51 protein-coding genes and 2 pseudogenes (1 of these 53 running past the window's edge) are annotated in these 55,412 nt (G+C 68.5%); 28 read left to right on the top strand and 25 right to left on the bottom strand.

Annotated features, from left to right (window positions below; genetic code table 11):
- Positions 1-233, bottom strand: the 5' portion of a protein-coding gene (locus tag ACILR4_RS13415) for a tautomerase family protein (RefSeq protein WP_395701364.1). 148 nt of this gene lie to the left of the window's left edge; 233 of the gene's 381 nt are visible here — the first part of the coding sequence; it begins with the start codon at positions 231-233; its stop codon lies beyond the left edge, outside the window.
- A 91-nt stretch (positions 234-324) separates the two neighbouring features.
- Between ACILR4_RS13415 and ACILR4_RS13410 the strand changes: the two genes are divergently transcribed.
- Positions 325-1,233 carry a LysR family transcriptional regulator gene (locus ACILR4_RS13410; RefSeq protein WP_395701363.1) on the top strand — a complete coding sequence of 303 codons (909 nt, stop codon included), beginning with the start codon at positions 325-327 and terminating at the stop codon, positions 1,231-1,233.
- Here ACILR4_RS13410 and ACILR4_RS13405 read toward each other — a convergent pair.
- Together ACILR4_RS13405 and ACILR4_RS13400 are read right to left on the bottom strand one after the other, a co-directional pair.
- Entirely contained in the window at positions 1,208-2,482 is a 1,275-nt protein-coding gene (locus ACILR4_RS13405; RefSeq protein ID WP_395701362.1) for a glucarate dehydratase family protein, read from the bottom strand. The genes ACILR4_RS13410 and ACILR4_RS13405 overlap by 26 nt on opposite strands.
- Before the next feature lie 26 nt (positions 2,483-2,508).
- Positions 2,509-3,483, bottom strand: a complete 975-nt coding sequence (locus ACILR4_RS13400; RefSeq protein ID WP_395701361.1) for a Bug family tripartite tricarboxylate transporter substrate binding protein — start codon at positions 3,481-3,483, stop codon at positions 2,509-2,511.
- A gap of 135 nt (positions 3,484-3,618) precedes the next feature.
- Between ACILR4_RS13400 and ACILR4_RS13395 the strand changes: the two genes are divergently transcribed.
- The 3 genes from ACILR4_RS13395 (at position 3,619) to ACILR4_RS13385 (ending at position 7,500) form a co-directional block, all read left to right on the top strand.
- Positions 3,619-4,305, top strand: a complete 687-nt coding sequence (locus ACILR4_RS13395; protein WP_395701360.1) for a GntR family transcriptional regulator — start codon at positions 3,619-3,621, stop codon at positions 4,303-4,305.
- 184 nt (positions 4,306-4,489) lie between these two features.
- Positions 4,490-5,656, top strand: a complete 1,167-nt coding sequence (locus tag ACILR4_RS13390; RefSeq protein WP_395701359.1) for a hypothetical protein — start codon at positions 4,490-4,492, stop codon at positions 5,654-5,656.
- Positions 5,657-5,934: 278 nt separating this feature from the next.
- Positions 5,935-7,500 (top strand): ATP-dependent nuclease, encoded by a 1,566-nt coding sequence (locus tag ACILR4_RS13385; protein ID WP_395701358.1) that lies wholly within the window; start codon positions 5,935-5,937, stop codon positions 7,498-7,500.
- Between the two features lie 280 nt (positions 7,501-7,780).
- Here the strand turns inward: ACILR4_RS13385 and ACILR4_RS13380 are convergent.
- A pseudogene (locus ACILR4_RS13380) lies at positions 7,781-8,878 on the bottom strand (IS110 family transposase).
- 221 nt (positions 8,879-9,099) lie between these two features.
- Between ACILR4_RS13380 and ACILR4_RS13375 the strand changes: the two are divergent.
- Entirely contained in the window at positions 9,100-10,104 is a 1,005-nt protein-coding gene (locus ACILR4_RS13375; RefSeq protein WP_395701357.1) for a restriction endonuclease, read from the top strand.
- Between the two features lie 86 nt (positions 10,105-10,190).
- On the opposite strand, the pseudogene ACILR4_RS13370 reads toward ACILR4_RS13375, so the two are convergent.
- A pseudogene (locus ACILR4_RS13370) lies at positions 10,191-10,909 on the bottom strand (IS110 family transposase); the annotation flags it as partial.
- A 255-nt stretch (positions 10,910-11,164) separates the two neighbouring features.
- Here ACILR4_RS13370 and ACILR4_RS13365 point away from each other — a divergent pair.
- The 4 genes from ACILR4_RS13365 to ACILR4_RS13350 all read left to right on the top strand — a co-directional run bounded on the left by ACILR4_RS13365 (position 11,165) and on the right by ACILR4_RS13350 (position 14,483).
- Complete coding sequence (locus ACILR4_RS13365) at positions 11,165-12,556, top strand: hypothetical protein (RefSeq protein ID WP_395701356.1); 1,392 nt, start codon at positions 11,165-11,167, stop codon at positions 12,554-12,556.
- A gap of 213 nt (positions 12,557-12,769) precedes the next feature.
- A complete protein-coding gene (locus ACILR4_RS13360) occupies positions 12,770-13,156 on the top strand; it encodes a VOC family protein (RefSeq protein ID WP_395701355.1) in 387 nt (128 codons plus the stop codon).
- Positions 13,153-13,548: a GFA family protein gene (locus tag ACILR4_RS13355; RefSeq protein ID WP_395701354.1), complete on the top strand. Its 396-nt coding sequence runs from the start codon at positions 13,153-13,155 to the stop codon at positions 13,546-13,548. The genes ACILR4_RS13360 and ACILR4_RS13355 overlap by 4 nt, the downstream gene beginning before the upstream one ends.
- Before the next feature lie 41 nt (positions 13,549-13,589).
- Entirely contained in the window at positions 13,590-14,483 is an 894-nt protein-coding gene (locus tag ACILR4_RS13350) for a hypothetical protein (RefSeq protein WP_395701353.1), read from the top strand.
- 27 nt (positions 14,484-14,510) lie between these two features.
- Here the strand turns inward: ACILR4_RS13350 and ACILR4_RS13345 are convergent, their stop codons facing one another.
- The 7 genes from ACILR4_RS13345 to ACILR4_RS13315 all read right to left on the bottom strand — a co-directional run bounded on the left by ACILR4_RS13345 (position 14,511) and on the right by ACILR4_RS13315 (position 21,426).
- Positions 14,511-14,819, bottom strand: a complete 309-nt coding sequence (locus tag ACILR4_RS13345) for a HigA family addiction module antitoxin (RefSeq protein ID WP_395701352.1) — start codon at positions 14,817-14,819, stop codon at positions 14,511-14,513.
- A gap of 10 nt (positions 14,820-14,829) precedes the next feature.
- Positions 14,830-15,108: a type II toxin-antitoxin system RelE/ParE family toxin gene (locus ACILR4_RS13340; protein WP_395701351.1), complete on the bottom strand. Its 279-nt coding sequence runs from the start codon at positions 15,106-15,108 to the stop codon at positions 14,830-14,832.
- A gap of 75 nt (positions 15,109-15,183) precedes the next feature.
- Positions 15,184-16,341 carry a DUF2855 family protein gene (locus ACILR4_RS13335; RefSeq protein WP_395701350.1) on the bottom strand — a complete coding sequence of 386 codons (1,158 nt, stop codon included), beginning with the start codon at positions 16,339-16,341 and terminating at the stop codon, positions 15,184-15,186.
- A 23-nt stretch (positions 16,342-16,364) separates the two neighbouring features.
- Positions 16,365-17,342 (bottom strand): zinc-binding dehydrogenase, encoded by a 978-nt coding sequence (locus tag ACILR4_RS13330; RefSeq protein WP_395701349.1) that lies wholly within the window; start codon positions 17,340-17,342, stop codon positions 16,365-16,367.
- Positions 17,342-18,097 (bottom strand): lipase family alpha/beta hydrolase, encoded by a 756-nt coding sequence (locus tag ACILR4_RS13325; RefSeq protein ID WP_395701348.1) that lies wholly within the window; start codon positions 18,095-18,097, stop codon positions 17,342-17,344. The genes ACILR4_RS13330 and ACILR4_RS13325 overlap by 1 nt, the downstream gene beginning before the upstream one ends.
- Positions 18,094-19,677, bottom strand: coding sequence for a wax ester/triacylglycerol synthase family O-acyltransferase (locus ACILR4_RS13320; protein WP_395701347.1), 1,584 nt, complete (start codon positions 19,675-19,677; stop codon positions 18,094-18,096). Before ACILR4_RS13320 ends, ACILR4_RS13325 begins: the two co-directional genes overlap by 4 nt.
- A 39-nt stretch (positions 19,678-19,716) precedes the next feature.
- Complete coding sequence (locus ACILR4_RS13315) at positions 19,717-21,426, bottom strand: long-chain fatty acid--CoA ligase (RefSeq protein ID WP_395701346.1); 1,710 nt, start codon at positions 21,424-21,426, stop codon at positions 19,717-19,719.
- Positions 21,427-21,615: 189 nt separating this feature from the next.
- Between ACILR4_RS13315 and ACILR4_RS13310 the strand changes: the two genes are divergently transcribed.
- The gene (locus tag ACILR4_RS13310; protein ID WP_395701345.1) at positions 21,616-22,341 is read left to right on the top strand and encodes a Crp/Fnr family transcriptional regulator; all 726 of its coding nucleotides are present in this window, start codon (positions 21,616-21,618) and stop codon (positions 22,339-22,341) included.
- Positions 22,342-22,351: 10 nt separating this feature from the next.
- Here ACILR4_RS13310 and ACILR4_RS13305 read toward each other — a convergent pair whose 3' ends face one another.
- The 5 genes from ACILR4_RS13305 to ACILR4_RS13285 form a co-directional block, all read right to left on the bottom strand.
- A complete protein-coding gene (locus ACILR4_RS13305; protein ID WP_395701344.1) occupies positions 22,352-23,338 on the bottom strand; it encodes a GGDEF domain-containing protein in 987 nt (328 codons plus the stop codon).
- Between the two features lie 89 nt (positions 23,339-23,427).
- On the bottom strand, positions 23,428-24,126 hold the full coding sequence (locus ACILR4_RS13300) for a fumarylacetoacetate hydrolase family protein (protein WP_395701343.1): 699 nt from the start codon (positions 24,124-24,126) through the stop codon (positions 23,428-23,430).
- A 25-nt stretch (positions 24,127-24,151) separates the two neighbouring features.
- Positions 24,152-25,192, bottom strand: coding sequence for a cupin domain-containing protein (locus ACILR4_RS13295; RefSeq protein WP_395701342.1), 1,041 nt, complete (start codon positions 25,190-25,192; stop codon positions 24,152-24,154).
- A gap of 20 nt (positions 25,193-25,212) precedes the next feature.
- Positions 25,213-26,406, bottom strand: a complete 1,194-nt coding sequence (locus ACILR4_RS13290; RefSeq protein WP_395701341.1) for a 3-hydroxybenzoate 6-monooxygenase — start codon at positions 26,404-26,406, stop codon at positions 25,213-25,215.
- Between the two features lie 4 nt (positions 26,407-26,410).
- Positions 26,411-27,364 carry a Bug family tripartite tricarboxylate transporter substrate binding protein gene (locus ACILR4_RS13285; protein WP_395701380.1) on the bottom strand — a complete coding sequence of 318 codons (954 nt, stop codon included), beginning with the start codon at positions 27,362-27,364 and terminating at the stop codon, positions 26,411-26,413.
- 144 nt (positions 27,365-27,508) lie between these two features.
- Between ACILR4_RS13285 and ACILR4_RS13280 the strand changes: the two genes are divergently transcribed.
- Both ACILR4_RS13280 and ACILR4_RS13275 read left to right on the top strand, forming a co-directional pair.
- Complete coding sequence (locus tag ACILR4_RS13280) at positions 27,509-28,411, top strand: LysR family transcriptional regulator (protein WP_395701340.1); 903 nt, start codon at positions 27,509-27,511, stop codon at positions 28,409-28,411.
- A 96-nt stretch (positions 28,412-28,507) separates the two neighbouring features.
- Positions 28,508-29,488: a zinc metalloprotease gene (locus tag ACILR4_RS13275; RefSeq protein ID WP_395701339.1), complete on the top strand. Its 981-nt coding sequence runs from the start codon at positions 28,508-28,510 to the stop codon at positions 29,486-29,488.
- Positions 29,489-29,510: 22 nt separating this feature from the next.
- Here ACILR4_RS13275 and ACILR4_RS13270 read toward each other — a convergent pair whose 3' ends face one another.
- From ACILR4_RS13270 to ACILR4_RS13260, 3 genes are read right to left on the bottom strand one after another with little or no spacing between them, the layout of a single operon-like run.
- Positions 29,511-30,845 carry a TRAP transporter large permease gene (locus tag ACILR4_RS13270; RefSeq protein WP_395701338.1) on the bottom strand — a complete coding sequence of 445 codons (1,335 nt, stop codon included), beginning with the start codon at positions 30,843-30,845 and terminating at the stop codon, positions 29,511-29,513.
- Positions 30,842-31,471, bottom strand: coding sequence for a TRAP transporter small permease (locus ACILR4_RS13265; protein ID WP_395701337.1), 630 nt, complete (start codon positions 31,469-31,471; stop codon positions 30,842-30,844). Before ACILR4_RS13265 ends, ACILR4_RS13270 begins: the two co-directional genes overlap by 4 nt.
- Before the next feature lie 7 nt (positions 31,472-31,478).
- Positions 31,479-32,432, bottom strand: coding sequence for a TRAP transporter substrate-binding protein (locus ACILR4_RS13260; RefSeq protein ID WP_395701379.1), 954 nt, complete (start codon positions 32,430-32,432; stop codon positions 31,479-31,481).
- Positions 32,433-32,677: 245 nt separating this feature from the next.
- Here ACILR4_RS13260 and ACILR4_RS13255 point away from each other — a divergent pair, with 245 nt between their 5' ends.
- Positions 32,678-34,573, top strand: coding sequence for a sensor histidine kinase (locus ACILR4_RS13255; protein WP_395701336.1), 1,896 nt, complete (start codon positions 32,678-32,680; stop codon positions 34,571-34,573).
- The gene (locus tag ACILR4_RS13250) at positions 34,560-35,216 is read left to right on the top strand and encodes a response regulator transcription factor (protein WP_395701335.1); all 657 of its coding nucleotides are present in this window, start codon (positions 34,560-34,562) and stop codon (positions 35,214-35,216) included. Before ACILR4_RS13255 ends, ACILR4_RS13250 begins: the two co-directional genes overlap by 14 nt.
- Before the next feature lie 10 nt (positions 35,217-35,226).
- Here ACILR4_RS13250 and ACILR4_RS13245 read toward each other — a convergent pair whose 3' ends face one another.
- From ACILR4_RS13245 to ACILR4_RS13235, 3 genes are read right to left on the bottom strand one after another with little or no spacing between them, the layout of a single operon-like run.
- Positions 35,227-37,149, bottom strand: coding sequence for a diguanylate cyclase domain-containing protein (locus ACILR4_RS13245; RefSeq protein ID WP_395701334.1), 1,923 nt, complete (start codon positions 37,147-37,149; stop codon positions 35,227-35,229).
- Positions 37,149-37,967 (bottom strand): SDR family NAD(P)-dependent oxidoreductase, encoded by an 819-nt coding sequence (locus ACILR4_RS13240; protein ID WP_395701333.1) that lies wholly within the window; start codon positions 37,965-37,967, stop codon positions 37,149-37,151. Before ACILR4_RS13240 ends, ACILR4_RS13245 begins: the two co-directional genes overlap by 1 nt.
- Positions 37,968-37,983: 16 nt before the next feature.
- On the bottom strand, positions 37,984-38,874 hold the full coding sequence (locus ACILR4_RS13235) for a LysR family transcriptional regulator (protein ID WP_395701332.1): 891 nt from the start codon (positions 38,872-38,874) through the stop codon (positions 37,984-37,986).
- A 120-nt stretch (positions 38,875-38,994) separates the two neighbouring features.
- Between ACILR4_RS13235 and ACILR4_RS13230 the strand changes: the two genes are divergently transcribed.
- From ACILR4_RS13230 to ACILR4_RS13220, 3 genes are read left to right on the top strand one after another with little or no spacing between them, the layout of a single operon-like run.
- A complete protein-coding gene (locus tag ACILR4_RS13230; RefSeq protein WP_395701331.1) occupies positions 38,995-39,963 on the top strand; it encodes a Bug family tripartite tricarboxylate transporter substrate binding protein in 969 nt (322 codons plus the stop codon).
- A 48-nt stretch (positions 39,964-40,011) separates the two neighbouring features.
- Positions 40,012-40,710, top strand: coding sequence for an RraA family protein (locus ACILR4_RS13225; protein WP_395701330.1), 699 nt, complete (start codon positions 40,012-40,014; stop codon positions 40,708-40,710).
- Positions 40,707-41,627: an NAD(P)-dependent oxidoreductase gene (locus ACILR4_RS13220; RefSeq protein WP_395701329.1), complete on the top strand. Its 921-nt coding sequence runs from the start codon at positions 40,707-40,709 to the stop codon at positions 41,625-41,627. The genes ACILR4_RS13225 and ACILR4_RS13220 overlap by 4 nt, the downstream gene beginning before the upstream one ends.
- 27 nt (positions 41,628-41,654) lie before the next feature.
- On the opposite strand, the gene ACILR4_RS13215 is transcribed toward ACILR4_RS13220, so the two are convergent.
- A complete protein-coding gene (locus tag ACILR4_RS13215) occupies positions 41,655-43,025 on the bottom strand; it encodes a sensor histidine kinase (RefSeq protein WP_395701328.1) in 1,371 nt (456 codons plus the stop codon).
- Between the two features lie 4 nt (positions 43,026-43,029).
- Positions 43,030-43,989 (bottom strand): LysR family transcriptional regulator, encoded by a 960-nt coding sequence (locus ACILR4_RS13210; protein WP_395701327.1) that lies wholly within the window; start codon positions 43,987-43,989, stop codon positions 43,030-43,032.
- A gap of 96 nt (positions 43,990-44,085) precedes the next feature.
- On the opposite strand from ACILR4_RS13210, the gene ACILR4_RS13205 reads away from it, so the two are divergent.
- The 11 genes from ACILR4_RS13205 to ACILR4_RS13155 form a co-directional block, all read left to right on the top strand.
- Positions 44,086-45,570 (top strand): form I ribulose bisphosphate carboxylase large subunit, encoded by a 1,485-nt coding sequence (locus ACILR4_RS13205; RefSeq protein ID WP_395701326.1) that lies wholly within the window; start codon positions 44,086-44,088, stop codon positions 45,568-45,570.
- A gap of 14 nt (positions 45,571-45,584) precedes the next feature.
- Positions 45,585-46,019 carry a ribulose bisphosphate carboxylase small subunit gene (locus ACILR4_RS13200; RefSeq protein WP_395701325.1) on the top strand — a complete coding sequence of 145 codons (435 nt, stop codon included), beginning with the start codon at positions 45,585-45,587 and terminating at the stop codon, positions 46,017-46,019.
- Between the two features lie 14 nt (positions 46,020-46,033).
- Positions 46,034-46,735, top strand: a complete 702-nt coding sequence (gene rpe, locus ACILR4_RS13195) for a ribulose-phosphate 3-epimerase (RefSeq protein WP_395701324.1) — start codon at positions 46,034-46,036, stop codon at positions 46,733-46,735.
- Between the two features lie 2 nt (positions 46,736-46,737).
- Positions 46,738-47,694, top strand: a complete 957-nt coding sequence (cbbX, locus tag ACILR4_RS13190) for a CbbX protein (RefSeq protein ID WP_395701323.1) — start codon at positions 46,738-46,740, stop codon at positions 47,692-47,694.
- 31 nt (positions 47,695-47,725) lie between these two features.
- Positions 47,726-48,811: a class 1 fructose-bisphosphatase gene (locus tag ACILR4_RS13185; protein WP_395701322.1), complete on the top strand. Its 1,086-nt coding sequence runs from the start codon at positions 47,726-47,728 to the stop codon at positions 48,809-48,811.
- A gap of 14 nt (positions 48,812-48,825) precedes the next feature.
- A complete protein-coding gene (locus ACILR4_RS13180; RefSeq protein WP_395701321.1) occupies positions 48,826-49,719 on the top strand; it encodes a phosphoribulokinase in 894 nt (297 codons plus the stop codon).
- 17 nt (positions 49,720-49,736) lie between these two features.
- The gene (gene tkt, locus ACILR4_RS13175; protein ID WP_395701320.1) at positions 49,737-51,797 is read left to right on the top strand and encodes a transketolase; all 2,061 of its coding nucleotides are present in this window, start codon (positions 49,737-49,739) and stop codon (positions 51,795-51,797) included.
- Between the two features lie 3 nt (positions 51,798-51,800).
- Positions 51,801-52,505 (top strand): phosphoglycolate phosphatase, encoded by a 705-nt coding sequence (gene gph / locus ACILR4_RS13170; RefSeq protein WP_395701319.1) that lies wholly within the window; start codon positions 51,801-51,803, stop codon positions 52,503-52,505.
- Positions 52,506-52,512: 7 nt separating this feature from the next.
- Complete coding sequence (gene gap, locus ACILR4_RS13165) at positions 52,513-53,517, top strand: type I glyceraldehyde-3-phosphate dehydrogenase (RefSeq protein WP_395701318.1); 1,005 nt, start codon at positions 52,513-52,515, stop codon at positions 53,515-53,517.
- Positions 53,514-54,713 (top strand): phosphoglycerate kinase, encoded by a 1,200-nt coding sequence (locus tag ACILR4_RS13160; protein ID WP_395701317.1) that lies wholly within the window; start codon positions 53,514-53,516, stop codon positions 54,711-54,713. Before gap ends, ACILR4_RS13160 begins: the two co-directional genes overlap by 4 nt.
- A 4-nt stretch (positions 54,714-54,717) precedes the next feature.
- Positions 54,718-55,412, top strand: a 695-nt coding sequence (locus ACILR4_RS13155; RefSeq protein ID WP_395701316.1) for an HAD-IA family hydrolase, incomplete at its 3' end; no start/stop codon positions are given.

Below are 55,412 nucleotides of genomic sequence, written 5' to 3'. Positions count from 1 at the left end.
GTGCGGGTGTTGTTGGCGGTGATCTGGATGAACACCAGATCGTCGCTGCGGGCGACATTCAGGTAGTGCGCGCCGTAGCGGAAGTTCGCGGCTTCGTGCTCGGTGATGAGCATGAACTGGTCGTCGTCCGGCACGTTGAAGGTCTCGCGCAGCGCGCGGTACAGGCCGTCGAAGATCGCCTGGCGGTAGGCCTCGGGCTTGCCGGCGCGCATCGAGAGGTGGAGCAGGGGCATGGTGGGCTTTCGTGGATGGGATGTGCCACGATAGAAGCCGCCGCCGCCGGGCACCAGCCTGGTTGGCGGATATCAACGATAAGGGTTTGAAATGACCGAGCGCCCCCTCGACCTGGATGCCGTGCAGGCCTTCGTGCGCATTGCCGAACTGGGCAGCTTCACGCGCGCGGCCGAGGCGCTGGACACCACGCAGGCGGCCATCAGCCTGAAGCTGAAGCGCCTGGAAGAACGGCTGGGCTGGCGGCTGATCGAGCGCACGCCGCGCTACGTGGAACTCTCCGTGCGCGGCGCGGCCTTCCTGGAACATGCACGCGAGCTGCTGGCGGTGCACGACCGCGCGCTGGTGGCCTTTGCCGGTGCGCGCCAGCGGCTGGCGCTGGGCATCAGCGACCACGTGGCCGGCCCCGAGCTGCCGGCGCTGATTGCGCGGATGAACGCGCTCGACCCGCAGCTGCTGATCGAGATCCGCATCGGCTCGTCGGCCGACCTGCTGCAGGCCTTCGACCGCCGGGAGTTCGACGCGGTGATCTCGCGCCTGGACGCTGGCCGCGCCGATGGGGAGTTTTTGGCCGAGGAAGGCTTCGGCTGGTTCGCCGCGCCGGGCTGGCAGCCGCCGGCCGATGCGCCGCTGCCGCTGGCCACACTGGCCGAGCCCTGCGGCGTGCGCGCCATCGCGATCCAGCGGCTGGAAGGCGCCGGCATCTCGTGGACCGAGGTGTTCGTGGGCGGCGGCATGGCCGCGGTGGCGGCTGCCGTGCGGGCCGGGCTGGGCGTGGCGGCGGTGGCGCCGCGCATGGTGTCGGCCGCGGGTGGCGGCCCGCAGGGGGTCGAAGACGTGGGGCCGCGCCTGGGCCTGCCGCCGCTGCCGCGCCTGCCGGTGCTGCTGCACTCGCGCGTGCGCGACGCCCGGGCGCGCGCGGCGCTGGCCGCGCTGGCATCGGCCTACCGCAGCGCGGTGGGGGAGTCTCTGGCGATCAGTAGCGCGGCGCCTTGCCCGTGAACGACGGGTCGTACTTGCGCATCTGCTTCAGGTCGTCCCGCTGGCGCAGTCCGCAGGCCAGGTACTGCGCATGCAGCTCGGCCAGGCGCGCGCGGTCGAGCGTGACGCCCAGGCCCGGCGTGCGTGGCACGCGCACGCTGCCGTTCTCGAACACGACGCGGCCACCTTCGATGACTTCCTCTTCCTGCCAAGGGTAGTGCGTGTCGCAGGCATAGGTGAGGTTGGGGATGCTGGCCGCCACATGCGTCATCGCGATCAGGCTGATGCCCAGGTGCGAGTTCGAATGCATCGACAGGCCCAGCTCCCACAGCGCGCACATGCGCGCCAGGGTCTGCGTGACGCGCAGGCCGCCCCAGTAGTGGTGGTCGGACAACAGCACTTTCACGGCCCCGCTGGCCGCCCCGCGCCGGAACTCGTCCAGCGTGGTGATGACCATGTTGGTGGCCAGCGGCAGCCTGGTGCGCTGGGCCAGCGCGGCCATGCCGTCCAGCCCGGGCGTCGGGTCTTCGTAGTATTCGAGCAGCTCGTCCAGTTCCTCGGCCGCCGCGATGCTGGTGGCCAATGACCAGTTGGCATTCGGGTCCAGCCGCAGCGGCAGGCCGGGGAAGGCGCGGCGCAGCGCGCGCATGCAGGCGATCTCGTGCGCCGGCGGGAACACGCCGCCCTTCAGCTTGATGCTGCCGAAGCCGTAGAGCCCGATCATGCGCCGCGCCTGCGCGACGATCTGCTCGGGCGCCACCCCTTCGCCCCAGGCATCGGGCGGGTAGGGCCGCTCGATGTGCTCGGCGTACTTGAAGAACAGGTAGGCGCTGTAGGGCACCGCGTCGCGCACCGCGCCGCCCAGCAGGTCGACCACTGGCGCGCCGACGATCTGGCCTTGCAGGTCGAGCATCGCCACCTCGAAAGTGCTGGTGACCTTGGCCGCGTTCTTGGCGGTGTGCGAGCCGGGCGCCAGCTCGAATTCCACCGCGCCGGCGGCGGGCTTCACAGCGGCGTGCACGCGCTGCTCCATCGCGTTCAGGTCGAACGGCGAGAGACCGACCACCAACCCGCGCGCCTGTTCCAGCGCGGCCAGCATCGGCGCGTCGCCATAGGTTTCCGAGATGCCGACGCGCTGGTCATTCGTCTCCAGCTCGACGATGGCGCGCAGCGCCCAGGGCTCGTGGATGCCGGCGGCATTGAGCAGCGGCCCGTCGCGGAAGGCGATGGGCGTGATGCGCACGGCGGTGATGTGGATATCGCGGGTCATGAGCGTCCCTGTGCCGATCGTCAGATTCAGTCAGCGGACGCGTCGGACTTCTTCACCAGCGCGGCCCAGCGCGGAATCTCGCGCGCCATCAGCGCTGCCAGCTCCTGCGGCGTGCCGCCCACCAGCTCCATGCCCAGGCCGCCCAGCTTGCTTTGCACGTCGGGCAGCTTCAGCGCCTTGGCAATCTCGTCGTGCAGGCGGTCGACGATGGGCTTGGGCGTGCCGTGCGGCGCATACACCGCCTGCCACGAAGCCATCTCGAAACCCGGGATGCCCGCTTCCACCATCGTCGGCGTGTTCGGCGCCAGCGGAATGCGCTTGGGCGTGGTGACGGCCAGCAGCTTCAGCTTGCCGGCCTGCAGCAGCGGCATGGCCGCGGTCATCTGGTCGAACATGAAGGTGACCAGGCCGGCGGCCACGTCGGTCATCGCTGGTGGCGTGCCCTTGTACGGCACGTGCGAGAGCGGCACGCCGATCAGGTCGGCGAACAGCTCGCCGGCCAGGTGCGTGGAAGTGCCCGAGCCGGATGAGGCGAAATTGCGCTTCTTCTCGTCCTTCTTCAGCAGCGCCACCAGCTCGGCCACGGTGTTGACCTTCAGCGCCGGGTCCACCAGCAGCACATTGGGCAGCGTGGCCACCAGCGCCACCGGCTCGAAGTCTTTCACCGGGTCGTAAGAGAGCTTCTTGTACAGGCTGGCATTGATGGCATGCGTGCTGATGGTGCCGCCGAACAGCGTGTAGCCGTCCGGCGCCGCCTTGGCCACATAGCTGGCGCCGATGCCGCCGCCCTGGCCGGGCTTGTTCTCGATCATCACCGTCTGCTTCAGCGCCCCTTGCAGCTTCTCGGCCAGCGTGCGGCCGATGACGTCGGTGCTGCCGCCGGGGGTGAAGGGCACCACGTAGGTGATGGGCTTGGCCTGCGGCCAGGGGGCCGCCTGGGCCTGGCCCACCAGGGGCAGGGCCAGGCTGCCCAGGCCGGCGAGGGCGGTGCGGCGCTTCATCATCACGGGGTGTCTCCAGGCTTCGAATGCGACAAGTAAAGCACTAATGTATTAGTGCGTCAATGAAACCCGACTGCCTAGAATGGCCGTGGTCACCACCCGCCGCGGGGACACCCAGGCCCCGCCGCCAAAGCCATGGCCCCTTCGCTTCCGCAACGCCGCGACCGGTCGCGCCAGGCGGCGCCCCAGGTGTTCGAGCACCTGCGCGAGCAGATCCTGAACCTCGAGCTGGTGCCCGGCACCGTGCTGTCGCGCGCCGAGCTGGCCGCCCACTACGGCCTGAGCCAGACGCCGATACGCGATGCGCTGATCAAGCTGGGCGAAGAAGGCCTGGTCGACATCTTTCCGCAGCACGCCACCGTGGTGAGCCGCATCGACATTTCATCGGCCACGCAGGCGCACTTCCTGCGCCGCGCGATCGAAAGCGAGATCGCCGCCACGTTGGCCGCGAAGCCCGATGCCGCACTGGTCAAGCGCCTGCGCGCGCAGATCGACGTGCAGGCCGCGCTGATCGGCAATGCGCGCGAATTCATCGAAGCCGACCGAGCGTTCCATCGGCTGATGTACGAGGCCGCCGGCGTGCCCGAGCTCTACGAACTGGTGCGCAAGCGCAGCGGGCATGTGGACCGGCTGCGGATGCTGCACCTGCCGACGGCGGGCAAGGAGCGCGCGATCCTGAAGGACCACCGGGGAATCGTTGATGCGATTGCGAAGGGGGAGGCGGCGGCGGCGCAGGCGGCAGTGCGAGGGCACCTGTCGGGGACGCTGGGGAAGGTGGAGGAGATTCGGGGGAGGTTTGGGGGGTACTTTGCGGGGGGGTGAGGCTTGCTCGGAACCGCAATGCGGCATTGGTTGGTTCTCTGCGGATGCCTGTTGAACTACACAACTGACTGCAAATAGCAAGCGAACAAGTTCGCACGGAAACCAAGAGGACCGAACGCAGACTCCCACTGGTAAGCATGTCGCCTAAATCTACGTTAGGCGTCACGATAGCGAACTCACCTCCATGCACAAGACACTTCGACTCGCGCTGAACCGCTATACCCCGACTCCGCTCAGTTTGCGCAAGGACCCCAAGGTAGACGCACCTGCCTCAGAGGTCAATGTCGATCTCGCCAGTCTGTATCACCACTACTTCCTGGACTCATTCGACATCTCACCTCCCAATCCGGACCCTGCTCAGTTTGAGCATGCGCAGTTCCTGCTACCTACAAAAGACTTTAGATTTCAAGGAAGCGGATTGGGTACTGCCCCCGCGATTCGCAGGCACAGGTCCAACGAACTCGGGCAAGCCTTCTGCCGCTGGTTCCTTTACGAGAATCTCAACATTACATACTTCGCCCACATCGAGCACCTCATCGCCAGACAGCTGCATCGGCCATTTTCAGGCGCCAGCCTGGACCGCATCGCCAATGGAGACACCCCAGACTACCTTTGCGCAACTGCGAACAACTCAGTTTGTCTGGCAGAGGCAAAGGGGCGCTATGCCGCAGTCAGCTTCAAGAGCAAGGAGTTTGCGAAATGGCGGGAACAGTTCAGCCGAGTCGAGTTCAAGGACTCTTCAGGACTCGCAAGAAGCCTCAAGGGACACATCGTCGCCACGCGCTTCGCTACTGAACGTGACACCGATCGGATTCGATCAACTGTCTTCGCCGAAGATCCAGCCAGTCCGGGCGAGCGGGATGTTGATCCTGAGATGGCCCGCGGTCTCGCGAGGATTGCACGAGATACGCACTTCGCCGGCATCGCGCGCAAGCTACGGCAGCCGGTACTTGCGTCCGCGCTCCTCAATGGTGTGCCAATGCCGGACGAGCTCCGGGTGTCTGCAATTGCATGGCGGGTGCTCACGGGACCACTCCAAGGCGAGCGCTTCGTCGGAGGCTACTATTCCGCGGAGGGAACCGGGATATCCGCTCGTCAGGTAGAAGGACGCATTCTGTACGAGCGATCGGACCCACTTAGGCTCGATCAGCCTGCGTACACGTTCTTTGGCCTTCATGAGCGCACTATGAGGGACGTGGTCGCGTCAGCCAGATCGAATCTGGCGCAACCAGCATCAATTGAGCCGTTCCGAGCAACCGAGTTCTTCTACAGTGGCTTCAGCGTCCAACGTGACGGCACCGCCATTGCGCCCCTAGAGTTCCTCGTACCTGACGAGCAGATCGTTCTCTAGTGCATGAACGGTCGGGTTGATGGGTGACGCCTAACTGGTCGTTCAACCGGAGCGCTGACGGCTGGCCACCTTGCCCGCGAGGCGCTCACTGTCTATTCTGCGCCTCGCGGGCAAGGTGGCCAGCCGTCAGCGCCCGGTTAACTCTGCGTTAGCCGTCATGGGCAACTGCCCAGTCGCTCCCGGGTCGATGAGATTATTGGCGGAGGTCGCCGAGGCCAACTCCAGAACGCCGTACTACGAGGCAGAATCACCGGTCATCAGAGCTGGAACGCCCTCGAATGAAATATCACGAGAGCAACAAGGACAAGAAGCTGCGAACTTGGTTTGGCGCCGATTTATCGAAAGCGCTGCTCCGTCGCATTCAACTTGAGAAGGGTGTCTTTCGCGGCCTGAACGCTCTAGACCTAGCGTTCACGTTTCCAATTAGCGCAGTTTGCGGAAAGAACGGAGCCGGCAAGTCGACCATCACGGCGCTAGCGTGCTGCGCGTTCCACAACGCACCAAGCGGATACAAGCTGCCGAAGCGCCGGAACTCCTACTACACTTTTTCTGACTTCTTTGTTCAACATCCGACCGAATCTCCGCCTTCCGATGTTTCGATAGTCTACGAAATCGCTCATGATCAGTGGAAGCCAACACCGAAGCATCCAGACGGCAAAGGCCTAGGCCTACAGCGACGTAAGAAGTCAAAGGGCGGAAAGTGGAATGACTATGACGCGCGCGTTCCGCGAACAGTGGTCTTTCTTGGAATTGAGCGAGTCGTTCCCCACACCGAAAGAAGTCAATCTCGTTCCTACTCAAGAGCGTTTAAGGACGTCCCACTGCGCGGATGGGAGAGCCAAGTCATGGACGCGGTCGGCTATGTCTTGGCCAAGAAGTACGATGACTTTCGATATGTAGTCCACTCAAAATACAGCTTGCCAATTGTCAAGTGCGGCAAGGTCATCTATTCCGGCTTCAATATGGGCGCAGGCGAAAACGCTCTGTTCGACATATTCTCGATAATCTACTCTGCAGGCCCCGGGGCTCTCATTGTGGTTGACGAGATTGAGCTTGGTCTGCATGTGGAAGCACAGAGACGACTCGTTGACAAGCTCAAGGACGTCTGTGAATCACAGAAGATACAGGTTATCTGCACAACGCATTCGAGCGACATCCTGGATGCTCTCCCCACGGACGCTCGGATCTACATCGAATCCGTTTCCGGAACGACCCGGATCACACGAGGGATTTCCTCTGATTTCGCTTTCTCGAAACTGAGCGCCGTCAATGGACAAGAGGCAGACATTCTTGTCGAGGATGACGTCGCCCGCGCACTCGTGCTTGCTGCACTGCCCGCTTCTATGCGAACAAGGGTCACAGTCAAGGATATTGGCTCAGCAAACGCCCTATCGCGCCAGTTAGCGGCGGTCTACTTGAGAGGCGAAACCCGCCCCGTCATCGCGGTCTTCGATGGCGACCAGTTGCCCAAAGAGTCTAGCAATCTAGCTCATGCGAGGAGCATGGCCGAGAAGGCGAAGCCCGACTTTGACGCCTGGTTTTCAAATCGAGCGGCCTATCTACCGGGTGATTATTGGCCGGAGTTCTGGCTCCTGAAACGAGCGGCCGAAATCCCAGCCACCCTTGCAAAACTCTTGGGCACGGAGAAGGAGGATCTACTCTCGGCTGTTGAATACGGCCTTCAGGCCGGAAAGCACAGGGAACTCTATGAGTTCGCAAAGCAGCTCGGCTTAGAGCGGGAGCATTGCCTTCACCTGCTTTCTACTGCGGTAGTGCAGGAGTTCGATGATGAGTTCACCGCGGTTGTGCTGCGCATTCAGCAGCGACTCGAGGGTGACGGCTAACCCTTCTACAGGGACTCCCCACTCGGTCAATGCCGCGAATTGGTTTTCAAGTCGCTTCCACCCCGCAGTTGCAGCGCGCGTGTCAACACCGACGAGGAACAGACTGCACATCTACAGGCGGGCTTGTTTCGGCCTTGGCCGAGGCCCCAGATACGAACCGCTCGGCAGTGCCCCATTCGCTCGCCGGACATAGCGCCCTTGAGGGTTATCGGGTTTGGCTGCCGCCGGTCTGACCTGTCGTGTGATCTGCGCTTCGCGTCTGCAGGTTGGAACGAACTCTTCAGATGACCGGTCGCTGGCTCAATGCACAGTGCGGTGCCGGCGGCTCGGGTACATGATTCGGGTCGAACCCACGGCCGCGGGTCATCACTGCCCACAGAATGCGCGCGTTCTTGTTGGCCAGGGCCACCACCGCCTTCTGCCAACCCACCCGGTCCTTCAATTGCACCAGCCACTGGCTGATGCGGTCGTCGCGCTTGTGCGCCGTCATCACGGCCGACTTCGCACCCTGGATCAGCAGCGTTCGCAGATAGTCGTCGCCGCGTTTGGTGATGCGCCCAAGCTTGGCTTTGCCACCGGTGGAGTTCTGACTGGGCACGGTACCCAGCCAGGCGCCGAACTGCTTGGCACTGCGGAACTGCTTGAAGTCGGCCACGCTGGCCACCATCGCCGATGCGCCAATGGGGCCGATGCCCAGCAGTTCGGCTGCCTGGCCGGCTCGCGTGTCGCTGCGCACATGAGCCTCGATGCGTTCTTCGCACCACTTCATCTGAAGTTCGAGGTCGATCCAGTGCAGGTGCGCGCGCTGCAGCACCAGACGGGCGATGCCGCTCAACTCGTTGCTGGCGTCCTCCAGCACCTCGGCCAGCACCCGACGCAGCGCCTCGGGGCTTTGCGCAAACACCAGTCCGAACTCGGCCAGCACGCCGCGGATGCGGTTGATCAGCGCCGTGCGCTCGGCCTTGTAGCCCTCGCGCAGGCGGTGCACGCTCAGCTGGCCCTGCTGCTCGGGCGTCTTCACCGGCACGAACCGCATTTGCGGCCGGCCCGCCGCTTCGCAGATCGCAGCGGCATCGTTGGCATCGTTCTTCCCGCCCTTGCCGGCCATGCGGTACGGGGTGACGAACTGGCCAGCGATCAGCCGTGCATCCAGGCCCATCAAACGAAGTCGACGCGCCACGTGGTGCGCGCCGCCACAGGCTTCCATCGCCACCAGGCAAGCGGCCGGCAGTTTCGCGCATCAGGCAAAGAAGCCATCCGGCGACAGCGCTTTGGCCAACACCACACGCCCCGACCGATCAACGGCATGCACCTGGAAAAACCGCTTCGACAGGTCTACCCCTACCCGCGCAACGGCACTGCGTGTAATCTCCACCATGACTTCCCCTTTCCGATCAGATTGAACTTCCACGAGTCAATCTTGGTACCTCGATACCGTTACTGGACTGGGGAAGTCCCTTCGTATTCGCTCAAGCGGAGCGCCAACGGCAGGCCACGCTGGCCATCAAGCGCTGGGGCTTCGCCCCTATTTTTCGCTTGCTGTCCAGCGCGTCCTGCGGTCGTCCACCGCTTAGCTCAAACGTTAGGTTCTCGAAACACATGTCAATCAACTATCAGTTGCTCCGTGACAAGCTTCAGTGGTTGAGGGGCGAGGATGGCATCGCTCCGAAGCCCGACGTTATGCCCGTGCTCGGCGACCTCCTCCTGCCCCTGCTAGCAGCTGAAGGACTGAACATCTTGGTCCACAAGCGCCCGAGTGATAGTCCGATCGACTATGCGGCTAGCCGCTTCGACGACCCAGACAAGAGGCTCTCCGTTGCCATTGAGTACAAGCACTATGGTCAAGGCCGCAAGGAAGAAGCCAGCGCAGTCCAACGACTACTCGGCGTGCTTGCATCAAGCCCCTTCGATCGTGCTTTGTTGATTAGTCGCTTCGGCTTCACCGACTCTGCCCATGAGGTCGCAAAGAATGCAGGAATCGCAGTTGAGTTACTTGATCTCGAACATATTTCCGCATGGATAGACAGGGTTGAAGCGAGTCCAGCAGAGGATGCTGCTCATGTCGAGATATTGATCAAGTCCCTCAGTCATGAATTCGCACTGATGGTGACGCGCAATCCTCAGATCCTCGCTTCGCTCGAATGGCGTGACTTCGAACGCATGATGGCGCGCGTGATGGAAGGGCTCGGTTTTGACACGACACTGACTCCACCAAGTAAAGACGGTGGCAAGGATCTGATACTTACTTGCACAGTGAACCGAAAGACGGAATCCTATATAGTGGAATTGAAGCATTGGCGAGCAGGGAAACCCGTCATTCAAGGCGTTATCTCAAGCTTTCTCAAAGTCATAGTTCGAGAAAAGCGAGCAGGCGGCCTGCTACTGTCTACCTCTGGATACGCGGCAAATATTAGTGAATCTCTGACGGAAATATCCACACAGAAGCTTCGACTTGGTGGGCAGCAGAAGGTGGTACTTTTAGCGCAAACCTACCGGCGGGCTTACTCGGGCCTCTGGGCACCGCCAACGGATCTGCCTGAAGTTCTCTTCGAAGAAACCTCTCCTATTCCGGCGCCGAACATGAGTGACCGGGCGGATGGGTGACAGATTCTCTGGGCCGATGGGTAACACTTTTCGGTCTTGAAGTTGGTATTCCGAATCGCTCTTCTTTGCTGTCTTGGAGGCTCCTGCCAGGCCGCCAACTGCCGCCCGTTGGCAAGGTCGTGCCCGTTGCCGATCGAGGCCAGCAGCGCGCTGGCCGTGGTCGCGCCGATCCCCTGCAGCCTCATCAGCCGCTGGCTGCGCTCGTCGGCCGCGGCCATCAGCGCCACATGCCGGTCGTACTCGGACAGCCGCTCGTCCAGCCGATGGATCTCGCTCAACGCGTCCGCCACTGCCGTGCTCGCCCACTGCGGTAGCGCCTGCAGGTGCTCGCCCGCCTGGCGCCGCACCGTGTTCGCCTTCTGCGCCATCACGATGCCGAACTCGCTGAGCAGTCCCCTCAGCCGGTTGATCATCGCCGTGCGCTGCTCCACGAACCCGCGGCGTATGCGGTGCACGCACAGCCGCGACTGCGCCTGCTCCGTCTTCACCGGCACGAACCTCATGCTCGGGCGCTGCATCGCCTTGCAGATCGCCGCAGCATCGGCCGCATCGTTCTTGCCACGCTTGCCGCTCATGCGGTAGGGCGCCACGAACTTCGGCGCCATCAGCCGCACCTTGTGCCCGAACCGAACGAACTGCCTGCACGCCTCCATCCCGATCGTGCTCGCCGGCAGCTTGGCCACCTGCTCCATCAGCTCCGCGCGCCGCACCGCAGAGCGCACCAGCGCAGGCTTGCCGTGCTCGTCCACTCCGTGCACCGCACCTGGCTCTTGGCGAGATCAATGCCGACGCACAGAATAGCCATGGCTTCCCCTTCCGAGTGAGTTGATGCGCGTATTACAGCCCCATCGTGGCACTTCGTTGCTGTTTGCCGCAGCGCCTCTGGCTCCTCGCGGCTAGCTCGGGACGGGGAAGTCCCGTTCATTCGCTAGGCTTTCGGCTCGACTGGCTCTGACACAATTCCTCTGTGACAACGGGAGACAAAGTGACCAAGCGACTTGGGATCGTCAGCGTACCTGCCAACTTTGAGACTCTTCGAGACGCAGTAGGGCCAGAACGATTGAGCCACGTCCTGATTGAGTGCCCAGACGACCTGAAGGCAATGAAACAGGCAGTGGCTGAAGTGTCGTCAGCTCGGCAAGGGAAGCTCATCTTTCTCTTGGGCCGGCCGGGTCAGGGCAAAACTTCTCTCATCGAGTCTTTGGCGGTCTTCTTGGCCGATGTAGTGGGTACGGTGCTCTCGCCACCCCCGGACTTTGAGCTCCCGCTCACTGACCTACCGAGTTGGATCAACAGAGAGCTTCCAGCCGCAAAGGAGCGTGCGAAGGGAAAGCTGATAGTGGTCAATCTGGACGGGCGAGAGATTCCGACAGTTGACGAAGTGGCAACTCAAGCCGCCATGGGCAACCTCAATGCACTGCTTCGTAGAAATTCGTCTTTGCTTGCTGTATGGCCAGTGAACGATGAGAAGTTTGCGACGACTGCAATAGACCGCTTAGCGCTAGCAGGCGGGAAGTCGGCACTGGGGGCGACGCCAATTCATCGTCTGAAGGGGTTGAGGAAATCGGAGTGGGAAAAGGCTCTCAATCTTGTCTTGGCCGCCACCAATGTATCTCTTGCGGATGCGGCAGTTTCAACGGAGGAAGCGGCCGATCTTGTCGAACCGGAAGATACGCTTGGAGACTACCTCAGGGCCGTCCAACGGCTAGTAGTTTCACGATATGACCTTGGAGAGATTGGCGCCAAACTTCCCTTTCTGAGCGTTGTCATAACAGCGAACGACGACATTTACGATGCGTGTCGGCTACTCAGGCGTGGAAACAAATTCCTCGTGGATCCCGACAAGCTACTGCAGTTCAGCCGGGCCAACGTCGCAGAGGATTGGCGGAGGCGCGGCAAGGAGAACCCACGGAAGGGGCTTCCATTCATTGCGGCTTTGTTTGAGGTCCGACTCCTCAACCTCTCAAGTAGTGCTGTAGTGAACGCTTGTGCTTTCGGTCCCGACCCACAGTTGCGATCTATTGTTGTGAAGCACTACAACGCGAAGGTGCCTGCAAACGCGAAGAACGCGATGCGCAACAGCGCGCTCGCTCGGGCCTTCCGGGACGCTGACGATGTGGGCTTGGCGAAGTCCAACCCCAGCGAACCCATCAAGAAAGCCTATCGCGCCGTTCAAGCGCTCACAAACGCAAAGCATCGGCAAATCAATGAATCGATAGTGACGGTGTTGGCTGCGCTCGAAGTGCCAATGCCGAACTTGATCTTCGAATTTCGCCCCTTCGGTGACGATAGGAGCCGAGAGTTGCGCTGCGACGCTTGGTTTGATGGGCAAGATCGCCCGGAGGCGCTTGAATTCACCCACCGTGCTGATGGCGATGCGACAACGGCGGTCATTGCGTCGTACGTCCTAAGCAAGGTGCAGGACTACGCTCGCGACTATGGTCTCATTTAGTACATAGCGCGGCTAAAGTTAGGTCAGGAAGGCTCTGCACTTTCGGTAGGATGGACCGGCTTCGGTGCACGGGCACGCGGTAAATTTCACCCGGCTCCCGCGCGTGCACACTGGAGCCTGATGTTCTTGACATGAGTCGCGAGCCTGTCCGTGCCGGAGGCGCATGGCGCGCTATTTGAGCTATTGGCCCAACTTAGATCCTCGGAGCACCCCATGAAACGCGTCACCGGCATCGGCGGCATCTTCTTCAAGTCCCAGGACCCCAAGGCGCTGAGCGCCTGGTACCAGACCCACCTCGGCATCGACGTGCAGCCCTGGGGCGGGGCGGCGTTCCGGTGGCAGTCGGAGGACAACCCGAACGGGGTGGGCACCACGGCGTGGAGCCCGTTCGGGGCGGACACCAGCTACTTCGCGCCGAGCACGGCGCCCTTCATGATCAACTACCGCGTGGCCGACCTGCATGCGTTGCTGGCCGCGCTGCGGGCCGAGGGCGTGCAGGTGGAGGACAAGGTCGACGAGTCGGAGTACGGCAAGTTCGGCTGGATCGTGGACCCCGAGGGCAACAAGGTCGAGCTGTGGGAACCGCCGGCCGGGAAGTGATCCGTCGCCTGGCGGCCTGCAGCTGCGGCCAGCTAGCGGCTGAAGTCAGCGGCGATCCGCTCGGCGTTTCGATCTGCCATTGCCTGGCTTGCCAGCGCCGCACCGGCAGCGTGTTCGGGCAGCAGGCGCGCTTCGCGCGGGAGAACGTGGCGATCTCGGGCCGGTCCACCGTGTACGTGCGCACCGGCGACGAAGGCACGCGGGCGCACTTCCACTTCTGCCCGCAGTGCGGCGCCACGGTGTACTACGAGCCGGAGGCGATGGACGGCTTTGTCGTCATTCCGGTGGGCGCGTTTGCCGACGCGCAGTTTCCGGCGCCCACCGTCTCGGTGTACGAGGAACGCATGCACCGCTGGGTGGTGCCGCCGGCGGAGGCCAAGCACATTCCGTGAGGGCTGCAGCAGCGCTTCGTCGCAGGTTCGGCTCGCGTGCGATGTCCGCCGCGCTGCACCTGGCCTGCGGGGTGATGCTGCTCGCCGTGGCGGGCGCTGGGCAGGCGACCGAGTCGCCGACTCAGCCAGCGCCCGAGGATGCGTGCCGAGGCTGGCGTTTCGCTGACCATCGATCGCCAGCGGCTACCCAATGGATGTGCCTGCAGCGGATGCCCGCCACCCGCCTGACGCGCATCCCGTACCCGGCGCTCGATGCCGAGATTCAGTACCAGTACGCGCAGAGCGCGCTGTTGGGCGAACGGGCCACCGCCGAGATCCTGCGCAGGCTGGTGGCCGAGCGCGAGCGGCGCAGGCCGCCGAAAGAGGGCGCGGCGAGCAGGACGGTCTACGCGGCACTGGTCGCGGCGGGCGCGTTGGACGACGAAGAGCAGGAGCGCCAGCAGAAGCGGCTGGCCGACGTGGCCGATCTGCGGGCCGGGCACCTTCGGCCGCTGGCATCCCTGCGCGCGCAGGACGCGTCGTACTGGTCGTTCAGTGCCGGTGGCGACGTGCTGGTCGAATCGTCCATCGACCTGCAGACCGGCCCGAGGGTGGTGGTGTATGCCGCGCCGGGCTGCAGCTTCTGCGCCCGGCTGTCGAAGGACCTGGCGGCAGACCCTGCGCTGCTGGCGCTGTTCAAGGCGCATGCGATCTGGGTCGACGTGCCGGACATCAATTTCTCGGCCGGCTACTACGACGAGTGGAACCGGGCGCATCCCGAGCTGAAGATCCACGTCATCCTGAACCGGCGGCACTGGCCGCAGCGGCGGATTGCTGCCACGCCGGACCTGTTCTTCCTGAAGGACGGCCAGCAGGTCGGCGAACTGCTGGGCTGGACGCCGGAGCGCATGCGGCAGTTGCGGGACCGGCTGGCGGCGATCGGGCTGTTGAAGTAGCCGGATCCCGATGACCGGTCCCCAGCCTCACGCCGCAAGATCTTCGCGAGTTCGAACCTGCCGCTCGATCTCCTTCATCGTCGGCAGCGTCTTCAAGTCGTAGTTGGCTTGCATGACAAGCCAGGACGCGGCATCGCCGCCGAAGAAGCGCGCCAGCCGGGCCGCCGTGTCTGCGGTGATGCCGCGCCGCTCTTTCACGATCTCGTGGATTCGGGTGGCCGGCACGCCCAGTGCCATGGCCAGGGCGTGAACGCTCATGCCCAATGGAGTCAGGTAGTCCTCACGAAGCACCTCGCCCGGATGCACCGGGCGCATGCCATTTGCTGCGCGTGCCATGTTGCTTCCTCTAGTGGTAGTCCACAATCTCGACCTCTTCCGGGCCTGCCGCCGTCCAGACGAAGCACACCCGGAACTGGTCGTTGATCCGAATGCTGTGCTGGCCTTTCCTGTCTCCGACAAGCGCTTCGAGGCGGTTGCCCGGTGGCGCGCGAAGAAAGTCCAGCGTTTGCGCAGCCTCGAGCTGGGCGAGCTTGCGCTCTGCCACCGATGCAATGGCCTTGAATCGTCGCGGAGATCTCCCTGCGAACAGCGCTTCGGTGTCCTTGCATTTGAACGACCGAATCATAGTTCCATAATATTACGCTCAGCGTAATACGTCAATCGGAACGTGCGGCGCGGCCATGACACCGCAGCGATGGACTCAGCCCGGCAGCACGATCAAGCCGTCCTGCGCACCCACCTTGCCGTCGCGCAGCGCATCGAAGCTGGCGCTCAGTGCCTCGGTGCCGCGGATCTCGCGCTGCACCAGCCACGGCTTGTCGGCGCTGCTGCTCGCCGTGTTCATGCGCGCGATCAATGCATGCCAGGCCGCGGCGAGCTGGCGCTGCAGTTCGGCCGCGCCCAGGCCTTGCGGGGGCTCGGCGGCGCGCTGCTGGCCGTAGCTGGGCGCGAAGAACAGCGTGGGCTTGGGGCCGGGCAGCGGGGTGGCGCTGCGGCCCTGGTTCAGCGCTTCCCAGTGGGCGCCGCCCACCGCGCAGTCGTAGCGCAGCGCGTCGCCCAGGTGCTGGTGCAGCGCGCGGCGCAGCGCGGCGTCGCCGGAGAAGTCGACGTACACGCTGGGGATGCTGGGGTCGAGTTCCGCCAGCGCGTCGTAGGTGGCCACGCCGTCGTAGCAGCCCAGCGCCTGGACGAAGCCGGCATTGCCGCGCGAGGTGAGGGCCACGCGGGCCGGTTGGCCGGCCGCGGCCTGGCGCAGGCCGATGCAGAAGGCGGTGGCATAGGCCGTCTTGCTGGACGCGCTGGACAGCAGCACGCGCTGGGCGCCAAAGTACGCGGCCTGTTCCAGGAAGTCGGCGATCAGGAACGCGGTGGTGAACAGCGGGCGCAGCAGCGATTGCAGGCCTTCGGCTTGCGCGCCCGGCGTGTACAGCGGGTCGTGCGTCACCGCCACGTACTCGTTGTAGGCGCGGGCCAGGCTGGCGCGGTGCGCTGCGCCGTCGATGAAGCCGCGCTCGCGCACGCGCTCGGGCTTGACGACGAGGTGGCTGCCCATCGGCAGGTAGCCATAGAGCCGCGTGCCGGGTTCGACGCCGGGGCAGCGCGATTCGGTCACTTCGGCAAAGCCCCACACCGGCACGCACCCGAAGCCGGGCACGCCGCTGTCGAAGAACTGCCAGTAGTGCATCGCTTCGCCGAAGGCGGCGTAGGTGATGTTGTTGGCGGTCAGCGCGTACTGGTCGACGCGCAAGCGCGCTTCGCCGTCGGCCAGCGGGCGCGCGGCGGGTGCGTCGGGGTCGGCGCCGACGCGGGTGGACTTCAGGTTCTGGCGGTCGACGATGAAGCGGTAGGGGGTGCTCATGGCGATGTCGCTCCTTTTTGGTGTTAGCCGCGCAGCAGCACCTTGCCGGCGCGGCCGGGCTGCTCGGCGGCAGCCATCGCGGCGGCGGCATGGTCCAGGCCGTAGACGCCGCCCACTGGCAGCTTGAGCTGGCCGCCCAGCACCGCGCGGGTGAGTTCGCCGATCATGCGCGCCAACTCGGCCGGCGGCGTGGCGGCGAAGCGCTTGCTGGCCCAGTAGCCCTTGACGACGGCCTGCTTGAAGATCAGGTCGCCGCCGTTCAGCTCCAGCGGCTGGAAGCTCAGCGAGCCGAAGATGAACAGCTCGCCGTTCTCGGCCAGCAGGCCCATCAGCTGCTGCGCGGCCTTGCCGCCGATGGAATCGATGGCGCGCACGATCGGCGCGCCGCCGGTCAGAGCCTTGACCTGCGCTTTCCAGTCGTCGGCGCCGGTGTGGATGCCACCCGCCACGCCGGCTTGCGCCAACTCGGCCAGCGCTTCGGCGCGGCGCACCAGGTTCACGCTGTGGATGCCGCGGGCGGCGGCCAATGCGGCCAGGGCCTTGCCCACCGCGCCGTTGGCGGCGTTCTGCGCGAACCACTGGCCGGCGGTGAGCTTCATGTCTTCCAGCAGCATCAGTGCGGAGAGCGGCATCGCCAGCAGCTGGCAGGCGGCTTCGTCGGGCAGCGCATCGGGCACCGGCACCAGCTTGGCGGCCGCGCTGCAGAAGTGCGTGGCCCAGGTGTTCTGTGCGCTGGCGGTGGCCACGCGCTGGCCCACCTGCAAGCCCTTGACGCCTTCGCCCAGCGCCTCGATGACGCCGACGGCTTCAGTGCCGGGAATGGCCGGCAGCGGCGGCTTGTAGCCGTACACGCCACGCAGGATGGCCAGGTCGTGGTTGTGGATCGGCGACAGGCGCATGCGCACCAACGCCTCGCCGGGGCCGGGCTGGGGCAGCGGGCGGTCGGCGGTGTGCACCACTTCGGCGGGGTTGCCGAAGGCTTCGATCAGGACGCTTTGCATCAGAGGTCTCCCGCCTGCAGTTCAGGCTTTGACAGTTGTTGGGCCAGCAGGCGCAGCACCCAGGGGTTGGCGCCCATGCCGCAGTGGCTGGCGGCCACGCGGATGTTCTGCCGCTGCTCGCCTTCGGGCTGCAGGCTGGCGCGCCAGTGCACGATGCCGTCGGTCCAGCTGTAGACCGAGGTGCTGGGAATGTGCGCCGGCACGGGCTCGTGCAGCCGGGCCATCAGCTCCTGCGGGTAGGCGCGGCGGCCGGCGGCAAATTCGTAGAAGCGGCGCGCGTTCGACGCATGGTTGTGCCCCGGCATCGGGCTGCCCAGCGTGATGAGCTGGCGCACGGCATCGGGCTGGCGCTTGGCCAGTTCGCGCGCGAACACGCCGCCCAGGCTCCAGCCGACCAGGCTGACGCGGCGGCCCGACTGCTGGTGCAGGTGCTGCAGGCGCTGCTGCAGCGCTTCGAACACGCCTTCGCGCGGGCCGAGGTTGCGGCCCAGGCGCCAGGCGTGGGCATCAAAACCCTGGCCGCTCAGGTAACGCCTTAGCAGTGCAGTGGAGAAGTCGCTGGCACCCAGGCCGGGCAGCACCAGCACGGGGTGGCCGTCGCCCTTCGCGCCGCGTCGCAGCCAGGGCCACAGCAGCAGCGTGGCGCTGGCCTCGGCCGGGGCGCGCCATTCCAGCGCCAGGCGGATCGGGCCGGGGCGGCGGCTGCGCGGGCGCGGGGCAGTGCCCGGCGCTTCAGGAGACGCGCTGGCCGTCATGCGGCGGCCACGTTGCGCTTGCGGCGCGCCGGCGTGGCGGTTTCAGCCTCCGCGGGCGCCTTGCTGCCGCGCAGCACCTTCAGCTGCGGCTTGGCGCGCGGCTTGGCGGTGGCGGCCTTGGCGGGTGCCGGTGCTGCGGCGGCAGGGGCTTCCACCACCGGCGCCGGCAGCTCGGCGATGCGCTGCGCCAGCTCGTGCGCGGCGTCGATCATGTAGTCGGCCAGGTCGCCGATGTCGGGCACCGCGCGGCGGCAGGCGGTGAGGCCGATCTCCATTGCGCCGTTGTAGCTCTGCACCGTGATGTTCAGCGCCATGCCATGGGCCGGGATGGACACCGGCGCATACAGCGCGATCTTCGCGCCCGCCAGGTACAGCGGCACCTGCGGGCCCGGCACGTTGGAGATGACCACGTTGGCCACCGCGGGCAGGCGGTCGGCCAGGCGCGAGCGACCGTACAGCGAGGCCAGGCCGGTCATCAGCCACGGCGCGCCGAAGGACGGGAAGTCCATCGGCACCGCGCCCTTGACCTGGCCGCTGACCTGCTTGCCGACCTGGGCCGAGGCGTTGATGGCCTTCAAGCGCTCGATCGGGTCCTTGATGTCGGTGGCCAGGCTCACCCGCATGAACGACACCTGGTTGGTCATGTCGGCATTGCCCTGCTCGCGCAGCGAGACCGGCACCGCGGCAGAAAGTGGCTTGGCCGGCTTGACGTCGTACTCGGCCAGGTAGCGGCGCAGCGCGCCGGCGCAGATGGCCATCACCACGTCGTTCAGGCTGGTGCCGCTGGCCTTGGCCATGTGCTTGACCTGCGCCAGCGGCAGGCTGCGCGCGGCGAACGAGCGGGCGTTGGTGATGGCCACGTTCAGCGGCGTGCGCGGCGCCAGCGACAGGCCCTTGGGCAGTTCCAGCTTGCGCTTGCCGGTGGTTTCGTTCACGGGCATCAGCACGTCGCGCGCGGCGCGGGCCATGGTCGGCAGGCCGCGGCCGATCTTCACCCACTGCTGCACCAGGTTGCTGGCTGCGGCCATCGCCAGCTCGGCCACGCCCAGCTGGTAGCGGTTGGTGCGGCGGCGCGGGCGCGGCGGCTTGACCATGCGCGGCGCGGCCGTCACGTCCAGCAGCGCCTGGGCCAGCGCCACGCCGGCCTGGCCGTCGATGGCGCTGTGGTGCACCTTCGAATACACCGCCACCTGGCCCGAGGCCAGGCCGGAGATGACCACCATCTCCCACAGCGGGCGGCTGCGGTCCAGCAGCGGCGAGTGCAAACGGCCCACCTGGCGCTCGAGCTGCAGCTGCGTGCCGGGGCGCGGCAGCATCAGGTGGCGGATGTGGTGGTCCAGGTCCACGTCCTCGTCGTCCACCCACACCGGGTTGGTCAGCTCGAAGGGCATCAGCGCCAGCTTGCGCTGGAACACCCGGGCCAGGTGCAGGCGCGAGCCGACATGGGCCTTGACGTCTTCGTAGAAGTCGCCGGTGTAGCCCTCGGGCAGGTCCAGGATCATCAGGCTGCCGACGTGCATCGGCATCTCGGGGGTTTCCAGGTGCAGGAAGGCGGCGTCCATGCCGCTGAGGTGGTCCATGATGTCTCCGGGTGTTGTGGGTGGGTCAGCGGGGCGGGTTCAGCGGGCTGCGGCGCGGGCCGCGGCTTCCTGGTCGACGAGGTCCTTCTTCGAGAGCTTGCCCACCGGCGTCTTGGGCAAAGTGTCGCGCAGCTCCAGCGCGGCAATCATCTCGTGTTTGCCCAGGCGGCCGGCGAGGAAGTCCTTCAGCGCCTCCAGCGTCAGCGGCGCGGCGCCGGGTTTCAGCGCGACGAAGGCCTTGGGCGACTGGCCGCGGTAGGTATCGGGAATGCCGATCACGCAGACCTCGGCCACCGAGGGGTGCTCGTAGATCGCTTCCTCGATGACGCGCGGGTAGACGTTGTAGCCGCCGCACAGCAGCATGTCTTTCGTGCGGTCGACGATGAAGAGGCAGCCGTCCTCGTCCATGCGGGCCACGTCGCCGCTGCGGAAGAAGCCGTCGGCGGTGAAGGCGGTGGCCTGGGTCTCGGGCGCGTTCCAGTAGCCCTTCATCACGTTCGGGCCGCGGATGCACAGCTCGCCGGGCTCGCCCAGCGGCACTTCGCGCATCGGGTCGTCCAGCGCACGCAGCGAGAGCGTGACGCCCGGCACCGGGAAGCCGCAGGAACCGGGCTTGCGCAGCCCGTGCACCGGGTTGAAGGTGCCCGAGGGCGAGGTCTCGGTCATGCCCCAGCCTTCGTTCAACTTGCAGCCGGTGAGCTGGAAGAAGCGCTCGGCCACCTCCAGCGGCAGCGGCGCGCCGCCGGAGCCGCAGAACTTCAGCGAGCGCAGGTCCATGGACGCTGCTTTTGGATGATGGGCGATGGCGGTGTACATCGTCGGCACGCCGGGGAAGATGCTGATGCGCTTGGCCTGCAGGTCGGCCATCACCGCGTCGAGGTCGAAGCGCGGGTGCAGCACCAGGTGCGCGCCCAGGCGCACGCCGAACAGCAGGCACACGCTCAAGGCATAGATGTGGAACAGCGGCAGCACGACGAGCATGCGCTCCTCGCCCTCGGTCAGCAGCGGCGGCGTGCCCTGGCTGGTGAGGAAGAACTGGCCGCAGGCGGCGCTCAGGTTGCCGTGGGTCAGCATCGCGCCCTTGGGCAGGCCGGTGGTGCCGCCGGTGTACTGCAGCACGGCCACCGCGTCCTTCGGGTCCGCGATCGGGTGCCACACCGGCGCGCCGGCGGTGTCGGCCAGGCGCTGGAAGGGCAGGTGGCGATCGTCACTGGGCACCTCGGCGAGCTGCCCGGCCTTGGCCAGCTGCGCGCGCACGGCCTCGGGCGCGGCGCTGTAGTCGGCCAGGTTGCCGACGATCAGCTTCTTCAGCCGCGAGCTGCCCAGCAACCGCGCCATCTGCGGGTACAGCGTGGCCAGGTCCAGCGTCACCAGCAGGTCGGTGCGGCTGTCCTCGATCTTGTGCGCCAGCACGCGCTCGGCATCCAGCGGCGAGTAGTTCACCACCGTGCCGCCGGCGCGCATCACGCCGAAGAAGGCGATGGCGTAGTGCGGCGTGTTCGGCAGGTACAGGCCCACGTGCACGCCGGGGCCCACGCCCTCGCGCTGCAGGCCGGTGGCGAACGATTCGACCAGGCGGCCGAACTCGGCATAGGTGATGACGCGGCCCATGAACTCCAGCGCCGGCCGGTCGGGCCAGCGCTGCACGGCCTGGTCGAGCAGGCTGCTGACCGGGGCGGCGGGCAGCGGCGCATGCCAGTCGATGCCGGCGGGGTAGTGGGCGAGCCAGGGGCGGGCTGCAGAGGCCATGGTGCTTGTCTCCTTGTTGGATTTGGGCGGCATGGATCGTCTTCGCGCGCGGGCGCGAGAAAACTTCCATCGCGCGCGGGCGCGCGGTAGCGCCATGCCATGCGAGCATCGTAGGCAGCACGGGGCGAAAAGACTGTTCGGCTCCGTACACTCGACGGACACCCTTCCTGGGAGAAACCCTAGGTGTTGATGAGTTCATCGCAGCCCGACCCGCAGGCCCTGCGCACGTCGATGCTGCAGGACGACTGGTTCCGCCGCTGTGGCCCGGCGCTGCAGGACGCGCTGCTGGCGCATGGCCGCGAACGCCGGCTGCAGCCCGGCGAGCACCTGTTCGCGCAGGGCGCGCCCGATGGCGGGCTGTACTGCGTGACCGGTGGCTCGCTCTACGTGCAGTCGGCCGACATCGAGGGCGAGCTGCCGCTGCTGGTGGTGCTGGAGCCCTGCCTGTGGTTTGGCGAACTCTCGTTCACCGACGGCCTGCCGCGTTCGCACGACGCGGTGGCCGGGGATGACACCCGCGTCTGGTGCGTGCCGCGGCAGCCGCTGCGGGCCTGGCTGCAGGGGCACCCCGAAGGCTGGGAAGACATTGCGCGGCTGGCGGTGGGCAAGCTGCGCATCATGTACTCGGTGGTCGACGAGGAGATGCGCCGCCCGGTGCCGCAGCGCGTGGCGCGCCGGCTGTGGCTGGCGTTGCAGGGCTGGGGCTGGCGAAAGGAAGGCTCACCGCTGCCCGGCGTGCGCTGGTCGCAGGACCAGCTGGCGCGCATGCTCGGCACCAGCCGCGGCACGGTGAACCGTGCGCTGCGCGAGCTGCAGGACAGCGGCGCGATCCGGCTGCGCTACGGCGTGATCGAGCTGGCCGACGAAGCGGCGCTGCGCCAGGCCTGCGAGGTGCCCCTGCCCAAGGGCGGCTGAGGCCGCGGGTTCAGGCGCCGACCACGCGGTCGCGGCCCAGGGCCTTGGCGTGGTACAGGCGCGTGTCGGCCAGCTTCAGCAGCGCCACCAGGGCATCGGCCTGGGCCGGCGCACTGGCCACGCCGAACAAGGCGGTGAGCCGCAGCACCGCGCCGTCGGCGCAGATCGTCATGTTCGCCAGCGTGGCGCGCCATTGCTCGGCCTGGGCCAGCGCGCTGGCCTGCGAGGTGTCCGGCAGCAGCACCGCGAACTCCTCGCCGCCCAGCCGCGCGGCCAGCTGGCCGGGCGTGACCGTGGCGGCCAGCATCGAGCCCACGGCCTTCAGCGCCGCGTCGCCGGTGGGGTGGCCATGCTGGTCGTTCACCGCCTTGAAGTGGTCGATGTCCATCAGCACCAGCGACAGCGCAGCGCCCCGGTCCCGTGCCTCGCGCAGCGCCTGCTCGGCCTGCTGCACGAAGTGGCGCCGGTTGTGCAGGCCGGTCAGGTCGTCGCGGATCGATTGCTCGTGCAGCCGGGCATTCAGCAGCTGGATCTGGCTGAGCTGCTCTTCGAGTCGGCGGTTCGCTTCGCTCAGCGCCTGCTCGGAGCGCTTGCGCTCGGTCACGTCGCGGGTGATGCCGAAGTAGCCCAGGTGCTGCCGGTCGTCGTCGAACACCGGGACCGACACCGTCTCGATCCAGACCCGGGAGCCGTCCTTGCGGAAGAACTCGCCTTCGTGCCGCAGCGGCGCGGTGTGGGTCAGCGGGTTCTCGGGCGTGGCCCGCTGCGCGGCCATGCGCACGATCTCGGCCTTGTACTCGGGCGTCATGAATTCCAGCACCGAGCGGCCCAGCAGCTCCTCGCGCGGGTAGCCCATGGTGCGGCACATGTTGTCGCTCAGGTGCACGAAGCGGCGCTGGGCATCGGTTTCCCAGAACGCGTCGCCGCTGGCGTTCACCATCGCCAGCAGGCGGTCTTCGGTGATCGGCCGGTGCTGGCCGGACGGGTCGTCGCTCAATCGTTCCCCCACTTCGGAAAGGGATCGGACAAAGCCCGCGATTAAAGCATCAACGACCCGCCGCGGCACCCGCCGCAGGTGAGGGGCGATCAGCGCGGTTCGGCGATCGTCAGCGCGATGGAGCCGACGCCGTCGATGCTGCCTTCGATGCGGTCGCCCGGCAGCACCGCGCCCACGCCTTCGGGCGTGCCGGTGAACACCAGGTCGCCCGGTTGCAGGTGGTAGAACTGCGACAGGTCGGCCAGGATCTCGGGGATGGACCAGATCAGCTGCGACAGGTCGGCCTTCTGCTTCGTCTGCCCGTTCACCGCCAGCGCCAGCGTGCCGCTGCGCAGCACCGCGGGGTTGGGCACGATCTCGGAGACGACCGACGATTGCTCGACGTCCTTGCCCAGGTCCCAGGGCCGACCCTGTTCGCGCGCGGTGAGCTGCAGGTCGCGCCGGGTCATGTCCAGGCCGCAGGCGTAGCCGTAGATCATCTCGGCCGCCTGCGCTTCGGTCACGCGGAAGCCCGGCGCGCCGATGGCCAGCACCAGCTCCATCTCGAACTGGTAGTTGCTCGTGCCGGGCGGGTAGGGCACGGTGGCGCCGGACAGCACCAGGGTCTGCGGCGCCTTGGTGAAGTAGAAGAGCTTGGACGCTGCCTTGTCCACCGGACGCCCCATCTCGATGGCATGGGCGTGGTAGTTGCGGCCGACGAAGAACAGGCGCTGCACCGGAAAGTGAGCGGCCATGCCGCGCACCGGAATCGACGGGGTGGCGGCGGGCGGGAACAGGTAGGTGGTCATGGGTGAGGGCAGGGAGTGAGCGATGTCAGCCGCGGGTCTCGAGCACGCCGAGCTTGCGGTGCAGCGGCGTCTCGTCGGCGATGAACAGGCAGGCCGGCTGCGTGGCCGAGCGGTTGCGCAGCGTGACGGCGGTGTAGCCCGGCGCGCAGCAGGTGTCGGCCTCGGCCAGTGCGAAGGCCTGCTCGCCGATGCGCGCCTCGGCCGCGCCTTCGATCAGGTGGAACACCGCGGCGGGCGAGCGCACCGGCAGGCGCAGCGTCTGGCCCGGGCGCAGCATCAGCGCCGAGTAGCCCAGCACGTTCTGGCAGTCGTCGCCGGTCTCGGGGTTCACGTAGCGCACCTGCACCGCTTCGGTGTCGGGCTGCGAGGTGGCCAGCGCTTCGAGCGCGCGGCGCACATTGGCCCAGGGGTAGCGCAGCATCGGGTAGGCCTTGCGGCTGCGCTCGAACACCGGCGTGGGCAGCACGCCGCCGATGGCGTAGGCCTGCTCGGCGGTGCCGCTCTTCACCGCCTGGCGCTGGCCATCGACGTGGTACGAGACCTCCAGGTAGTACATCAGCGGCAGGTCCAGCACGTCCAGCCACACCACCGGCGCGCTGCCGTCGTGGCCATGCTCGTGCCACAGGCCGGTGGGCGTGAGGATCAGGTCGCCGCGCTGCATCTCGCATTTCTCGCCGTCCACCGTGGTGTAGGCGCCTTCGCCTTCGACGATCATGCGCACCGCGTTCGGCGTGTGGCGGTGCGAGGGCGCCCATTCGCCCGGCAGCAGCAGCTGCATGCCCAGGTAGATGGCGGCGCTGGCCTGCATCTTCTCCAGCCCGTGGCCGGGGTTGGCCAGCACCAGCACGCGGCGCTCGGCTTTCTCGATGGGAGTGAGTTCGCCGGCGCGCAGCAGCAGCGGGCGCAGGCCTTCGTAGGCCCAGTGCGTGGCGCGGGTGTTCGGGCGCGGCTGGCCGGGCGGCAGCACTGCGCGCAGGCTGGGCCACAGCGGCACCAGGTTCTGCGCGCTCAGTTCGTCGCGGTAGCTCTGCGGCAGGTCTTCCAGGCGGCCGAGGGTCGTGGTCATCGGGGATCTCCGTTGTGGGTTCAGTCGGCCAGGCAGTGCGCGGGCTGCCAGCCGTAGAGCCATTCCATCGCGTCGTAGAAGCGCTCGGGCGAGCGGCCCTTCCACAGGTCGTTGCGCACCAGCCGCTCCACGCCTTTGGCGTGGTAGATGCGGCCCATCTCGCGCGCCGAGAGCACCACCCGCGCGGTGCGGGCGATGCGCGAGCGCTGGTAATGGTCGAAGGCCGGCTCGAACTGCCCGCCGTGCAGGCGCAGCGCTTCGCCCAGCGTCACCGCGTCTTCCAACGCCATGCAGGCGCCCTGGGCCAGGTACTGCAGCATCGGGTGCGCGGCATCGCCCAGCAAGGTGGCGCGGCCAAAGGTCCAGCGATCGATGGGCTCGCGGTCGGCGGTGGCCCAGCGCTTCCAGCTCTTGGGCAACTCCAGCAGCTGGCGCGCCTTGGGCACGATGCCTTCGAAGTAGCTCAGCACCTCGTCGCGGCTGCCTTCGCTGACGCTCCACTGCTCGGCCTGGCGGCTGTGAAAGGTGACGACCACGTTGTACTGCTCGCCGCCGCGCAGCGGGTAGTGCACCAGGTGACAGTTGGGCCCGACCCAGATGCTGGCGGCGTTCCACTGCAGGTCGGCCGGGAAGTCGCGCCGGTCGACCACCGCGCGGTAGACCACGTGGCCGGACACCCGCACCGGGTCGCCCACGTACTGCTGGCGCACCACCGAGCGCACGCCGTCGGCGCCGATCAGCGCGGCGCCGCGGTGCGTGCGGCCTTGCGCATCCGTCACCGTCACGCCGTCGGCGTCCTGCTCGATGCGCTCGACCCGCGTCGCGGTGTGGAAGCGCACGCGGTCGCTCTGCTGCGCGCCTTCGAGCAGCGAGAGGTGCACGTCGGCGCGGTGGATCACCGCATACGGGTTGCCGAAGCGCTGGCGGAAGGCCTCGCCCACCGGGATGCGGCCGACCAGGCTTTCATCCAGCGCGTCGTGCATCACCATCTCGTCGGTGTAGACGGCGCGGCCGCGCGCGGCTTCGCCGACGCCCAGCGCGTCGAAGGCCGCGAAGGCATTGGGGCCGAGCTGGATGCCGGCACCGATCTCGCCGATCTCGGGCGACTGCTCGAGCACCGTCACCTCGAAGCCCTGGCGCACCAGGGCCAGTGCGGCGGCGAGGCCGCCGATGCCGCCGCCGGCGACGATCACGGGCAGGGTGTTGCTGGCCATGGTGTCAATCCAATGCAATGTTGGCGCGCTTGATCAGCGCTTCGTAGACCCGGCTCTTGGCTTCGGCCTGGGCCACGATCTCCTCGGGGCTCCAGGCCAGCGGCTCGAACGCGAAAGTGTCGAAGCGCGCGGCGATCTCGGGGTCCTTGACCACCTTCGCGACGTCGGCATTCACCTTGGCGCGCACCGCGGCCGGCACGCCGCGCGGCGCGGTGAGCACGACGAAGGAGTTGACCTCCAGCTGCGCCGGGCCGCCGGATTCGGCCATCGTCGGCACGTCCGGCAGCTGCGGGATGCGCTTGGCCGCGGCCACCGCGATGTACTTCAGCTTGCCGGCCTTGTAGGGCCCCTGGCTGGACGGGATCGACGCGAAGGCCCAGCTCAGCTCGCCGGTGGCCACCGTGGTGTAGAGCTGCGAGACCTCGCGGTAGGGCACATGCTGCATCGGTGCGCCGGTCAGCGATTCGAGCTGCGCGCCGCCCAGGTGGCCCGGGCTGCCGACGCCCCAGGAGCCGTAGCTGGTCTTGCCGCCGTCGCTCCTGGCGGTGGCGATGAGGTCGCGCATGGTCTTCAGCTTCGATTCGCTGGACACCGCCACCAGGAACGGCGTGCGGAACAGCGCGGCCAGCGGCTCGAAAGTGTCCAGCGTCCTGAAGTTGCGCTGCTTGTACAGGTGCGGCAGCGCGGCCAGGTGTTCGCTGTCCAGCTGCAGCAGCGTGTAGCCGTCGGGCGCCGCGCGCTTGGCCGCTTCGATCGCGATGAAGCCGCCGCCGCCGGGCTTGTTGTCGATCACGATGCGCTGGTTCCACTGCTTGCCCAGCTTGTCGGCCACCAGGCGCAGCACCGCATCGGGCCCGCTACCGGCCGCGAAGGGCGTGATCAGCGTGATGGGGCGGGCCGGGTAGTCCGGCTGCGCCAGCGTGGGCAGGGCCAGCGTCGCCAGGGTCAGGGCCAGCAGGCTGCGGCGGGGGTGGATCACGGGTTTGTCTCCTCGGGTTTGACCAGGCACAAGAACAGTGCCGGCAGTGTCTTCAGCGGCTTGTATTGCGTCAAAGGGTCGCCGGATATAGTGCCCATTGCGTTTTCAAATAGTGGGGTGGGCATGGCCAAGCTCGATGTCGACTGGCTGCAGCTGTTCGTCGAGCTCTACCGCACGCAGAGCGTCTCGCGCGCGGCCGAGCGGCTGGGCATTGCGCAGGCCTCGGCCAGCATCGCGCTGAACAAGCTGCGCGCGCACTTCGGCGACCCGCTGTTCAGCCGCACCTCGCGCGGCATGGAGCCCACGCCGCATGCGCAGGCGCTGTACCCGGAGCTGCTGGACATCGTCGAGCGGCTCGACCGCGCGCGTGGCGCCGTGGCCCGCTTCGACGCCGCCACCGCGCAGCGCCGCTTCTGCATCTGCATGACCGACATCTCGGAAATCGTGCTGCTGCCGTCGCTGATGAACCGGCTGCGCCAGGTGGCGCCGGGCATCGTGATCGAAGCCGAGAAGATCGGCGCCGACAGCCAGCGCCGGCTGGAGAGCGGCGATGTCGACCTGGCCGTGGGCTTCATGCCGCAGCTGGAAGCCGGCTTCTACCAGCAGACCCTGTTCCAGCAGAACTTCGTCTGCCTGGTGGCGAGGAAGCACCCGCGCATCGGCGACAAGCTGACGCGCCGCGCGTTCACCGCCGAGGCGCACATCCTGGTCGGCACCTCGGGCACCGGCCACGCCATCGTCGACAAGGTGCTGAACAAGGCCGGCGTCAAGCGCCACGTGGCGCTGCACCTGCCCAGCTACCTGGGCGTGGCGCGCATCGTCGCGCAGACCGAGCTGCTGGTGATCGTGCCGCGCCTGCTGGGCGAGACGCTGGCGCTGCAGGAGCCCGTGCGCCTGCTGCCGCCGCCGGTGGCGCTGCCCTCGTATGCGGTGAAGCAGCACTGGCACGAGCGCTTCAACCGCGACGCGGGCAATGTGTGGCTGCGGCGGTGTGTGGCGGAGGTGATGACCGGCTCGCGGGCCTGAGCCGCCGGATCGGGAATGCACTCTTGACCCCGGTTGTCGCGGCTTGCTAGCGTGAACCCGCGGCGGTTTCGCCGGGTCACCACATCGAGGCAGTCCATGACACCCTTCCGTTCAGCCGTCGGGGCCTTTGCCCTCGGCTTGGCGCTGCTGTGCGGCAGCACCCCGGCCCTCAGTGCCACCCCTGCGGCCATCAAGGCCCAGATCGGCGAAACCGATGCCGACACGGGTCCGGCCTTCGTGTTCCGCGGGCGCAGCTTTGCCAATCAGAAGGCCTTCATCGACAGCGGTGCACGCTGCTCGACGCGCCATGTCACCGACCTGGAGCAGAGGCTGCTCGCGGTCTCGATGCAACAGTGGGTGGACGAGCGCGCCGCGGCCGGCCATCCGGTGCAGGAGCGCCCCATCGGCTCGGTGACGATTCCGGTGTGGGTGCATGTCGTCAACAACGGCAGCGGCATTGCCAACGGCGATGTGCCCGACAGCCAGATCGCGGCCCAGATGAACGTGCTCAACGCGGCCTACGCGAACACGCCGTTCGTCTTTTCGCTGGTGGGCACCGACCGCACCACCAACGCCTCGTGGTACGTGGCGCAGCCCAACACCACGGCCGAAAGCCAGATGAAGTCGGCACTGCGCAAGGGCAATGCCGGCACGCTGAACATCTACACCAACAACATGGGGGGCGGCTTGCTGGGCTGGGCCACGTTCCCGAGCGACTACGCCTCCGCCCCGTCGATGGACGGCGTGGTGATCCTGTTCTCGTCGCTGCCCGGTGGCACCGCGACGCCCTACAACGAGGGCGACACCGCGACGCACGAGGTCGGCCACTGGGTCGGCCTGTACCACACCTTCCAAGGCGCTTGCCGTGCGCTGGGCGATCGCGTCAGCGACACGCCGTCGGAAGCGTCTGCGGCGTTCGGCTGCCCGGTGGGCCGGGACTCCTGTGCGTCGGCCGCGGGCCTCGACCCGATCACCAATTTCATGGACTACACCGATGACAGCTGCATGAACAACTTCACCAGCGGCCAGTCGTCGCGGGCAGACCGGCAGCACCAACGCTACCGCTCGCAGATCTGATCCGTGGCGGGGCGGGGCGGGCTCAGTGCCCGCCCATCATCCCCAGCGCCCGCGGCAGCGCCAGCGACAGGGGCGGCCAGTAGCTGACGATGATCAGGAACACCAGCATCGTCTTCAGCCACGGCCACACCGACACGGTGAGTTCGGTGATGCCCATCTTGGTGATGCCCGAGGAGACGTAGAGGTTCAGGCCCACCGGCGGGTGGCACAGGCCCACTTCCATGTTCACCGCCATCAGGATGCCGAAGTGCACCGGGTCGACGCCCAGTTTCACCGCCACCGGGAACAGGATGGGCGCCATGATCAGCACGATGGCCGCGGGGTCCATGAAGTTGCCGGCCGCCAGCAGGATGACGTTGACCAGCAGCAGGAACACCACCAGGCCGAAGCCCTGGCTGCTCATCCACGCGGCCATCGCCTGCGGGATCTGTTCCGAGGTCATCAGGAACGAGAACAGCACCGCGTTGGTGATGATGTACAGCAGCATCGAGCTCATCGCCGCGGCGTTGAGCAGCGACTTCGGCACGTCCGACAGCTTCAGGTCCTTGTAGACGAACACCGAGATCACGAACGCGTAGACCGCCGCCATCGCCGCCGCTTCGGTGGGCGTGAACATGCCGCTGTAGATGCCACCGATCACCACCACGATCAGCAGCAACCCCCACATGCATTCGCGGAAGGCGCGCCAGCGCTCGAGCCAGGTGGCGCGCTGCATGCGCGGGTAGTCGAACTTGCGGGCGCGGTACCAGGTGGTCACGCCGAGCAGGAAGCTCAGGCACAGGCCCGGCACCACGCCGGCCAGGAACAGCTGGCCCACCGACGCGGAGCCCACCATCTCGCCGTTCGGGCCGGTGGCATTCATGCCGGCGGTGGCGATCGAGTAGATCACCAGGTTGATCGACGGCGGGAACAGGATGCCCAGGGCGCCCGAGGTGGTGATGACGCCGGCGCCGAACTGCTTCGGGTAGCCCTGCTTGACCATCGCCGGCAGCATGATCGACCCCACCGCGACGACGGTGGCCACCGACGAGCCCGAGATCGCCGCGAACAGCGCGCAGGCCAGCACGCCGGCCAGGCCCATGCCACCGTACCAGTGGCCGATCATCGAGGTGGTGAAGTTGATCATCCGCCTCGCCACGCCGCCGTGCGTGAGGAAGTTGCCGGCCAAGATGAAGAACGGGATCGCCATGATCTCGAACTTCTCGATGCCGGTGAACAGCTTCAGCGCCACCGATTCGACCGGCACCTGCGTCATCGTGAACAGGAAGGTCAGCACCGTCAGGCCGAGCGAGATCGAGATCGGCATGCCGGTGAGCATCAGCGCCAGCAGCAGCGCGAAGATGATGGCGGTATTCATTCGCGGAACCCCGGGGTGGCGGTGTTGGCGTCGACCGGCGCCTCGTCCACGCCCTCGACATGGCCGTGGTCGTGGTGCGGCACTTCACCGGTGCGCAGGAAGTGCCAGGCCACCTGCAGGAATCGGAAGCACATCAGGTACGAGCCCAGCGGCACGCAGGAGTAGGCGATCCAGGTGGGGATCTCCAGGTCAGGCGAGGTCGGGCCCTCGGGCACGTCGCCGGTCGGCAGGCCGAAGGCATGGAAGAACGCGTAGTGCGCGCCGTTGTCCCACACGAAGCGCGCGCCCAGCGTGCCGACCACCGAGGTGAACAGCGCGCCGGCCAGCAGGCCGAACAGGATGAGGTACCGCGCCTTCGAGGGCGGCAGCTTGCGCACCACCACGTCCACGCCCACGTGGGTGCCGTGGCGCACGCCATAGGCCGCGCCGAACTTGGCCATCCACACGAACATGTAGATGCACAGCTCCTGCGCCCAGCTGACGTCCAGGCGGATGGTGTAGTCCTGGATCACCGGAATGCCCGACAGGAAGCGGTGCAGCACGGCGGCGAAGATCACGAGCGTGGCCGTGCCCATCAGGAAGGCGATCAGGACCTCTTCGAAACGGTCCAGCAGCTTGCCGAGCATGGCCGCGTCACTTTGGTGCCACGAAGCCGGCAGCCTTGTAGACCGCCTCGATGGTCGCCTTGCCGACGCGCGATTCCATCTCCTTGTGCACCGGCATCAGCGCGCGCTTCCATTCCTCGATCTCGGCCGGCGCGGGCGTGTAGATGGTGGTCTTGCCGCTGGCCTTGATCTTCTCCAGCGCCTGGGTGTTCTCGGTCGCGGCGATGGCGTTGGCATAGACCGTGGCGTCGCGGATGGAGAGCTCGAGGATCTTGCGCGCATCCACCGGCAGGCCATCCCAGAACTTCTTGTTGACGATCACCGCATAGGCCAGGTGGCCGTGGTTCGACAGCGTGATGTGCTTCTGCACCTCGTAGATCTTCTGCGTGTAGAAGTTGCTGGCCACGCCCTCGGTGCCATCGACCACGCCCGACTGCAGCGCCTGGTACAGCTCGGAGAAGGCCATCACCTGCGGGATCGCGCCCAGCGCGCGCATCTGCGCATCGAGCACCTTGCTCGACTGGATGCGCATCTTCAGGCCCTTGAAGTCGGCCACATGGTGCAGCGGCTTGTTCGCGCTCATGATGTGGAAGCCGTTGTCCCAGTAGGCCAGGCCCTTGATGCCCTTGGGCTCGAGCTTGGAGAACAACTCGTAGCCCACCGGGCCGGCCGTCACCGCGCGGAAGGCGTCGGTGTCCTTGAACACGAAGGGCAGGTCGAAGACCTCGAAGTCCTTCACGCCCAGCGGGCCGAACTTGGCCAGCGAGGGCGCCAGCATCTGCACCGAGCCCAGCTGCAGCGCTTCGAGCTCTTCCTTGTCCTTGTAGAGCTGGCTGTTGGGGTAGACCTCGACCTTGATGGCGCCCTTGCTGCGCTCTTCCACCAGTTCCTTGAAGCGCTGTGCGCCCTTGCCCTTGGGCGTGTCCGGCGCCACGACGTGGCTGAACTTGATGACGATGGGCGCCTGCGCGCGGGCGACCATCGGGGCGGCCAGCGGCAGCGCGGCCGCGGCGGTGGCGGCGGCCAGCAGGGTGCGGCGCGAGAGGCGGGCGCCGGTGCGCAGGGGGGTGGAAGCGCTCATGGGTCTTGTCTCCTTGAAGGGCCGCAGGCGGCCGGTTGGGCTGGCGCGGATTGTGGAAACCGCGCCCCGGCCGCACCAGTTGTGGACTTCCACATTCCGCCGCCCGGCATGGCAGGTCCGCGCGCCTCCGCCCTAGACTGCCGGCCATGCAGAACCGCTTTGCGCGCAACCGTCGGCGCGGCGCCTGGGCCTGGCCCCTGGTGCTGGCGCTGGCCTTTGCCGCGGCGCTGGGCGGCTGGCTGCAGTGGTCGGACCAGCGAGACCTGGACGACGAGCGCCACACCCTGATTGCCGATGCGCTGACGCTGGACAGCCGCCTGAGCGACTGGCTGGCCACCGAGCAGCGCACCGTCACCGCGCTGGCGGCGGCGCTGCCCGGCACGCTGGACGAGGCCCGGCTGCTGCGCGAGGCCGGCGTCGGCGAAGGGCTGCGTCGTTTGTGGGTTAGCGTGACGGTGCTCGATGCCAACAACCGGCTGCTGGCGCACGTGCCGCCGCAGGCGCCACGGCCGCAGGCGGTGCCGCAGGGCGGCGGGCACGACGAGAGCGGGCTCTCGGCGCACCTGGCCGCGCCAACGCCGTCCGGCGGCCAGCTGATCGTGCGCTTCGCGCCCGGCGTGCTGCTGCGGCAGACCGTGCCCTGGTGGCTGGCGCGGCGCTACGACGTGCGCCTGGTCGACGGCTTCGGCCAGCTGATCGCCACCAGCGGCGACGTGGCCGCGCCGGTGCGCGGCCAGCAGTCCCACCGCGTCAGCCTGGAACCGGCGATGGCCGATGCGTACCTGGAGCTCACCACGCGCGAGCCGCATGTGCCCTGGTGGCGCACGCTGCCACTGGCGCTGATGGTGGCGTTCCTGCTGCTCAGCGCGGCGGCCAGCGTGTCGCTGCGGCGCCAGATGCGCGAGGCGCGCCAGGCCGAGGAACGCTGGCGCACCGAGGCCGCGTTCCGCCGCTCGATCGAGGACTCGCTGACGGTGGGCGTGCGGGGCCGCGATGCCGAGGGCCGGCTGGTGCATGTGAACCGCGCCTTCTGCGAGCTGGTGGGCTACTCCGCCGAGCAGCTGCTGGGCCGCGTGCCGCCGATGCCGTACTGGCCTCCCGATTCGGTCGACGAGAGCATGTGGCGCCACCAGCGCAACATGGCCGGCGGTGCCCCGCCCGAAGGCTACGAGGCGCGCTGGATCCATGCCGACGGGCATGAGCTTCACGTGATGGTGTTCGAGGCGCCGCTGGTCAACGCGGTGGGCCGGCAGATCGGCTGGATGGGCTCGATCGTCGACATCACCGCGCGCAGGCAGGCCGAGGAACGCGAGCGCCAGCGCAGCGAGGCCCTGGCCACGCAGGCGCGGCTGACGACGCTGGGCGAGGTGGCCTCGGCGCTGGCGCACCAGCTGAACCAGCCGCTGGCGGCGATCACCAGCTACAACGGTGGCGTGCTGCGCTCGCTGGAACGCGCCGGTTTCGACGACGAGCTGGTGCTGGACGCGCTGCGACGCCTGGGCGAGCAGGCCGGCGAGGCCGGCCGCATCGTGCAGCGCATCCGCGGCTTCCTGACGCGGCGCGCGCCGCAGCGCGAGCGCTGCCGCATCGACGACATCGTGCAGCACGCGGTGGCGCTGCTGCGGCGCGACCTGCTGCAGCGCGGCATTGCGCTGGAGCTGGCGATTGCCCCCGACCTGCCGCCGCTGCTGGCCGACCCGGTGCTGATCGAGCAGGTGCTGATCAACCTGCTGCGCAATGCCGCCGACGCGTTGGCCGGCCACGCGGCGCCGCAGCTGCGACTGAGCGCACAGGCCGCCGGCCCGCGCTTCGTGCGCGTGGATGTCGACGACAACGGCCCGGGCCTCGGTGGCCGCAGCATTGACGTGCTATCCGCGCCGTTCCACTCGACCAAGCGCGACGGCATGGGCATGGGCCTGGCGATCTGCCGCTCGGTGGTGGAAGCGCACCATGGCGGGCTGGAGGCCGGCAGCGGCCCGCTGGGCGGCGCGCGCTTTTCCTTCACCCTGCCGCTGGCCGGAGACGACGATGACGAGCCCTGAGGACTCAGCCAGGCACCGCGGCGCAGGCCAGGCACCGGTGCCGATGGTGCACCTGGTGGACGACGAGGCGGCAGTGCGCGACGCACTGGCCTTCCTGCTGCGCTCGCACGGGTTGGCGGCGCGTGCCTATGCCTCGGGCCCCGAGCTGCTGGCCGCGCTGGAGGCCGGCCCGCTGCGCGGCTGCATCCTGCTGGACGTGCGCATGGAGCCGATGTCCGGCCTGCAGCTGCACGACGAGCTGGTGGCCCGCGGCGTCACGCTGCCGGTGATCTTCCTCTCGGGCCATGGCGACATCCCGATGGCGGTGGACGCGCTGCACAAGGGCGCGCTGGACTTCGTCGAGAAGCCCTTCAGCGACGAATCGCTGGTGCAGCGCCTGGAGCGGGCGCTGAAGCTCGAGGCGGCGCATGCCAGCGCGCGCACCGACCGCGAGCGCGAGGCCGCGCGCCTGGCCGCGCTGACCGAGCGCGAGCACGAGGTGATGCTGCGCGTGGCCGCCGGCCGGCTGAACAAGGTGATTGCCGACGAGCTGCACATCTCGGTGCGCACCGTGGAGGTCCACCGCGCGCGCGTGTTCGCCAAGCTCGGCGTGCGCTCGGCGGCCGAGGTGGCTTCGCTGCTGGCGCGCCTGAACGTGGGCTGAGCCTGTTCGCCTACACCGGCGCGCCGCCGGGGGCCGCGCCCTCGGTGGGCCGCGCCGGCGCGGCGGGCGAGGGCGCATAGTCCTCGGCGGCGGGCGCACGCGCCATCCAGCGCACCCGGTTGCGGCCGGCATGCTTGGCCTCGTACAGCGCCTCGTCGGCGCGCCGCAGGATGTCGGTCAGGGTGTCCCCGTGCGCGAAACCGGTGACGCCGATGCTGATGCTGACGCCGCGGTCCGGCAGCCACCGCGAGGCATCCAGCGCCGCCACCGCGGCGCGCGCGGCCTCGGCCACCCCCAGCGCCGCCTCGCGCTCGGCGCCCGGCAGCACCGCGACGAATTCTTCGCCGCCCAGGCGGCCGAGCTCGGCCTCGCGCGGCATCACGTTGCGCAGCACCTCGGCCACCGCGCGCAGGATGGCGTCGCCCACCAGGTGGCCATGCTGGTCGTTGATGGGCTTGAACAGGTCGAGGTCGGCGATCAGCAGCGCGCCGCGCTCGCCGCGCGCGAGTTGCTGCTGCAGCGTGTCCAGCACCGCGCGGCGGTTGCGCAGCTGGGTCAGCTCGTCGGTCATCGCCAGCGCGTGCATGCGCCGGCCGGCACGGCGGTGCCGCAGCAGCAGCACCGAGAGCACCGCCACCAGCAGGCTGGCCAGCAGCAGCGACACCGTGCGCAGCCGGTTCGCGCGCTGCTCCTCGGCCAGGGCACGCTGCGTGGCCGCGTTCTCGCGCTGGGCGGCGGTGGCCTCGGTCTCGTTGCGCAGGCTGGCGAAGCGCTCGTCGATCTGGCGCTTCAGCAGGCGGTCGGAGGCGGCCTTGAACGCCTGTGCCTGCTCGAACGCCGCCTTGTAGTCGCCCAGCGCGGCCTGCGTGGTGGCCAGTTCGCCGCGGGTGGCGGTGGCCTCGGCCGGGGAGTCGGCCTTCTCGAACATGCCCAGCGCCTGGCCCAGCACCTGCAAGCTCTCGGCCGGCCGTTGCAGCAGGCGCAGCGCAATGCCCTGCTGCAGCGCAATCTGCGCCTGCAGGCGCTGGTCCGGCGCCTGGCCCAGCAGTGCCGCGGCGGCCTGGGCCTGGCGCAGCGCGGTGGCGCCGTCGCCTTCGCGGTTGGCCACGCTGGCCAGCCCGCGCAGCGCATAGGCGCGGCCGCGCGGGTAGCCCAGTTTCTCGCTGAGGGCGAGCGAGGCGTTGAACGACTCACGGGCGGCCGCATGGTCGCCCAGGTTCTCCAGCGCGCGGCCCAGGTTGTGCAGCGTCACCGCCTGCTCGCGCTGCAGGCCGGCGCGGCGCTGCGCGGCCAGCGCCTGCTCGAAATGGCGGCGCGCCTGCGCGGGGTCGCCCATGCGGTCGTACAGCAGCGCGGCGGCGAGCAGGGTGTTCAGGCCCTCCTCGGTCTTCTGCAGGCGGTCGAACAGGTCGCTGGCGCGCTTCAGGTCGGCCAGGCCGCTGGCCAGCTCGCCGCGCACGCCGCGCAGGTAGCCGCGCTGGTACAGCGCATTGGCCAGCACCTCGCTGTCGTGCGACTGCTCGGCGTTGGCCACCGCGCGCTCGTACAGCTGCAGCGCCCGCGCGCTGTCGCCGGCCAGCTCGCGCAGCTCGCCCTCGCAGCCCAGCAGCTGCGCGGCCAGCGCCGGCCGCGTGCTGCGCGGCAGCAGCGCCTGGCCGGCCTGCAGGTGCTGCTCGGCCTGCGGGCGGTCGCGCTCGCTGAAGTAGTCGCACAGTTGCACGTGGGCCAGCACCTCGAGGTCGGCATCGGGCTGGCGCGCCAGCTCGGCCAGCGCCTGCTGCGCGAGCTGGCGGCTGCGCTCGGGGTCGTTGCGCACCGCGGCGCGGCTCTGGTCGAGCAGCGTGCGGACGGACACGTCCGCTGCCAGCGCGGGCGGCGCCCAGGTGGCGGCCAGGCCAAGACAGAGCAGCAGCGTGTGCGGTCGGTGTGCCATCAGTCTGGCGCCTGGCCGCTCATCTTGCGCGTCACCGCACCCGCCAGGCGGCGCAGCAGCCACTTCGGCATGGCCCGGGCGCCGACGGTGGCGGCCAGGTTCAGCGCGCCCGGCACCACGATGACCTGGCCGCTGCGGCAGGCCTGCCAGCCCTCGCGCGCCACCTGCTCGACATTGCCGACCAGGAACTTCGGCAGCCCGGCCAGCGCCGGGTTGGCCTCGGCCGCGCCGCTGAGCATGCCGGTGGCGGTGATGCCGGGGCACAGCGCGGTGATGGTGACGCCGGTGCCCTGCAGTTCCTCGGCCAGCGATTCGGTCAGCGACAGCACGTAGGCCTTGGTGGCCGCGTAGGTGGCCAGCATGGGCACCGGCTGGAACGCCGCGATCGAGGCCACGTTCAGCACCTGGCCGTGGCCGCGCGCCACCATGCCTGGCAGCAGCGCGGCCAGCAGGCCGGTGAGGGCGCCGACGTTCAGGTCGATCAGCGCCTGGTGCCGCGCCGCCGGCATCTTGACGAAGGGCGCGTTCTCCAGCACGCCGGCGTTGTTGACCAGCACGTCCACCGTGATGCGGCGGCGCTTCAGCGCGCTGGCCAGCGCGGCCGCGGCGCCGGGCGTGCCCAGGTCGAAGGGCAGCGCCCGCACCGGCACGCCATGCGCGGCCTTCAGCTCGGCGGCCAGCGCTTCGAGCTTGTCGGCGCTGCGCGCCACCAGCACCAGCACGCAGCCCTCGGCCGCGGCGCAGCGCGCGATGGCCTCGCCGATACCGCCGGAGGCCCCTGTCACCAACACCGTGTCCATCTGCAGCTTGTACTCCATCCGTTGGCGCTGGCCTTCAGTGCGCCGTGGCCGAGCGCACCAGCAGCTCGATCAGCCGCCGCGCCGCCGGCGACAGGAAGCTGTTCGCCCGGTAAGTGACGACGATGCGCCGGCGCATTGTCGCGCCCTGCACCGGCACTTCCTTCAGCCCGCGGATGCGGGCCTGCCCCTGCAGGTGGTGGCGCGAGATGAAGCTCAGCAGGCCGGTCTCGACGATCAGCGCGGGCAGCGCCAGCAGGCTGGTGGTTTCCACCTGCACGCGCGGCCGCGGCAGCTTCCTGCGGTCGAAGGTGTGGTCCAGCCAGTCGCGGGTGGGCTGGCCGGGAGGCTGCAGCGCCCACGGGTGCTGCGTCAGGTCCTTCAGCGTCACGGGCTGGCCGAAGACCGCGTGGCGCTCGCTCGCGGCCACGACGATCATGTCCTCGGCCAGCACGCGCGACTCGTAGCCCGCCTCGGCGCTGCCCTCGGTGCCCACCAGCATGTCCAGCTCGCCGGCGTGCAGCTGCGGCTTCAGGGCCTGGATCAGGCCGACGGCCGTGTGCAGCGTCACGCCCGGTGCTTCGCGCAGCAGCTGGCGCGCCACCGGCGGCAGCAGGTACTGCGCGGCCGTGGGCACGATGCCCAGGCGGACATGCCCGCTGACGCCGGTGCCGATGGCCGACAACTCGCGCTTGGCGTCTTCGATGTCGAAACGCATGCGCTGGGCCCACTTCAGCAGCACCTTGCCGGCCTCGGTCAGGCGGATGCCGCGGCCGGCCTTCTCGAACAGCGCGGTGCCGCAGTCGGCCTCGAGCCGGCGGATGCTGCTGGTGAGCGCCGGCTGCGAGCGGTGCAGCTTCGCCGTCGCGCGCCCCAGGTGCTGCAGCTCGGCGATGGTCTCGAAGTAGCGCAGGTCCCGCAGGTCCATTGCAGAAGTCCCGTGGATGGATGGCCAGGAATTATCGATTGGACGCTGGGCCCGTGGCCCTCAATACTGACGCCAGACGACGCGCCCTTCCTTCACGAGGCGCGGACCGATGGAGACACGATGGACTTTTCTCGACGCCTCTTGCTGGCCCTGGCCGGCGCCACCCTCTGCAGCAGTGCGCTGGCGCAGGCCTGGCCGGCCAAGCCGATCCGCCTGGTGGTGCCCTTTCCCCCGGGTGGCGGCACCGACATCATTGCCCGCGAGACCAGCCAGCGTGTCGCCAAGGCCACCGGCTGGACCTTCGTGATCGAGAACAAACCCGGTGCCGGCGGCAACCTGGGCGTGGACGCGGCGGCCAAGGCGCCGGCCGATGGCTACACCATCGTGATCGGGCAGACCAGCAACCTGGCGATCAACGCGACGCTGTACAGCAAGATGCCGTACGACTCGCAGAAGGACCTGGCGCCGGTCGTGCTGCTGGCCACCGCGCCGCTGGTGATGGTCACCGGCACCGTCACGCCCTACAAGACGCTGGCCGACGTGGTCAACACCTCGAAGGCGCAGCCGGGCAAGGTCAACTTCGCTTCGCCCGGCAATGGCACGGTGGCCCACCTCGTCGGCGAAATGTTCCAGAAGGCCGCTGGCATCAAGGCCACGCATGTGCCGTACAAGGGCACGGCGCAGGCCATCGTCGATGTCATCAGCGGCGGTGTCGACGTCTACCTGTCCTCGGTGCCCACGCTGCTGGGCCAGATCAAGCAGGGCAAGGTGCGCGCGCTGGCGGTGAGCTCGGCCCACCGGGTGGACGACATTCCCAACGTGCCGACGATCAATGAATCGGGCTACAAGGGCTTCGACGCGGTGAGCTGGTTCGGCCTGCTGGCACCGGCCGGCACGCCCAAGGACGTGATCGCGCGACTCAATGCCGAGTTCAACAAGGCCCTGCAGCAGCCGGAACTGGCCAAGCGCCTGGGCGACGAAGGCGCCGACCCCGCCGGCGGCACGCCCGAGGCCTTCGCGGCGTTGATCAAGGACGACATCCCGCGCTGGGGCAAGGTCGTCAAGGACTCCGGCGCGAGGGTGGACTAGCCCCCCCGTAGCGCCCGCCTCGGTCCCCGCTTATTCCAGGAGCTCTGCATGAGTCAAGCCGCTGCATTGCCTGACGTGATCAAGCACGTCGAGCGCGTCGATCCCGCCGTCGTCGAACAGGCCGGGATGTTTCCCTCGTCCATCCTCGCCGACGTGGCCGGGCGCCGCGGTGCGCTGAGTGGCCGCATCGCGGCGCTGTCGCCGTCGATGCGCGTCGCCGGCGCCGCACTGACGGTCGAGGTGCGTCCCGGCGACAACCTGATGATCCACGTGGCCCTGGCCATCGCGCAGCCGGGCGACGTGATCCTGGTCGACGGCAAGGGCGACCTCGGCGCCGCGCTGATGGGCGAGATCATGTGCCAGCAGGCCGCGGCGCTGGGCATTGCCGGCGTGGTGATCGATGGCGCGGTGCGCGACAGCGAAGCCATCCGTGCACTCGGCTTCCCGATGTATGCCGCCGGCCTCAACCCCAACGGCCCGACCAAGGCGGTGCCGGGGCGCGTGAACCACCCGATCTCGATCGGCGGCGTCACCGTGCACCCGGGCGACCTGGTGGTCGGCGACGCCGATGGCATCACTGTGATCGAGCGCGCCAAGGCCGCGGCGATGCTGCCGCTGGCCGCCGAGAAGGTGGCGCAGGAAACCCGGCGCATCGCCGACATCCGGAGCCGCCAGCAGCTGCGGCCGGGCTGGCTGGAGGGCGCGCTGCGCGCCGCCGGTGTGCTGAAGCCGGGCGAGACGCTGTGATCCCCCGCAAGGCCGTCCTCGTCACCGGTGCCGACCTGGCCGACGCGGCGCTGGCGCTGCTGCGGGACTACGAAGTCATCTATGCCGGCAAGGCGCCCACCGAGGACGACATCGTCGCGCTGTGCCGGCGCCACGACCCGGTGGCGATCATCGTGCGCTACGGCCAGGTCGGTGCCGCGGCGATGGCGGCCGCGCCCAGCCTGAAGGTCATCTCCAAGCACGGCAGTGGCACCGACACCATCGACAAGACCGCCGCTGCGGCGCGCGGCATCCCGGTGGTGGCCGCCGCCGGCGCCAACGCGGCCGCGGTGGCCGAGCATGCGCTGGCGCTGCTGCTGGCCTGCGCCAAGTCGGTGGTGGCGCTGGATGCGCGCATGCATGCCGGGCACTGGGACAAGGCCACGCACAAGAGCGTCGAGCTCGAAGGGCGCACCGTCGGCCTGATCGGCCTGGGCGCCATCGGCCTGCGCTTCGCCCGCATGGCCGATGCGATGGGCCTGCGCGTGCTGGGCTTCGACCCGTACGCGAAGGACTTGCCGCCCTACGTCCAGCGCGCCGACCTGCCGACGATCTGGCGCGAGGCCGATGCGATCTCGCTGCACTGCCCGCTGACCGCCGACAACGCGAAGCTGCTGAACGCGCAGACGCTGGCGGCCTGCAAGCCGGGCGTCATCATCGTCAACACCGCGCGCGGTGGCTTGATCGACGAGCCCGCGCTGCTAGCGGCCATCCGCAGCGGCCAGGTCGCCAGCGCCGGGCTGGACAGCTTTGCCGTGGAGCCGATGAGCGCGCCGCACCCGTTCCACGGCGAGCGCCGCATCACGCTGAGCCCGCACATCGGCGGCGTGACCGCCGACGCCTACGTGAAGATGGGCGTGGCCGCGGCGCGCAACGCACTGGCGGTATTGAACGGCTGAACTGCCGAGCGGCTGAAGGCCCCTGGCTCAGCCCGGCGTGCCGGCGCCCGGCGTGTCGCAGCCCACGCGCGGCAGCCTCAGCGTGAACAGCGCGCCGCCGCCCGGCGCGTTGCCGGCCTCCAGCGCGCCGCCGTGCCGTTCGACGATGCCGTAGCTGATCGACAGGCCCAGCCCGGTGCCGCGGCCCACCGGCTTGGTGGTGAAGAAGGGGTCGAACACGCGGCCCAGGTTCTCGGGTGCGATGCCGGGGCCGTTATCGCGCAAGGTGAGCGTCAGCGTGTTCGGCTCGGTGCGCAGGTCGATCCACAGGCTGGGCTGGCGGGTGAAGTCGGCCGCGGCGTCGTAGGCGTTCTGGATCAGGTTCATCAGCACCTGCAGCAGTTGGCCGGCACTGCCGTTCACGCAGCAGGGCTCGCCGGCCTTCCAGTGCACCGTGAAGCTCGGTGCGGTGCCCTTGCACACCCAGTGGATCGCGCGCTCGATCACGCCGTTGATATCCACCTGGGTGCGCTCCTCGCGGTCCATCGCGGAGAAGCGGCGCAGGCCCTGCACGATGTCGGCGGTGCGCTGCGCGCCTTCGAGCGTGCCCTCCATCAGCGAGGGCAGGTCGGCCAGCAGCGCGTCGATGCGCAGCTGGCGGCGCTGAGCGGCCAGCACTTCGGGCGTGGCGCCGTCATGCACCGCGTCCAGGTACTGGCTCAGGCGTTCGCTGTAGCGCTGCAGCGCATGCACGTTGCCGAGCACGAAGCTGATCGGGTTGTTCAGCTCGTGCGCCACGCCGGCCACCAGCCGGCCCAGCGAGGCCATCTTCTCGGAATGCAGCAGCTGCTGCTGGGTGCGCTTCAAGGCTTCGTGGGCCTCGCGCAGCGCGTGGTAGGCGCGCTTCAACTCACCCATCGGCCGGCCCACCAGCACATGGCCGACCAGTCGGCCGGCGGCATCGCGCCGCGGCGTGATGTTGAAGTCCACCGGCACCGGCGTGCCGGCGGCCGCGCGCAGCGACAGCTCCACCACCGTGGCCGATGCGGCGTGGCCCGGCTGCGCCAGCGCCTGCGCCAGGTGGGCCGCGGCGGCTTCGTCGGCCATCCATTCGGCCAGCGGCGTGCCGCGCAGCGTGGCATCGGGCGCGCCGACCAGGCTGCACAGCGCGGCATTGGTCTCCTCGATCTGCCCGCTGCGGTTGATGGCCACCAGCACGTCGCTCATCGCGGTGAGCAGGCTGAAGATGAACTGCTGGCTCTGCTCCAGCTCGGCGTTCTTGGCCTCGAGCGCGATTTCGTCGGCGACGAGCTGCGAGTACACCTCGTCCATCTTGTGGATCACGTCCAGCCACGCGGTCTCGTCCATGCCGCCGGGGGCTTCCGGGGCGGGCGAGCTGCGCGGCGTGGTGGTGCTCATGGCTTCATTCTGCGCCCGGGCCCGTGGCCTCGGGCTGCGGCCGCAGCAGCGGCGCGTCGTGCGCCACCAGCAGCGATTCGCCGCGCTCGATCAGGAAGTAGCGGAAGGCCTCGGCCGCCGGCGAGAGCACCTTGCTCTGCAGGTGCACCACCTGCCAGGTGCGCATCACCGGCGTGCCTTCCACGTCCAGCAGCTTCAGCAGGCCGGTCTTCAGCTCCAGCCCCACGGTGTGCAGCGACAGGAAGCTCACGCCCATGCCGGCCATCACCGCCTGCTTGATCGACTCGTTGCTGCCCATCTCCATCGTGATGTGCGGCTCGAAGCGGTGCTCGCCGAAGAACTGCGTCATCGCGTTGCGCGTGCCCGAGCCCTGCTCGCGCACGATGAACGGGTAGGGCGACAGCGCCGCCACCGGCGGATGCCCGATGCGCAGCAGCTCGTGCCCCGGCGGGCAGACGAACACCAGCGGGTGCGCGGCAAAGGCCTCCGAGCGCGCGGCCAGCTCGCGCGGCGGCCGGCCCATCACCGCCAGGTCGCATTCGCCGGACTGCAGCCGCGCCACCAGCGCTTCGCGGTTGCCGGTGACGACGAGCTTCACTTCCACGCCCGGATGCTCCTGCTTGAACAGCGCCAGCAGCCGCGGCACGAAGTACTTGGCCGTGCTGACCATGCCCACCGTGAGCAGCCCGTGCTCCAGGCGCTTGAAGCGGCTCATCGCGTTCTCGGCGTCGCGCAGCGCGCCCAGCATGCGCTTGGCATGCACGACGAAGTATTCGCCCGCGGTCGACAGGCTCAGCGTGCGGCCGATGCGGTCGAACAGCGGCAGGCCGACCTGGTTCTCGATCTCCTTGATCTGCATCGACACCGCCGGTGGCGTGAGGTGCAGTGCCTCGGCCGCGCGGGTGATGCTGCCCTGCTGGGCGACTTCGAGGAACACGCGGAGCTGGCGGAAGCTGAGGTTCATTGTTAAGCCTAAGCTTAATCGAATACGAAGAAAGTCTGACTGGTGTTTATTCATCGCAGCCGGGAACATGCGTCCACCGCACCCGGAGACACCCTGATGAATGCCCCGATCGACGCTGGCCTGAAGGCCGAAGCCACCCAGATCACCAATGCCAGGCAGCGCTACAGCGCCGGCGTGCTGAAGTACCGGCAGATGGGCTACTGGCAGCCCGACTACCAGCCCAGCGCCACCGACACGGTGTGCCTGTTCCGCATCACGCCGCAGGAGGGCGTGGACCCCATCGAGGCCGGCGCCGCGGTGGCCGGTGAATCGAGCACCGCCACCTGGACCGTGGTGTGGACCGACCGCCTGACCGCCTGCGAGAACTACCGCGCCAAGTGCTACCGCGTGGAGCCGGTGCCCGGCCGGCCCGGCGAGTATTTCGCCTGGGTGGCCTACGACATCATCCTGTTCGAGGAAGGCTCGATCGCCAACATGACGGCCAGCCTGATCGGCAACGTCTTCAGCTTCAAGCCGCTGAAGGCCGCGCGGCTGGAAGACATCCAAGTCCCGGTGGCCTACGTCAAGACCTTCCAGGGCCCGCCCACCGGGCTGGTGGTCGAGCGCGAGCGGCTCGACAAGTTCGGCCGCCCGCTGCTGGGCGCCACCACCAAGCCCAAGCTGGGTCTCTCGGGCCGCAACTATGGCCGCGTCATTTACGAGGGATTGAAGGGCGGCCTCGACTTCATGAAGGACGACGAGAACATCAACTCGCAGCCCTTCATGCACTGGCGCGACCGCTTCCTGTACGTGATGGACGGCGTCAACAAGGCCGCCGCCGCCACCGGTGAAGTGAAGGGCTCGTACCTCAACGTCACCGCCGGCACGATGGAGGCCATCTACGAGCGCGCCGAGTTCGCCAAGAGCCTGGGCAGCGTGATCGTGATGGTCGACCTGATCGTCGGCTGGCCCTGCATCCAGAGCCTGGCCGCCTGGTGCCGCCGCAACGACATGATCCTGCACATGCACCGTGCCGGCCACGGCACCTACACGCGGCAGAAGAACCATGGCGTGAGCTTCCGCGTCATCGCCAAGTGGCTGCGCCTGGCGGGGGTGGACCACCTGCATGCCGGCACCGCGGTGGGCAAGCTCGAAGGCGACCCGCTCACGGTGCAGGGCTACTACAACGTGTGCCGCGACGCGTACACGAAGCAGGACCTGCCGCGCGGCCTGCATTTCGACCAGGACTGGTGCGACCTGAAGAAGGTGATGCCGGTGGCTTCGGGCGGCATCCATGCCGGCCAGATGCACCAGCTGATCGACCTGTTCGGCGACGACGTGGTGCTGCAGTTCGGTGGCGGCACCATCGGCCACCCGGCCGGCATCCAGGCCGGTGCGGTGGCCAATCGCGTGGCGCTGGAGGCCATCGTCAAGGCCCGCAACGAAGGCCGCGACCTGCTGGCCGAAGGCCCCGAGATCCTGCAGGCCGCCGCGCGCTTCTGCACGCCGCTGAAGCAGGCGCTCGACACCTGGAAGGACGTGTCCTTCAACTACACGTCCACCGACACCAGCGACTACGCGGTCACCCCGGCCGTTGCCTGAAGGAGAGCCCGACCATGATGACCAACCCCACCGGCCGTATCACCCAGGGCCAGTTCAGCTTCCTGCCCGATCTCACGGACGACGAGATCCGCGCGCAGATCGCCTATGGCCTGGGCAAGGGCTACGCGTGGAGCGTGGAGTACACCGACGACCCGCATCCCCGCAACACCTACTGGGAGATGTTCGGCATGCCGATGTTCGACCTGCAGGACGCGGCCGGCGTGATGCTGGAGCTGAACCAGTGCCGCAGCACCTTCCCGCAGGCCTACGTGCGGCTGATGGCCTTCGATTCGACGCGCGGCGTCGAGAGCATCGCGATGAGCTTCATCGTGCAGCGCCCGCCGCACGAGCCCGGCTTCGGCCTGGTGCGGCAGGAGGTGGACGGACGGTCCCTGCGCTACACGATCCACAGCTACGCGACCGACAAGCCCGAAGGCCAGCGGGCCTGACGCAGGGGAACGGCATGAGCACCTTCAGCATCGCCCCGTCCATCCTGTCGGCCGACTTCGCCCGCCTGGGCGAGGAGGTGCGTGCCGTCATCGCCGCCGGCGCTGACTGGATCCACTTCGACGTGATGGACAACCATTACGTGCCGAACCTCACCATCGGCCCCGCGGTGGCACAGGCGCTGAAGCGCCACACCCGCCGCGCGGACGGCACGCAGGCGCCGATGGACGTGCACCTGATGGTGCAGCCGGTGGACGCGCTGGCCACTGCCTTCGCCGAGGCGGGGGCCGACCTCATCAGCTTCCACCCCGATGCCAGCACGCACGTGGACCGCACGCTGCGGCTGATCCGCGCGGCCGGCTGCAAGGCCGGGCTGGCCTTCAACCCGGCCACGCCGCTGGACGTGCTGGAGTGGACGCTGGATCAGGTGGACCTGGTGCTGATCATGAGCGTCAACCCCGGCTTCGGCGGCCAGAGCTTCATCGACAGCGCACTGCGCAAGATCGAGCAGGCGCGCCGCTTGATCGAGCGCAGCGGCCGCGACATCCGGCTGGAGGTCGATGGCGGCATCAAGGTCGACAACATCCGCCGCGCGGCCGATGCCGGTGCCGACACCTTCGTGGCCGGCAGCGCCATCTTCGGCCAGCGCGACTACCAGGCGGTGATCGACGCGCTGCGGCGCGAACTGGCGCCGCAGGCCGTGGCCGAGGCGGCCTGACGATGAACGCGCCGCTCTACCGCATTCCCGGCGCGCTGCAGGCCGCCGCCGAGGCTGCGCCCGCGCCCGGCGCCCAGGCCGCCCCAGCGCCGCCGCGCACCGTGGCCGAGGTGCTGGCCGACAGCCAGGTCGAGGCCGTGCTGGACGAGCTCGATCGCGACCTGGTCGGCCTGGCGCCGGTGAAGCAGCGCATCCGCGACATTGCCGCGCTGCTGGTGATCGACCGCCTGCGACTGGCGCACGGCCTGCAAGCCCAGAGCCCCAGCCTGCACATGTGCTTCACCGGCAACCCGGGCACCGGCAAGACCACCGTCGCGCTGCGCATGGCGCAGATCCTGCACCGCCTGGGCTATGTGCGGCAGGGCCACCTGGTGGCGGTGACGCGCGACGACCTGGTGGGCCAGTACATCGGCCACACCGCGCCCAAGACCAAGGAAGTGCTGAAGAAGGCGATGGGCGGTGTGCTGTTCATCGACGAGGCCTACTACCTGTACCGCCCGGAGAACGAGCGCGACTACGGCCAGGAAGCCATCGAGATCCTGCTGCAGGTGATGGAGAACCAGCGCGACGACCTGGTGGTGATCCTCGCCGGCTATGCCGACCGCATGCACACCTTCTTCCAGAGCAACCCGGGCATGAGCAGCCGCATCGCGCACCACCTGGACTTTCCGGACTACGCGCCGGCCGAGCTGGAGGCGATTGCCGAGCGCATGCTGGCCGCCATGGCCTACCGCTTCGGCGACGGTGCGCGCGAGGCCTTTGCCGAGTACCTGGCCCGCCGCATCGCGCAGCCGCACTTCGCCAACGCCCGAAGTGTGCGCAACGCACTCGACCGCATGCGCCTGCGCCAGGCCAGCCGGCTGTTCGCCGAGCGCGACCGGCCGCTGAGCCGCGACGACCTCGTCACGCTGGAAGTCGCCGACGTGCGCGCCAGCCGGGTGTTCGCCACGCCGGCCTGAACCCGACTCTTTCGACTCCCGGAGACTTGCCATGCCGCTCACCGGCCGCTGGACCCTGACCCGCTACCTGATCGAGGAGCGCCGCCGTTACCCGCAGGCCAGTGGCGCGCTGAATGCGCTGCTGCTGGACGTGTCGCTCGCGTGCAAGGCCATTGCCCGCATCGTCGCGCGCGGCGCGCTGGCCACCAACGCCGCGGCGCCGCAGGCCGGCGCGCTGAACGTGCAGGGCGAGGTGCAGAAGCCGCTGGACCTGCTGTCCAACGACATCTTCCTGCGCATGAACGAGTGGAACGGTCACCTCGCCGGCATGGCCAGCGAGGAGATGGACGAACCGCGGCCGATTCCCGAGGCCTACCCGCGCGGCCGCTACCTGCTGCTGTTCGACCCGCTCGATGGGTCGAGCAACATCGACGTCAACGTCTCGGTCGGCAGCATCTTCAGCGTGCTGCGCGCACCGGCCGAACTGACCGACGGCAGCCGCGAACTGCGCGGGGCCGACTTCCTGCAGGCCGGCGCCACGCAGGTGGCCGCGGGCTACGCGCTGTACGGCCCGTCGACGATGCTGGTGCTCAGCGTCGGCAATGGCGTGGCCGGCTTCACGCTGGACCCCGAGCTTGGCGAATTCGTGCTGACCCACCCGGCCATCCAGGTGCCCGAAGAGACGCAGGAGTTCGCGATCAACACCAGCAACGCGCGCTTCTGGGAGCCGCCGGTCAAGCGCTACGTGGACGAATGCCTGGCCGGCCGCACCGGGCCGCGCGGCAAGGACTTCAACATGCGCTGGATCGCCAGCATGGTGGCCGAGGCGCACCGCATCCTGATGCGCGGCGGGGTGTTCCTGTACCCCCGCGACACCAAGGACCCGGCCAAGCCCGGCCGGCTGCGCCTGCTGTACGAGGCCAACCCGGTCGGCTTCCTGATGGAGCAGGCCGGCGGCCGTGCCAGCACCGGGCGACAGCCGGTGCTGGGCGTGCTGCCCTCGGCGCTGCACCAGCGCATCGGCCTGGTCTTCGGCAGCGCCAGCGAGGTCGCTCGCATCGAGCGTTATCACCACGAGCCGCCGCCGGGCGATTCCGACGCGCCGCTGTTCGCGCCCCGCAGCCTGTTCAGAGACTGAGAAAGCACGCCACCATGTCCCAGCAGCACCCCATCATCGCGATCACCGGCTCCAGCGGCGCCGGCACCAGCAGCGTCACCCGCACCTTCGAGAACATCTTCCGCCGCGAAGGCGTGACGGCCGCCATCATCGAAGGCGACAGCTTCCACCGCTACGACCGCGCCGAGATGCGCGAGCGGCAAGCCGCGGCCGAAAGGGCCGGCGACACCCACTTCAGCCACTTCGGCCCGGAGAACAACCTGTTCCCCGAACTGGAGCAGCTGTTCCGAAGCTACAGCGAATGCGGCCAGGGCCGGCACCGCAAGTACCTGCACGACGTCCACGAGGCCAAGCCCTACCAGCAGCCGCCGGGCACCTTCACGCCCTGGCAAGACCTGCCCGAAGGCACCGACATGCTGTTCTACGAAGGCCTGCACGGCGCGGTGGTGACCCAGGACGTGAACATTGCGCGTTATCCCGACCTGCTGATCGGCGTGGTGCCGGTGATCAACCTGGAGTGGATCCAGAAACTCTGGCGCGACCAGCATGTGCGTGGCTACAGCACCGAGGCGGTGACCGACACCATCCTGCGCCGCATGCCCGACTACGTGAACTACATCTGCCCGCAGTTCGAGCACACGCATGTGAACTTCCAGCGCGTGCCGGTGGTGGACACCAGCAACCCCTTCATCGCCCGCGACATCCCCAGCGCCGACGAGTCGATCTGCGTCATCCGCTTCAAGAACCCCAAGGGCATCGACTTCCCTTACCTGCTGAACATGATCAACGACGCCTGGATGAGCCGCGCCAACACCATCGTGGTGCCGGGCGGCAAGATGGAGCTGGCGATGCAGCTGATCTTCACGCCCTTCATCTGGCGCATGATGGAACGGCGGCAGCGCGCGATCGGCGCGCTGGCGGCAATCTGAAGGGAAGGGCGCGAACCATGGCTTCCACTTCAGAAGACCGGGTGCTGCGCGGCCATCCGCGCTGCGAAGACCCGATGGCCAATGCCTTGCGGGTGCTGGCGATGGACGCGGTACAGGCCGCGAAGAGCGGCCACCCCGGCGCGCCGATGGGCATGGCCGAGATGGCCGTCGCGCTGTGGCATCGGCACCTGAAACACAACCCGGCCAACCCACGCTGGGCCGACCGTGATCGATTCGTGCTGAGCAACGGTCATGCGTCGATGCTGCTATACGCGCTGCTGCACCTGAGCGGCTACGACCTGCCGATGAGCGAGTTGAAGCGCTTTCGCCAGTTGCACAGCCAGACGCCGGGCCATCCCGAGGTCGGTGTCACGCCCGGCGTCGAGACCACCACCGGCCCGCTGGGCCAGGGCCTGGCCAATGCGGTGGGCATGGCGCTGGCCGAGAAGCTGCTGGCCGAGCAATTCAACCGCCCGGGCCACACGGTGGTCGACCACCGCACCTGGGTGTTTGTCGGCGATGGCTGCCTGATGGAAGGCCTGAGCCACGAGGCCTGCTCGCTGGCCGGCACGCTGGGTTTGGGCAAGCTGACCGTGCTGTACGACGACAACGGCATCAGCATCGACGGCGACGTGCGCGGCTGGTTCAGCGACGACACGGCCGTTCGCTTTGCGGCCTATGGCTGGCAGGTGATCGGGCCGGTGGACGGCCACGACGTCGATGCGGTCGATTCGGCGCTGCGTGTCGCGCGCGCCGACGACATGCGGCCCGCGATCATCCTGTGCCGCACCACCATCGGCGCCGGGGCGCCGACCCGCGAAGGCACGGCCCGCGCGCATGGCGAGCCCTTGGGCGAAGCCGAGATCGCCGCCGCGCGGGCACGGCTGCACTGGCCGCATCCGCCATTCGAGCTGCCGGCCGAACTGGCCGCCCGCTGGAACGCCCGCGAGGCAGGCGCCCACGCCGAATCGACCTGGCGGCTGCGCTTCGAGGCCTACCGCAGCGCGCACCCGGCGCTCGCCGACGAGTTCGAGCGCCGCATGGGGGGCGATCTGCCCACCGGCACGGCCCTGCAGCTGGTGCAGCTGATCGAGCGCAGCGCCGCGGCCGGCGACGCGGTGGCCACGCGCAAGGCCTCGCAGCAGGTGCTGGCGCCGCTGAGCACCCTGTTGCCTGAACTGCTCGGCGGCAGCGCCGACCTCACCGCCAGCAACCTGACCGACTTCCCCGGCTGCGGCAGCGTGCGGCGCGACAGCAGCGGTGCGCGCCACCTGAGCTGGGGCGTGCGCGAATTCGGCATGGCCGCCGCGATGAACGGGCTGGCACTGCACGGCGGCTTCATTCCCTACGGCGGCACCTTCCTGACCTTCAGCGACTACAGCCGCAACGCCATCCGCATGGCCGCGCTGATGAAGCAGCGGGTGATCCACGTCTTCACCCACGACTCCATCGGCCTCGGCGAAGACGGGCCGACGCACCAGCCGGTGGAGCATGCAGCCAGCCTGCGCTTGATTCCGGGGCTCGAGGTCTGGCGCCCCTGCGATGCCACCGAGACCGCCACCGCCTGGGCTGCGGCGGTGCAGGCCGCTGATCGACCCACGGCACTGCTGCTGTCCCGCCAGGCCCTGTCGCCGCAGCCGCGCGACGCCGGCCAGATCGCGGCCATCGCCCGCGGCGCCTATGTGCTGGCCGACCGCCCTGCCGCACGCGCGGTGATCATCGCCAGCGGCTCCGAAGTGGCGCTGGCCCGCGAGGCGCAGACCCTGCTGGATGCCGCCGGCCTGCCGGTGCGCCTGGTGGCCATGCCCAGCAGCACGGTGTTCGACCGCCAGCCGCGCGCCTGGCACGATGCGGTGCTGCCGCCGGGCCTGCCGCGCATCGGCGTCGAGGCCGGTGTCTCGCGCTTCTGGGCCGGCTATGGCTGTGCCGCCGCGCTGGGCATCGACAGCTTCGGTGAATCCGCGCCGGCATCGGCCTTGTTCGCACACTTCGGCTTCACGGCCGAGGCGCTGGCGGCGCTGGTGCGCGCGCAGGTGGCGGCGCCGGCCGATGCCGTCGAAGCCACGGCCGAGGCCTGAGCCATGGCCCTCACGCTTCTCAGCTTCGACCTCGACGGTACGCTGGTCGACACCGCCAGCGAGATTGCCGAGGCGGTGAACCGCACGCTCGCCGACCTGGGCCAGCCGCGTCGGCCGGCCGAAGAGATCACCGTGCTCATCGGCCGCGGCTCGCATGCGCTGATGCGGGCGGTGCTCGCCCGGCTGGCCTTGTCGGGCCCGCTGCCGCCTGAGGACGAGCTGCTGGCCCGCTTCGACGCGCACTATGCGGACACGACGGGTGCCTTCAGCACGCCGTATGCCGGTGCCCAAGAGGCGCTGCTGCGCCTGCGCCGCCATGCGGTGCGCCTGGCCTGCGTCACCAACAAGGAACTGGCGCATGCGCGCCGGCTGCTGCAGGCCCACGACCTGCACCGGCACTTCGAGCTGGTGATCGGCGGCGACTCGCTGCCGCAGCCCAAGCCACATGCCAGCGTGCTGCGCTACGTGGCCGACACGCTGGGCGTGGCGCGCGAGGCGATGGCCCATGTCGGCGACTCGGCCGTCGACGTGATGGCCGCGCGCAATGCCGGCGTGCGCGCCTGGGTCGTGCCCTATGGCTACAACGCCGGCCGGCCGATTGCCGAGGCGCAGCCCGACCTGATCCTGCCCGACCTGGCCGCCGTGGCCCAGGCGGCGCTGTCCCTGGCGCCGCGGCGCCTGCCTCCCACCACTCGAACCTTCGCATGAGTCTTCGATGAGTCTTCGCATAGGCATCAACGGCTTCGGCCGTATCGGACGCATGGTGTTCCGCGCCGCCGTCCAGCACTTTCCCGATCTCGAGATCGTCGGCATCAACGACCTGCTGGAGCCGGACTACCTGGCCTACATGCTGAAGTACGACAGCGTGCACGGCCGCTTCCGGCGTGAGGTGGTCGTGGAAGGCAACACGCTCATCGTCGACGGTCGCAAGATCCGCCTGACGGCGCTGAAGAACCCGGCCGAGCTGGCCTGGGGCGATCTCGGGGTCGATGTGGTCGTCGAGTCGACCGGGCTGTTCCTCACGCAGGACGCCGCGCGGAAGCACCTCGACGCCGGCGCGAAGAAGGTCATCCTGTCCGCGCCGTCGAAGGACGACACGCCGATGTTCGTCTACGGCGTCAACGACGAGACCTACGCCGGGCAGGCCATCATCTCCAACGCCAGTTGCACCACCAACTGCCTGGCCCCGGTGGCCAAGGTGCTGAACGACCGCTTCGGCATCCGGCGCGGGCTGATGACCACGGTGCATGCGGCCACCGCCACGCAGAAGACGGTGGACGGCCCGAGCAACAAGGACTGGCGCGGCGGCCGCGGCATCCTGGAGAACATCATCCCCAGCAGCACCGGCGCGGCCAGGGCGGTGGGCGTGGTGATTCCCGCGCTGAACGGGAAGCTCACCGGCATGAGCTTCCGTGTGCCAACGTCCGATGTGAGCGTCGTCGACCTGACGGCCGAGCTGGTGAAGGACGCCAGCTGGGACGATATCTGCAACGCGATGAAGGCCGCAGCCGACGGCCCGATGCGCGGCGTGCTCGGCTACACCGAGGACAAGGTGGTCTCGACCGACTTCCGGGGTGAGGCCCTCACCTCGGTCTTCGACGCCGAGGCCGGCATCGCGCTGGACAAGACCTTTGTCAAGGTCGTCGCCTGGTACGACAACGAATGGGGCTACTCGAACAAGGTGCTGGAGATGGCCCGTGTGATCGGGGCCGCACGATGACGCCCCAGGTGCTGCGCTTCGCCGACGTGCTGGCCTCGGGTTTCGCCCGCGGCAAGCGGGTGTTCATCCGCGCCGACCTCAACGTGCCGCTGGACGGGGGAGGGCAGATCACCGAAGACACGCGCCTCCGCGCCTCGCTGCCCTGCATCCGGATGGCGCTCGAAGCGGGCGCCGCGGTGATGGTCACCAGCCACCTCGGCCGCCCGACCGAAGGCGCGTTCAAGCCCGAGGATTCGCTGGCGCCGGTGGCGCAGCGCCTGGGCGAACTGCTGGGTCGCGAAGTGCCGCTGAAGGCGAACTGGGTCGACGGTGTCGACGTGCAGCCCGGCCAGGTGGTGCTGCTGGAGAACTGCCGCCTGAACCAGGGCGAGAAGAAGAACGACGAGGCCTTGTCGCGCAAGCTCGCGGCCTTGTGCGACATCTTCGTGCACGACGCCTTCGGCACCGCGCACCGCGCCGAGGCCAGCACCTACGGCATCGCAAAGGTCGCGCCGGTCGCCTGTGCCGGCCCGCTGCTGGCCGCCGAGATCGATGCCCTCTCGAAGGCGCTGGCCCATCCGAAGCGGCCGCTGGTGGCCATCGTCGCGGGCAGCAAGGTCAGCACCAAGCTGACCATCCTGCAAAGCCTGGCCGACAAGGTCGACGGCCTGATCGTCGGCGGCGGCATTGCCAACACCTTCCTGCTGGCCGCGGGCCTGCCGATCGGCAAGAGCCTGGCCGAGCCCGACCTGGTCGACCAAGCCAAGGCCGTGATGGCCGCGATGAAGGCGCGCGGTGCCGAGGTGCCGATCCCCACCGACGTGGTCACGGCCAAGGCCTTCGCGGCCGATGCGCCGGCCACCGTGAAGGCGGTGACCGACGTGGCCGCCGACGACCTGATCCTCGACATCGGCCCGCAGACCGCTGCCGCACTGGCCGCCAAGCTCACCGCCGCCGGCACCATCGTCTGGAACGGCCCGGTCGGCGTGTTCGAGTTCGACGCCTTCGCGCACGGCACCGAGACGCTGGCCCGCGCAATTGCGGCGAGCGAGGCCTTCAGCATCGCCGGCGGTGGCGACACGCTGGCCGCGATGGCGAAGTACGGCATCGAGCGCGACGTCGGCTACATCTCCACCGGCGGCGGCGCCTTCCTGGAGGTGCTGGAGGGCAAGACCTTGCCGGCCTTCGAGATCCTGGCGCGCCGTGCGCAGGCCTGAGCCCATGCTGCAAGCCCTGCTCTGGGATGTCGACGGCACGCTCGCCGAGACCGAGCGCGACGGCCACCGCGTCGCGTTCAACGAAGCCTTCGCCGCGCTCGGCCTGCGCTGGCACTGGGACGTGGCGCGCTACGGCCAGCTGCTGCGCGTGACCGGCGGCCGCGAGCGCCTGCGTGCGGCGATGGCGGACGAGACCGATGCGCCGGTGCTGGCCGGCGAGCGCGAAGCGCTGATGCAGGCCCTGCACCAGCGCAAGAACGAAGCCTATGCCCGGCTGGTGCACGAAGGCGCCATTCCGCTGCGTCCGGGCGTGCGCGCGCTGCTGGACGAAGCGGCCGCGCGCGGCCTGCAGCAGGCCGTCGTCACCACCACCAGCCGCGCGAATGTCGAAGCGCTGCTGGGGCGCCACCTTGGTCCGGGCTGGCCGCAGCGCTTTGCCGCCATCGTCTGCGGCGAAGACGTGGCCGCGAAGAAGCCCCATCCGGAGGCCTATCGCCGCGCGCTCCACGCGCTGCGCTGCCCGCCACTGGCCGCGCTGGCCATCGAGGATTCCTGGGCTGGCGCCAGCGCCGCGCGCGCGGCCGACGTGCCGGTGCTGGTGACCCGCAGCGCCTACTTCAGCGCCGACCCGATCGAGCATGCCGTCGCGGTCGGGCCTGGCCTGCACAGCCGGGCCGGCTGGCAGCCCGCACTGGCGCG

It is taken from the genome of Aquabacterium sp. (genome assembly GCF_044226965.1).
Taxonomy (GTDB): domain Bacteria; phylum Pseudomonadota; class Gammaproteobacteria; order Burkholderiales; family Burkholderiaceae_C; genus Pseudaquabacterium.
The sequence above is the reverse complement of the archived record's forward strand: the minus strand, read 5'-3'. Positions and strand labels throughout refer to the sequence as shown.

Bases quoted from the DNA above. Each gene is read 5' to 3' on its own strand.
- ACILR4_RS13205 (WP_395701326.1), top strand. From the start codon at position 44,086: ATGAATGCCCCGATCGACGCTGGCCTGAAGGCCGAAGCCACCCAGATC.
- ACILR4_RS13300 (WP_395701343.1), bottom strand. From the start codon at position 24,126: ATGACCACCTACCTGTTCCCGCCCGCCGCCACCCCGTCGATTCCGGTG.
- ACILR4_RS13225 (WP_395701330.1), top strand. From the start codon at position 40,012: ATGAGTCAAGCCGCTGCATTGCCTGACGTGATCAAGCACGTCGAGCGC.
- gph (WP_395701319.1), top strand. From the start codon at position 51,801: ATGGCCCTCACGCTTCTCAGCTTCGACCTCGACGGTACGCTGGTCGAC.
- ACILR4_RS13265 (WP_395701337.1), bottom strand. From the start codon at position 31,471: ATGCTCGGCAAGCTGCTGGACCGTTTCGAAGAGGTCCTGATCGCCTTC.
- ACILR4_RS13270 (WP_395701338.1), bottom strand. From the start codon at position 30,845: ATGAATACCGCCATCATCTTCGCGCTGCTGCTGGCGCTGATGCTCACC.
- ACILR4_RS13335 (WP_395701350.1), bottom strand. From the start codon at position 16,341: ATGAGCACCCCCTACCGCTTCATCGTCGACCGCCAGAACCTGAAGTCC.
- ACILR4_RS13320 (WP_395701347.1), bottom strand. From the start codon at position 19,677: ATGGACCACCTCAGCGGCATGGACGCCGCCTTCCTGCACCTGGAAACC.
- ACILR4_RS13390 (WP_395701359.1), top strand. From the start codon at position 4,490: ATGCACAAGACACTTCGACTCGCGCTGAACCGCTATACCCCGACTCCG.
- ACILR4_RS13185 (WP_395701322.1), top strand. From the start codon at position 47,726: ATGCCGCTCACCGGCCGCTGGACCCTGACCCGCTACCTGATCGAGGAG.
- ACILR4_RS13405 (WP_395701362.1), bottom strand. From the start codon at position 2,482: ATGACCCGCGATATCCACATCACCGCCGTGCGCATCACGCCCATCGCC.
- ACILR4_RS13375 (WP_395701357.1), top strand. From the start codon at position 9,100: ATGTCAATCAACTATCAGTTGCTCCGTGACAAGCTTCAGTGGTTGAGG.
- ACILR4_RS13240 (WP_395701333.1), bottom strand. From the start codon at position 37,967: ATGGAGTACAAGCTGCAGATGGACACGGTGTTGGTGACAGGGGCCTCC.
- ACILR4_RS13180 (WP_395701321.1), top strand. From the start codon at position 48,826: ATGTCCCAGCAGCACCCCATCATCGCGATCACCGGCTCCAGCGGCGCC.
- ACILR4_RS13395 (WP_395701360.1), top strand. From the start codon at position 3,619: ATGGCCCCTTCGCTTCCGCAACGCCGCGACCGGTCGCGCCAGGCGGCG.
- ACILR4_RS13210 (WP_395701327.1), bottom strand. From the start codon at position 43,989: ATGAACCTCAGCTTCCGCCAGCTCCGCGTGTTCCTCGAAGTCGCCCAG.
- ACILR4_RS13400 (WP_395701361.1), bottom strand. From the start codon at position 3,483: ATGAAGCGCCGCACCGCCCTCGCCGGCCTGGGCAGCCTGGCCCTGCCC.
- ACILR4_RS13230 (WP_395701331.1), top strand. From the start codon at position 38,995: ATGGACTTTTCTCGACGCCTCTTGCTGGCCCTGGCCGGCGCCACCCTC.
- ACILR4_RS13255 (WP_395701336.1), top strand. From the start codon at position 32,678: ATGCAGAACCGCTTTGCGCGCAACCGTCGGCGCGGCGCCTGGGCCTGG.
- ACILR4_RS13295 (WP_395701342.1), bottom strand. From the start codon at position 25,192: ATGACCACGACCCTCGGCCGCCTGGAAGACCTGCCGCAGAGCTACCGC.
- ACILR4_RS13200 (WP_395701325.1), top strand. From the start codon at position 45,585: ATGATGACCAACCCCACCGGCCGTATCACCCAGGGCCAGTTCAGCTTC.
- ACILR4_RS13275 (WP_395701339.1), top strand. From the start codon at position 28,508: ATGACACCCTTCCGTTCAGCCGTCGGGGCCTTTGCCCTCGGCTTGGCG.
- gap (WP_395701318.1), top strand. From the start codon at position 52,513: ATGAGTCTTCGCATAGGCATCAACGGCTTCGGCCGTATCGGACGCATG.
- ACILR4_RS13410 (WP_395701363.1), top strand. From the start codon at position 325: ATGACCGAGCGCCCCCTCGACCTGGATGCCGTGCAGGCCTTCGTGCGC.
- ACILR4_RS13345 (WP_395701352.1), bottom strand. From the start codon at position 14,819: ATGGCACGCGCAGCAAATGGCATGCGCCCGGTGCATCCGGGCGAGGTG.
- ACILR4_RS13290 (WP_395701341.1), bottom strand. From the start codon at position 26,406: ATGGCCAGCAACACCCTGCCCGTGATCGTCGCCGGCGGCGGCATCGGC.
- ACILR4_RS13340 (WP_395701351.1), bottom strand. From the start codon at position 15,108: ATGATTCGGTCGTTCAAATGCAAGGACACCGAAGCGCTGTTCGCAGGG.
- ACILR4_RS13350 (WP_395701353.1), top strand. From the start codon at position 13,590: ATGTCCGCCGCGCTGCACCTGGCCTGCGGGGTGATGCTGCTCGCCGTG.
- ACILR4_RS13280 (WP_395701340.1), top strand. From the start codon at position 27,509: ATGGCCAAGCTCGATGTCGACTGGCTGCAGCTGTTCGTCGAGCTCTAC.
- ACILR4_RS13315 (WP_395701346.1), bottom strand. From the start codon at position 21,426: ATGGCCTCTGCAGCCCGCCCCTGGCTCGCCCACTACCCCGCCGGCATC.
- ACILR4_RS13245 (WP_395701334.1), bottom strand. From the start codon at position 37,149: ATGGCACACCGACCGCACACGCTGCTGCTCTGTCTTGGCCTGGCCGCC.
- rpe (WP_395701324.1), top strand. From the start codon at position 46,034: ATGAGCACCTTCAGCATCGCCCCGTCCATCCTGTCGGCCGACTTCGCC.
- ACILR4_RS13250 (WP_395701335.1), top strand. From the start codon at position 34,560: ATGACGAGCCCTGAGGACTCAGCCAGGCACCGCGGCGCAGGCCAGGCA.
- ACILR4_RS13330 (WP_395701349.1), bottom strand. From the start codon at position 17,342: ATGCAAAGCGTCCTGATCGAAGCCTTCGGCAACCCCGCCGAAGTGGTG.
- ACILR4_RS13360 (WP_395701355.1), top strand. From the start codon at position 12,770: ATGAAACGCGTCACCGGCATCGGCGGCATCTTCTTCAAGTCCCAGGAC.
- ACILR4_RS13310 (WP_395701345.1), top strand. From the start codon at position 21,616: ATGAGTTCATCGCAGCCCGACCCGCAGGCCCTGCGCACGTCGATGCTG.
- ACILR4_RS13215 (WP_395701328.1), bottom strand. From the start codon at position 43,025: ATGAGCACCACCACGCCGCGCAGCTCGCCCGCCCCGGAAGCCCCCGGC.
- tkt (WP_395701320.1), top strand. From the start codon at position 49,737: ATGGCTTCCACTTCAGAAGACCGGGTGCTGCGCGGCCATCCGCGCTGC.
- ACILR4_RS13325 (WP_395701348.1), bottom strand. From the start codon at position 18,097: ATGACGGCCAGCGCGTCTCCTGAAGCGCCGGGCACTGCCCCGCGCCCG.
- ACILR4_RS13235 (WP_395701332.1), bottom strand. From the start codon at position 38,874: ATGGACCTGCGGGACCTGCGCTACTTCGAGACCATCGCCGAGCTGCAG.
- ACILR4_RS13160 (WP_395701317.1), top strand. From the start codon at position 53,514: ATGACGCCCCAGGTGCTGCGCTTCGCCGACGTGCTGGCCTCGGGTTTC.
- ACILR4_RS13260 (WP_395701379.1), bottom strand. From the start codon at position 32,432: ATGGTCGCCCGCGCGCAGGCGCCCATCGTCATCAAGTTCAGCCACGTC.
- ACILR4_RS13385 (WP_395701358.1), top strand. From the start codon at position 5,935: ATGAAATATCACGAGAGCAACAAGGACAAGAAGCTGCGAACTTGGTTT.
- cbbX (WP_395701323.1), top strand. From the start codon at position 46,738: ATGAACGCGCCGCTCTACCGCATTCCCGGCGCGCTGCAGGCCGCCGCC.